Genomic DNA, 55,644 nt, shown 5'->3' on the forward strand with positions numbered 1-55,644 from the left:
GACGGCGGGCAGTGCGGGGGCGGCGCGGGGCGGCGCGGGGAGGGCGGGCCGACCGGGACCCGGAGGCCGGCTCAGCGGCCCCCGGCGCCCCGGCTCACTCGGCGGGCCCAGAGCACGAGCGGCACCTGGAGCGGCAGCCGGGCGAGCGTCACGGCCCGGACGGCGGGGGAGCGGTGGCGGGCGTCGGCGGCCATCTTCACGTTGGCCGGGAACACTCCGACGAAGAACGCCGCCGTGGCCAGCGCGGCCGCCCTGCGGGTGCGCGGATGGGCGACGCCGGCGGCGAGGGCGAGCTCGGCCACTCCGCTGGCGTAGGTCCACCCCCGCGGGCTGCCCGGCAGCGAACGGGGCACGGTCGCATCGAACTGCCCCGGCGCCGCCGCGTGGGCGACCGCTGCTCCGGCCAGCAGGCCGGCGAGCAGCATGGGGGAGGAGATGCGCGCCATGGGGGATCCTCTCGGAGAAGCCTGGGCCCGCGATCCTACTCGCGAGTAGCCGGGGTGGGGCCGGATGGGGGGATCCGGTGGCCGCCCCGGAAAATTCCTCGAAGAATTTTCCCGGAGCTGTCGATCCGGGCGTCTCCCGTTCGACGCAGGGGTGAGAGGCGGGGAACGGCCCCGCCCTCCCGACCGAGGAGTCACCATGCCGCGCTTCCTGACGATGATCCGCATCAACGAGCAGGACCTGCCCTCCGACACCGCCTTCCCGCCCGAGTTCGAGCAGCGCATGGGCGCTCTCCTGGAGGAGATCACCAAGGCCGGCGTCATGCTCGACACCGCCGGGCTGCTCCCCACCTCCGAGGCGACCCGGCTCAGCTGGTCCGGCGGGAAGATCAGCTACACCGACGGCCCCTTCACCGAGACCAAGGAGGTCGTCGGCGGCTACTCCCTCAGCCAGTGCAAGGACAAGGCCGAGGCCATCGAGTGGACCCGGCGCTTCCTGGAGATCCACCCGGTGGAATGGAAGGTCAGCGCGGAGGTCCGGGAGATCCAGGAGATGTGAGCCCCGTACTCCCGCGCCGCGTTTGCCCTGCCTCGTCACGGCTGCTCTGATGGGTGGCCGTGACGGCAGTGAGTGCGGCCCAAGCGGTCGAAGCGGTGTTCAGGATCGAGTCCGCGCGACTCATCGCGGGTGTCGCCCGGATCGTGCGGGACGTCGGCATCGCCGAGGAGATCGCCCAGGACGCCCTCGTCGCGGCGCTGGAGCAGTGGCCGCAGGCGGGCATCCCCGACCGGCCGGGCGCCTGGCTCATGACCACCGCCAAGCACCGCGCGATCGACCTCGTCCGCCGCAAGGAGACGTACGCGCGCAAGCTCGCGGAGGTCGGCCGGAGCCTGGAGGACGTACCGCCGCCCGCCGCACCGGCCGACCCCGAGGACATCGACGACGACCTGCTCCGCCTGATCTTCACCTCCTGCCACCCCGTCCTCGCCACCGAGGCCCGGATCGCGCTCACCCTGCGCCTGATGGGCGGGCTGACCACCCAGGAGATCGCCCGCGCCTTCCTCACCTCCGAGGCGACCGTCGCCCAGCGCATCGTCCGGGCGAAGCGGGCCCTGGCCAAGGCCGGAGTGCCCTTCGAGGTTCCGTACGGCGCCGATCGCGAGGCGCGCCTCTCCTCGGTCCTGGAGGTCATCTACCTCGTCTTCAACGAGGGGTACTCGGCGACCGCCGGGGACGACCTGGTCCGCCCCGCCCTGTGCGAGGACGCCCTGCGTCTGGCCCGCGTACTGGGCGCCCTGATGCCGAAGGAGCCCGAGGTGCACGGCCTGGCCGCACTGCTGGAGTTCCAGGCATCCCGGATCGCCGCACGCACCGGCCCCGACGGGGAACCGGTGCTGCTCGCCGACCAGAACCGGGCCCGGTGGAACCGCATGCTCATCCACCGGGGCGCCCGGGCGCTCGGCCGTGCCGGGAACGGCCCGTACTCGGTCCAGGCCGCCATCGCGGGCTGCCACGCGGCGGCGGTCCGCTACGAGGAAACCGACTGGCCGAGGATCGCCGCGCTGTACGGGCGGCTCGTCCAGCTGATCCCGTCCCCGGTGGTGGAACTCAACCGGGCCGTCGCCGTCTCCATGGCCGAGGGCCCCGCGGCCGCCCTGCCGCTGGTCGACGCCCTGGCCGCCGAACCAGCCCTGAACGCCTACCACTTGCTGCCGAGCGTACGGGGAGACCTGCTGGAGCGGCTGGGCCGGCCGGAGGAGGCCCGGGCGGAGTTCGAGCGGGCGGCCGCGCTGACCCACAACGCCCGGGAACGCACCCTGCTGCTGGGACGCGCGTCCCGGCTCTGAACCCAGCGCCGGATCCTCGACGAGCACGCCGCCCGCCTCCACAGCGCCGTGGGCCGGGGCAACACGGCACCGACGGCCGCCCTGCTCCTCTCCTGAGCCTGCGCCGTCGGCATCGCCCTGCTTCGGCGCACCTCGCGGGCCGGACTGCGGGAAGCGACCCGAGCGGCCTGACCGGCCCGCTGCCGACTCCGGGTCCGCGGCGGCCGCTCAGCCGCGGCGGGCGAAAGCGGCCACGTCCAGCGGGGTCCGGACGGGGCGGCGCGGGGCGGTCAGCGCGATCGGGCGGCGGAAGCCGCCGGACCGGGCGATCTCCTGGACGGTGAGGCGCAGCGCCCCCTGGAAGTCGCCCATGGTCCGGCGGGCCGCCGGGGTGTCGACGTAGAGGGAGTTCATGTGCATCCCGTCCGCGTCCCGCTGGAACCACGAACAGGCCCCGTTGGCACGCGCCGACCACACATGGGTCGTGGGCCGCCACTCGTCGTGGCGCTCGGCCCCGGGGCACTTGCGCATGTCGATGTACGAGAAGAAGTTCACCGGGTGCGGCCAGGAGCGGGCGGCGAACTCCTCGGGCGCCAGCAACTCCCAGGCCCGCACGAACGGCACGTCGAGATGGCTCATCATCTCGCTGAAGCCCGCCCGGACGGAGGCCATGACCTGGGCGAAGTCCCGGCCGGGCGAGGCGTCGAACTCGATGGGCAGGGTGTTGACGAACCACCCCACCGAATGCGCCCAGGTCTCCCGGCCGCGCTCACTGACCGGCATGAGGCCGCGGTAGACGCCCGGGCCGCCGGCCTCGCGCAGGCAGACGGCGACCGAGGCGAGCACCCCCATGAACGGCTTGCCGTCGACCGCCAGGCACGTCTTCTCGAACACCTCGGCCTCGGCGGCGTCCAGGAGGGTGGAGGCCTCGTTGACGATCGAGTACATCCGGCCCGGCTCGACACCGAGGTCGAGGGGGAACCGGGGGAAGAACTCCCCGGCCGGCCCCATGAACGCCTTCCAGTAGTCAAGGCGTTCGTCGCGGGCGTCGATGGACAGGTAGCGGCGGCGCTGCTCCTCGGCGAAGTCGAGGTAGCTGGGGGCCGGCGGCAGCTCGACGACCTCGCCGCGGCACAAAGCCTCGTAGCCGGTCGACACCTCGCGGGCCACGATCGGCATCGACATGCCGTCGCAGACGATGTGGTCGAAGGCGAGGTAGACCGTCGAGGACTCCTCGCGCACCACCGCACCCATGATGAACAGCGGCCAGGAGAGGGTGTCGATGCTCCGCTTGAACCGCTCGACGAGGAACTCGCCCAGCTGCTCGGAGGTCCCGAACTCACCCACCTGCCGGGCATCGAGGGACAGCCCGGCGGGATCGAACGGCTCGCAGGCCACCTCGCCCGCGAGCCGGCGGAACGCGCACCGCAGGACCTCGTGGCGCTGCACGAAGGAGAGCAGGGACTGCGCCAGGGCCTGCTCCTCCAGCGGGCCGGTCACCTCGAAGGTCACCGCCACCCAGGACGCGACGGGGTCGTCGGCAGCCCTGCTCTCCTCGGCGACGGTGAAGTGCTTGTCCTGGTTGAAGGACGCCTTCCTGCCCGCCGGGTCACCCGGGCCGGCGGCCTCCGCCGCCGCGGACGTGAGCCGCCACTCCACCACCCGGCCCGGTGCCATGTGGTGCATCTCCAGAGGAAACTGCCGCATACCGTCATCCCTTCGCCCCCGAGTCAACCCCCAGGCCCTAACGACCCCCGGCCCGGTGAGGTGACGAAATCCCTCCGGGCGGTGTCCTATTCGGTGCGCAGGGCCGCCGCGGTCGTCATCCGGGCCGGCCCCGGCCGTCGGCCGTCCCGAGCAGTCGTGCCATCGCAGCGCGCGGCAGCGAGGGGTTGCCCGCCGCGGCCTCCGCCACGCTGCGGTCCTCGTCGCCGAGCAGCTCGGTGACGGCCTCGGGCGGGAGCGCGGGGTGGGCGGCGGCGAGGCGCCGGGCCGTCCGGTCCGCCAGGCAGGCGAGCAGCGCCGGACCCGTCGCGTTGGGATGCCGGGCGACCTCCTTCAGCGCCCGCCGCACGCCCGGTCGATGCCGTGTCAGATCCTCCAGCAGAGCGCCGGTGGCGTCCGGGTTGGCGGCCACCCGGGCGAGGACCTGCACGCCGTACCGTTCGACCATCGCGCGCAGCGCGGCCTCGGACAGGCCCGGGTGCGGTGCGACGGCCTGCACCACGGCCGCATCCGGATCGCCCGCCAGCGCGTCCCGCACCTGCGAGGGCAGATCGTGCCGCCGCGCCACGAGCATCCGTATGACGGCGAGCGGGGACGCGGCCAGCTCCGCGAGCTCGGCGGGCGTGGCGGCGGCGATCCGCGGCAGCAGGTCCGACCCGGTGCGGTGCTCGACGACCAGCTCGGCCAGCAGGTCGAGCGGTACCTGAGGATGCGCGGCGAGGGCGCGCCGTACTTCCTCCTCCGGGTCGGCGGCCAGGACGCGGATCAGCTCCGGCCCGACCCCGGGGTTGCGCGCGTACGTGGCACGGACCCCGGGCAGCGGGTCGGCGGTCAGCCGGGCGTAGAGCGACTGCGGCAGATCGGTGCGCTCGGAGAGTGCCCAGTTCAGGCTGAGTTCGGGGTCCTCGGCCAGGGCGAGCACCGACTCGCGCGGCGTGGCCGGGTTGGCCGCGACCGCGAGGCGGACCCGGGGATCGGGGTGGAGCGCGAGACGGGCGGTCACGCGACTGCGCGTCCAGAGGGCGAGCTCCGCCACCACCTCGGAGTCGGGGTCGGCGGCGAGCCGGTCCGTGACGTCGGTCGGCAGGCCCGGGCAGGAGGCCAGCTTCCAGCGGACCCCGGAGTCCGGGTGCGCCGCCAGGAGGCGGGCCCACTCGGGGCGGCCGCGGCCCTCGTCGAGCAGGGCGACGGCCACGTAGGGCTCGGCCGCGGGATCCACGTCGGCCGCGTCGAGCTTCCCGCTGTAGGCGAGGAACATCGCGGTGTGATGCGCCTTTCCGGCGAGCGCCAGCACCTGTTCGCGCCGCAGGTCGGTGCGGTCGGCCAGGGAGTAGGCCAGGTCGTCGGCGAACTCGGGCTCGTCCCCGGCCTCCTTCATCGCGCGGGCCATCAGGCGATCGACCAGCTCGGGCGGCAGCGCCGGATTGACGGCGAGCCCGCACAGCAGATGGTTCACGGGCGCTCCCCGGTGGGTGCCGCGGCCGGCGCCCCGGCGGTGGCGGCAGCGGTGATCAGCGCGGCGGCCAGGTCCTCGGCGTACGGCTGAGGGCGCCGCCGCCGGGGAAGGATCACCCCGATGTGCCGTGCGGGGCGCGGTGGTTCGACGCGGACCACGGCCGACTCCCGGGCCCGTGCGAGCGAGACGTGAGGGACCAGAGAGACCCCGACTCCCGCCGCGACCAGGGTCTGCGCGAAGAAGTAGTCGGTGGTGGAGGCCGCCACTCGGAGGTCGAAACCGGCGAGCTCCGCGTACCGGCGCAGATAGGCCTCCGTCTTGAGGCAGCCGAGCACCCAGCGATCGGCGTGCAGTTCGGCCAGGGCCACCGACGGCCGCTGCGCGAGGCGGTGGCCGCGCGGCAGCACCAGCCACAGCGGATCCTCCATCAGCGGTACCCAGTCCAGCCCCGGGCGCTCGTCCGGACGCACCGGCGCAGGCCCGTCGAAGTGGTACGCCAGCGCCAGATCGGCCGCGCCGCCGCGCACCATCGGCACGGCGTCCTCCGGCTCGCTCTCCAGCACCGTCAGCTCCACCTCCGGATGCGTGTCCACGAACCGGGACAGTGCCGAGGGCAGCAGGTGCCGGCCACCGCTGGTGAAGGTGGCGACGGTGAGCCGCGGCCGCTTCGCCGTGAGCCGGTCGATCGCGTGCCGGACCCGGTCCAGCTCGTCGGATATCGACTCGGCCGCTTCCACCAGCAGCCGGCCGGGCTCGGTGAGGGTGACCCCGCGCGTGCTGCGCACCGCGACCGGGTGGCCGACCGAGCGCTCCAGCGCGGAGATCTGCTGGGAGACGGCCGACGGGGTCAACAGCAGGGCTCCGGCAGCCCGGTTGAAGCTTCCGTGCTCCGCCACCGCCCGCAGGACACGCAGCCGCTGCACATCGATCATCAGCTTTCCTTACGACCCGTTCAGCGACCCGTCGGTTCCGCTGGGGACGATACAGCGGCAGAGTCGAACGCATGAAGCGGATTCTCGTCATCGGCGGCAGCCGGTACTTCGGAAAGACCCTGGTCACCCGGGCGCGCGACGCGGGCGCCCGGGTCACCGTCCTCAACCGCGGCTCCGCCGCGCCGCCCCCCGGCGTCGGTCGCCTCGTCGCCGACCGCGAGGACGAGGAGGGGCTGCGGGCGGCGCTGGGCTCCCGCGGCTTCGACGTGGTCGTGGACCAGGTCTGCTACACGCCGCTCCAGGCCGCCGTCGCCCGCCGGGTGTTCGCCGGGCGGACCGGGCGCTACGTCATGACCTCGACGATGGAGGTGTACGACCCGGCCACGCTTCCCGCCGGGCCGCGCTTCCCCGCCACTGCCGCCACCACCGCCGCCGCCGCTACCGCCCCCGTCACCGAGTCGTCGCTCGACCCCGCGCGCCTGCCGCTCGTACCGGCGGCGCCGGGCCGCGCGCCCGGGCCCGCGTACGCCTATGCCGAGGGGAAGCGGCGGGCGGAGGCCGTCTTCCTGCGCGAGCCGGCCTTCCCGTACGTCGGCGTGCGCGCGGCGCACGTCCTCGGCGGCGGCCCCGCGGAGTTCACCGGGCGGCTCGCGCACTACGCGGACCGGATCGGCGCCGGCACCCCGGTCGCCGTACACGAGGCCCCGTACGCCACCTCGTTCATCCACCACCGCGAAATGGCCGAATTCCTGTACTGGGCGGCGGAGCAGACCTTCACCGGGACCGTCAACGCTGCCTCGCACGGCGCGCTCGACGCCATCGCGCTCTGCGAGGCGGTCGCGGAGCAGGTCGGGCGCAGACCGCGGTACCGGGTGGTCGGGCCGGGCGCCGCCGCCTCGCCGTTCTCCTTCGACCGCGCCTACGCCATGGACAACGGCCGGGCCTCGGCCCTGGGGTTCCGCTTCGGCCGGGTCGCGGACTGGCTGCCGGGGGCGATCGCCGAGACCGCCGGGGCCACCGTGACCCGGCGCGCCGCGCACTGACCGGTCACTGGTCTCCGACGCGCCGCTCCAAGGGAGTTGCTACCGACGAGTTGCTCACACTGAAGGTGACGCTTCCGGCCCGGTAGCGGTCGTCGGACCATTCGATCGGGCGGCCGGTGGCCGTCGCGGAGACGTGCCGCTGGCGCAGCAGCGGGCTGCCGCGGCGGATTTCCAGCAGCCGGGCGTCCTCGCTGCCGGCCGGAAGGGCGTCGATGAGGTGCTCGCCGTAGTGGGCGACGACCCCCGAGCCCTCGGACAGGCTGTCCATGACGGAGCGGCAGTCCACGGGCATCGCCTCCACGGCCGCCGCGACCCAGTCGGCGTAGGCGGTCCGCTCCACCATGGTGGGCTCCCCGTCGAGCAGGCGCAGCCGCAGCACGGCCAGGATCTCCGTACCGGGGGCCAGCGCGAGCCGGTCCGCCTCCTCGGCCGTCGCGGGCCTGCGGGTGCGGGACAGGAAGCGGCTGGCGGCCCGGTGCCCGAGCCCCTCGGCCCACTGGGCGAAGCTGTTGAGCTCGCCGAAGCTGTGCCGGCGTTCCCGGCGCAGGACGATGCGGCGCGCGCCCTGGCGGGAGCCGATCAGTCCCTCCGCGGCGAGGGTGGCCACCGCCTGGCGGACCGTCCCGCGCGATGCGGACCAGCGCGCCGCCAGATCGCTTTCCGAGGGCAGGTGCGCCCCCACCGGGAGCTCGCCCGAGAGGATCTCCCGGCGCAGTGCCTCGGCGATCTCCAGGTACCTGACCGTGCCCGCGTTCGTGCTCATGCCGCTCGCCCCCTGATCGCCGTGTGCCGGCGGTGCCGTGCCGGAATCGCTGTGCACCGGTCTCCCATGATCATTCCAACAGGTTCTGTCACGGCTTCTTCCGGTCATTCTCATCTCTTCGTCGAGTCGTGCTCCACGAGACGGGCGCCGTTCACCGTCCGTACAGCGGGCCCGGGCGAACTGGAGCCAACTTGTTCAGACAAGTGAACCCACCCTCGTCTCCGGGAGAGACCGTGCTCAGTTCCTCCGCCCGTCGCGGTGCGGCCGTACTGCTCAGCGCCGCCGTACTCACCACGCTCACCGCGTGTGGTGCCGCACCCGACCAGGAGTCCGCCGGCGCCGACGGCGCCAAGAACGGCGTGCAGCCGGGCGCCGCGACCTCGGTCGCCGACTTCGGTTCCTTGGAGGCCCTCGCCGCCGCCGCGCAGAAGGAGGGCGAGCTCAATGTGATTGCGCTGCCGCCGGACTGGGCGAACTACGGCGAGATCATCAAGGCCTTCGAGGCCAAGTACAAGATCAAGGTGAACAGCGAGAACCCGGACGCCTCCAGCGCCGACGAGATCGCCGCCGTCAAGTCCCGCAAGGGCCAGAAGCGCGCCCCCGACGTCCTCGACCTCGGTATCGCCTTCGCCCGCAGCGGCGCCGCGGAGAACCTCTTCGCCCCGTACAAGGTCACCGCCTGGGACAAGATCCCCGCCGCCCAGAAGGACGCCGACGGCCGCTGGACCAACGACTACGGCGGCTACGTCTCCATCGGCTGCGACGCCGCCCGCATCCCCACCTGCCCGCAGACCTTCGCCGATCTCCTCAAGCCCGAGTACAAGGGCAAGGTCGCCCTCAACGGCAACCCCACCAAGTCCGGCTCGGCCTTCGGCGGCGTCTACGCGGCAGCCCTCGCCAACAAGGGCTCCTTCGCGGACATCCAGCCCGGCATCGACTTCTTCGGTCAGCTGAAGAAGAGCGGGAACTTCATCCCGGTCGAGTCCACCCCGGCCACCGTGGAGAAGGGCGAGACGCCCATCTCCATCGACTGGGACTACCTGAACGCCGGCTACGCCGACCAGTTCAAGGGCAAGGGCGTCGACTGGAAGGTCGCCGTCCCCACCGACGGCGTCTACGCCCAGTACTACTCGCAGGCCATCAACAAGGAAGCCCCGAACCCGGCGGCCGCCCGGCTGTGGCTGGAGTTCCTCTACAGCGCCGAGGGCCAGAACCTCTGGCTCAAGGGATACGCCCGCCCGGTCCTGCTCCCCGGCATGAGCCAGGACGGCACCGCCGACAAGGCCGCCGTCGCCAAGCTCCCGCAGGTCCAGGGCACCCCGGCCTTCCCCGCCTCCGAGGAGCTCGACAGGGCCAAGGCCACCCTCGCCGAGAAGTGGGACAAGGCACTCTCCTGATGTCCTCCACCACCGACTCCCGCGCCGCCGGCGGCACCCGCCGCCGGTGGCGCGGCCCGCGCACCTGGCTCGCGACCCTCCCGCTGCTCGCCTTCACCGGCCTCTGCTTCGGCATCCCGCTCGGAGCCATGGCCTACGGCGCGGTCACCCGCACCGACCTCGCGAGCGGCGTCACCCAGGTGACCGGTGAGCACCTCGCCCGCTCCCTCCAGGGCCCCTACCTGGGCTCCCTCATCGGCAGCCTCCAACTCTCCGCCCTCACCGCACTCGTCGGCGGCGTCCTGGGCGTGGTGATCGCGCAGGCCGTGGTCACCTCCCGTTCGGCGGGCCTGCGCAGCGCGGCGCTGACCGCCTCCGGCGTACTCGCCAACTTCGGCGGCGTACCCCTCGCGTTCGCCTTCATCGCCACCGTGGGGATCTCCGGAGTCGTCACCCAGCTCGCCGACCTGACCGCCCTCGGCTGGAACCTGTACTCCTTCACCGGCCTCACCGTGGTCTACCTGTACTTCCTGATCCCGCTCATGGTGCTGGTGATCGCCCCGGCGCTGGACGGACTGCGCCCGCAGTGGCGCGAGGCCGCCCAGAGCAGCGGAGCCACCGGATGGCAGTTCTGGCGCCATGTCGGCCTGCCGGTGCTCGCCCCCTCCCTGCTCGGCGGGTTCGTCCTGCTCTTCGGCACCGCCTTCGCCGCCCACGCCACGGCCGCGGCCCTCGTCGGAGGCTCCGTCCCCCTCGTCACGCTCAAGATCGCGGACGCGCTGTCCGGGAACGTACTCACCGGCCAGGAGAACGTGGCGCTCGCCCTCGGCCTCGACATGATCCTGATCGCCGGCCTGGTCATGGCGGTCTACCTGCCCCTCCAGCGACGGAGCGCCCGATGGCTGCGATGACCCCGACCTCCCGGTACACCGACGGCGTCCAGAGCCCCCAGGGCTCCGAGGATGCCCAGGGCGCCAAGGGCGCGGGCGCCGGGGCCCCGGCGCGGACGGCGGCCCGGCGGCCCCGCCCCAGGATCTGGCGCGGAGCCGTCCTCACCCTGGCCGGCGCCTACTTCATCGTCCCGCTCGTCGCCTCGTTCGTCTTCACCGTGCACGTGCCCGGCCAGGGCGTCACCTTCGAGGCCTACACCCAGCTGCTCTCCGCCGACGGCTTCACCGAGAGCCTGCTCCTCTCCCTCGGCCTCGCCGCCGCGACCATCGCGCTGTCACTGCTGCTGGCCGTGCCCGCCCTGGTGGCCGTACGCATCGGCTCCCCACGGCTGCGCCCGGTCGTCGAGGTGATGTGCATGCTGCCGCTGGTCGTGCCGCCGATCGCCCTGGTCACCGGCATCACCACCGTGCTGCGCTGGGGACCGGAACACCTGTCGCGGACCCCGCTCTACCAGACCTTCATCGCCGTCCAGAACGAGAAGTTCCCCGTCGTCCTGGTCCTCGCGTACACGGTCCTGGCGCTGCCCTTCGTCTACCGCTCGCTCGACGCGGGCCTGCGCGCCGTCGACGTACCGACCCTGGTCGAGGCCGCCCGCAGCTGCGGCGCGAGCTGGCCGTACGTCGTCCTGCGCGTGCTGCTGCCGAACCTGCGGGCCTCGCTCGCCGGCGCCGCCTTCCTCACCCTGGCCCTCGTGCTCGGCGAGTTCACCATCGCCTCCCTCCTCGGGTTCCAGCCCTTCGCCGTGTGGATCGTCTCGATCTCCGGGGCGCAGGCCCGGATGTCGGTGGCCGTCTCCATCCTCAGCCTCCTGATCACCTGGTTGCTGCTGATCGCCCTCTCCCGGGCCGGGACCACCCCCTCCACCGCCGCGGCCGCACCCGCCACCACCTCCCGCAAGGAGTCCTGAGTCCATGTCCACCACGCCCACCACCCTGCCCGCGGCCAGGAAGCCGGCCGATACCGACCGGCCCGCGGGCGCGCGCGTCGAATTCCGCGGCCTGCGCCGGGCGTTCGGATCCACCGTCGCCCTCGACGGGCTCGACCTCACCGTCGAACCCGGTGAACTCCTCGCCCTGCTCGGGCCGTCCGGCTGCGGCAAGACCACCGCCCTGCGCGTCGTCGCCGGATTCGAACAGCCCGATTCCGGCGAGGTCCTCGTCGACGGACAGGACATCACCCGGGTCCCGGCCAACCGCCGCGACGCCGGCATGGTCTTCCAGTCGTACAGCCTCTTTCCGAACCTCAGTGCCCGCGACAACGTGGCCTTCGGCCTGCGCGTGCGCAAGGTCGGCGCGGCCGAGCGCCGCGAGCGCGCCGCCGAGCTCCTCGACCTGGTGGGCCTCCCGGACCACGGCGACCGCTACCCGCACCAGATGTCCGGCGGCCAGCAGCAGCGCGTCGCACTCGCCCGCGCCCTCGCCCTGCGCCCGCGCGTGCTCCTGCTCGACGAGCCGCTCTCCGCTCTGGACGCCAAGGTACGGGCGAACCTGCGCGAGGAGATCCGCCGCCTCCAGCTCTCCCTCGGCATCACCACCGTCTTCGTCACCCACGACCAGGAGGAGGCGCTGTCGATGGCCGACCGGGTCGCCGTCCTGAACGCCGGCAAGCTGGAGCAGTGCGCCGCCCCGGCCGAGCTGTACGACCGCCCGGCCACCCCCTTCGTCGCCGAATTCGTCGGCACGATGAACCGGCTGCCCGGCCGGCTCGCCGGCTCCGGCCTGGTCGAGGTGGCGGGAGCCCGGCTGCCCGTCGACGGCCCGGCCCCCACGACTCCGCAGGTGCAGGTCCTCGTACGCCCGGAGAACGTCACCGTCACCGCCGACGCCGAGGGCGCGGCCACCGTGGTCTCGGCCTCCTTCTTCGGCTCCGTGACCCGGCTCCACCTGGACCTGCCCGACGGGGTGACCGTCAAGGCCGACCTGCCCTCGCGGGAAGCGGGAGCCCTGGTACCGGGCGCCCGCGCCACCGTCGGACTGGCCGAACGGCCCGTGCTCGTCGTGGCCGGGTCCGCGTGAGCGCCCTCGCCGCGGTCCTGTTCGACATGGACGGCACCCTCGTCGACACCGAGGTGCTGTGGTGGCGGACCACCGAGGAGATAGCCGACGGCCTCGGCCACCGGCTCACCGACGCGGACGCGCCGGAGGTCGTCGGCCGGGCGGTGGAGGACACCGCCGCCCACCTCGTACGGGTCTCGGGAGGGGGAGACCCGTACGAGGTGGTTGCGGCGCTCACCGAGAGCTTCTTCCGCGGGGTGGAGGCCGGGGCGCCCATGCGTCCCGGCGCCCAGCGGCTGCTGACCGAACTGGAGGCGCAAGGAGTGCCCTTCGCCCTGGTCAGCGCATCACCGCGGGTCGTCGTCGACTCGGTGGTCGGGAGCTCCCTGGCCCATGTCCCCTTCGCCTTCACCCTGTCCGCCGACGACACCACCCGCACCAAGCCGCACCCGGACCCCTACCGGGCGGCCGCCGAACGCCTCGGCCTCGCACCGCGGGCCTGTGTCGCGGTGGAGGACTCGCCGGACGGCGCCGCCTCCGCCGAGGCCGCCGGCTGCGCGGTCCTGGTGGTCCCGTCCCTGCTGGTGGTCCCGGCGTCACCGCCGCGGACCTTCGCCGAGTCCCTGGAGGACGTCACCGTGGCACGGCTGAGGCGCTGCCTGACGGCGGTGGCCTGACCCCCGGACCGGCCCCGGGCTCAGGCGGGCAGGCCGAGGATGTCCAGGATGCCTTCCGCGTAGGCGGCCGTCCCGGAGCCCGGGGCGGTGGCGATCTCCCGGCGGAAGCCGTCGACGCCCGTCCTGATGAAGGCGGCGCACTGCCCGTGCAGCCCGGCCTCGTGGGTCCCGCCGTCGTCCACCGTGCACAACAGGGCGAGCAGGGTCCACAGCAGGGCCTCGCGCGTCGCCCGCCGGGGCGGCCGGGCGGACCATACGGCCATCAGCACGGCGCACACCGCCGGCGCGGGCGGTTTCAGGTGCTCCGCGAAGAACACATGCCCCTCCAGCGCGTGGAACGCGGCGGGATGCCCCTCGGCGGCATCCCGCACGGCGTCCACGAGATGGCCCGCGGACCGGCCGCAGCCGCACCCGATGGCCTCCCAGTCGTGCCGCGCGATCTCCGCCACCACAGAATCCGGAACCAGCGGGCTGTGCAGCCCCGCGGCCCGGCGCAGCAGAGCCTGCTGCCGCTTCTCGCTCCCCGTCATGGGGCACAGTATGAGGCCAGGTCGGAGCCCTCGGCGAGGGGGGTCGGAACCGGATTCCGGGGGCCGTCGTCTGAGACCCCGTGTGGATGAAACGAAGAATTCCGGCACTGCTGTTCGCCCTGCTCGCGACCCAGCTGGGCGCACTGGTCAACCCCGCCTACGCGTGCGGGTGCGGGGCCATGATTCCCGACGGGCAGTCCCGGATCGGCGTCGACCGGGAGACCTCCGTCGTGCGCTGGGACGGCCGTACGGAGCAGATCGTCATGCGCTTCTCCGTCGGCGGGGACGCCCACCGGGCCGCCTGGATCATGCCGGTACCGGGCCGGGCCACGGTGGAACTGGGCGACAGCCGGATGTTCGACGAGCTGGTCCGACTGACCCGGCCCGAACACAGGAACCGCGGCTACTTCTGGCCGCGTGAGCGCGACTGGCCCTTCGACCCGACCACGGGGGACACGGCCGGAGCCCCGGCGCCCGGCAGCGCGGCCCCGCCCGTCGGCGTCGTCGGCCGGGAACAGCTCGGAGACTTCGACGTCGCCCGGCTGACCGCCACCGACCCGGACGCCCTGCGGAACTGGCTGGAGAGCAACGGCTTCAAGCTCCCCGACCGCCTCGCCACCGAGGTCAAGCCGTACGTCGACCAGAAGTGGGAGTACGTGGCGGTCCGGCTCGCCCCCCGCGACGGGAGCGAGCCGCTGCGCGGCGACCTGGACCCGCTGCGGATCCGCTTCGAGAGCGACCGGCTGGTCTACCCGATGCGGCTCTCCCGGATGGCGAGGACACCGCAGTCCCTCGGCCTGTACGTGCTGGCCGACCACCGCATGGAGCCCGCCTCCGCGATCGGCGGTTCCGCACCCGAGGTGACCTTCGCGGGGACCGTCCACCCCGAGACCGGCCCGCTCGCCGAACTGGCGGGCGCCGAGCCGGTGTTCCTCACCGCGATGGACCAGCGGTTCCCGGTTCCGGAGCGCATCGACGCCGACCACGAACTGCGCGCCACCGCCGCGGACACCCCGTACCGCCGGGTGGTGTACCACGACGAGCTGCTCACGGTGGGCGGCGTCCCGGCCTGGCTGCTGACGGTGGGGGCCGCCGCGGCGGCGCTCACGGCGTCGGCCGTCGCCGCGCTCCGGATCCGGGGCCGCCGGCCGCGGCCTGCCGGGGCGGAGGCCTGACCGGGCGGGGTCACCCGGCAGGCCCGGCTCCCGGTGCGTCGATCATCGCCGGGGTGGGGCAGACGCTGGTGGCACCCGAGGAGGCGCTCGTCTCCGTGGTGATCGTGGCCGGCCTGCTCCTCGCCGGCGGACTCGCCTTCCTCTGCCTCCTGAAATTCAACCGTGAGGCGATGGAGACCGAGCCGGGAGACGCGGGCTTCTTCGAGCGCTGAGCAACGCGGCTGCCCACCGCCCGGCCGGGTTGCGATCCGGCCGGGCGGCGGAGCAGGACCGTCCGGAGGACGGACTCGCCGAACAGCGGGGACTCGGTGGGCTCGTCCCGCATCCGGCGCAGTTCGACCCCAGGGAGGCGAGGCACAGCGCGTTGCGCCCCGGCCCGGCTCGCAGCCCAGGTCCAGGGCCCGTCCCGGGACGATCAGGCCACGGTCGAGCTACGGGACCAGGGTCTCGTCCGGCTTCGACACCGGTCCATCCGGCCCCTCTCCCGATGATCGAATACTACGTCGCGGGGTTCACAGCGGGCGGGGAGGCTGGGTCCGCCAGAAGGCGCACTGATGGTCCGTCCCGAACGAGGTGCTCGTCCGCGTCGCCGACGGGTCGAGGGTGAGCACCCCGCCGACTCCGGGGCCGGTCGGCGGCCACCCGGTCTGCCCCGGCACCACGGGCGCGCCGAAGCGGGCGAAGGCCGCCCAGTAGCGCTTCATCCGGTTCCCCAGCGCCACCTGGACCGGAGTCAGCGGACGCTCGCCCATCGTGAAGTCGTGCAGATAGGCCAGCTCCGCGCTGTGCGCGTTCGACTCGTCCAGACCCGGCACCTGCGCACCGGCGAGCGTCGGCGACCGCGGGTCGTCGAACTCGTAGACGTACGTCGGCACCTGGGAGGCGAAGAGCTGCGCCGTCCACTGCGTGTGGCACGCGAAGGTCGAGTCCGTCATCACGGCCGACAGCGCCAGGTACGGCGATCCGTACGCCGCGACCGGATAGCGCGCGAGCACCTCGGGTCCCGCGGCCCCGTAACCCGCCAGGACCTGCGCCGCGTACTGCTCGGCGGTCAGCTGCGGCTGGGTGAGTGCGACGAAGAAGCGGGCCTCGGAACGGGTGCTCCCGATCAGCACCGGCACCTTGTTCCAGGCACCGCTCCCGATGGCCTGCGCGGGGGCGACCGGCAGCAGACCGTCACCGGAGGCCGGTCCGCGGGTGGGCAGCGTACGGGCCGCCTCCACCAGGGCGGCTCCGGAGGCGGCGCGCAGACAGGCCGCCTGCTCGGCGGACGCCGAGCACCCGGCCCGCGAGGCGAAGGCCCGCGCCTGCCCCTCGGCCTCGGCGCTGTCCGGCGTACCCAGCAGGGTGCACGGACCGCTCTGCAGCACGGCCCGGTGGAACAGGCCGGCGGCCGACGGGGCGGCCAGCAGCGCGCAGACGGAACCGCTGCCCGCGGACTGCCCGGAGATCGTGACGCTCCCCGGGTTCCCGCCGAACGCGCCGATGTTCTCCCGGGTCCAGCGCAGCGCCGCGAGCTGGTCCATCAGCCCGAAGGACCCGGAGCGCAGGGCGTCCTGGCGGCCGAGCTCGGGCAGCGCGAGATAACCGAGCTGTCCCAGGCGGTAGTTGATGCTGACCACCACGCTCTGGGTGAGCTCCGCCATCGTCCGTCCACCGAACTGGGTTCCCGTGCCCTGGCTGTACGCACCCCCGTGCATCCAGACGATCACCGGGAGCCGGGCTCCGGGGCGGGCGGTCCGGGGCCGGTACACGTCCAGGTACAGGCAGTCCTCGCTGACGGCCGCCGGATCGCTCAGGCCCAAGGGAGAGAACTGCAGGCACGCGGGAGCCTGCCGGGCGGCCTCCCGCACCCCGGGCCACCGGGCCGGGGGCGCGGGCGCCCGCAGCCGGGCGTCCCCGACCGGGGGAGCGGCGTAGGGGACACCGAGGAACTCCTGTGCGCCGTCACGGGACTGGCCGCGCAGGGCGCCCTGAGCGACGGTGACCACCGGGCGCGGTGACCCGCCGGACGGGGAGGGCGACAGGGATGCCGCCGCGGGTGGGGCCGAGGCGAGCAGGGCCACCAGGGCGAGTGCGGTACCGAGCAGGGACCTTGCCGGGGGCAGCCGTTTTCCGGGCCTCTTCATCCGTCTCCTCCTGGAGCGTGCCGGTGCGTGACGACGTCGTGCCGGGTGCGTGCGGGTGCGTGCGGGTGCGTGCCGGGGGTGGGCCCGGGGCCGGGGCGGGGTCGGGGTCGCGGCGGGCGCCGGGCTCTGTCCGGCCGGGGCGGAGCGGGGCGCGGGCTCCGCCCCGGCCGGGGCTCGTCAGGGGCGGAGCCCGGCGATCAGCGCGGAGGTGACGGCCTGGTCGACGGGGCCGGTGTTCCAGTCGGGATTCATGGGACTCACGGCGATCCGGTTGGCTGTGACGGCCTCCAGGTCACCGCCCCGGGCGGCGGGCCGCAGGTCCACCTTCACGGCCACCTTCCAGGTGCCGTCGCCCGCGTCGGTGAAGTCCGGTTCGAGCAGGGTCTGCGGATCCTGGAAGGTCGCGGCCACACCCGCGGCCGTTCCCCTGCCGTCCGCGCCGACCACGGGGTGGTTGACGTTCAGGCCGACGCCCTGGGGCAGCAGCGGCCCGGAACGGGCCCGCGCCCGCAGCCGGTCGATCAGCTTGACCGCGAAGTCGAGCGTCGGGCCCATCGCGTTGACGGTGGTGACCGGGTCGGGGACGGTGACGCCGCCGGTGCTCAGCGCGATGGCCGGTACGCCGTGCTCCAGCGCGGCGACGGCGCCGCCGACCGTACCGGAGTGGGTGGCGAGACCGGCCACGTTCGGGCCGAAGTTGGTGCCCGAGACGACCAGGTCGGGGGCGTCCCCGGCGAAGACCTCGGCCAGCCCGAACGAGACGGAGTCGCCCGGGGTGCCGTCGACGGCCCAGACCTTCGGCTCGGGGTGCTTGACCGTGATCGTCGGGGCGTTCGACATCCTCGTGCCGGCACCGCTCTGGTTGGTGAGCGGTGCGACGATCGTGACGTCGTGTCCGGCGGCGGTCAGGCGCTCGAAGGCCTTGCGGATGCCCGGTGCGTTGTAGCCGTCGTCGTTGGTGAGCAGGATCCGCAGCGGCCCGGCGGGCCCGGTCTGCGGTGCGGTCTGCGGCGCGGCGGCCGCCGGTGCCGTGCCGGCCAGGGCCGGAGTGCACAGCAGCAGGGCGGCCAGCGGCAGAACTCGCTTGCGTCTCACAGGGTGCTCCTTGGGAGGAAGGGAGATGAGGGTGAGCAGGGGTGGGTACCGGCGGGCGCACGACCCTCGGCATGCGCCCGCCGGAGCTGTGGACGGCCCGGTCAGGGGTCAGCGCACGCTGCGGATCGGGAGGATGGCGAGCGCGCCGACCAGGGAGAGGGCCCCGCCGACGAGGAAGAGCGGTGTGTAGCCGCCGAGACCGGTGACGACGGCCGAGGCGACGAAGGGGGCGATGATCTGCGGCCCCGCGTTCGCGATGTTCAGCACGCCCATGTCGCGGGCGGCGTCCTCGGCCCGCGGCAGGACCAGGGTCACGAGCGCGGTGTCGACGGCCATGAAGCAGCCGAAGGCGAGTCCGTTGAGCGCGCTGAAGACGAGCATGCCGGTCCAGGTCGGGCTGATCACGGGGACCACCATGACGAGCCCGGCGAGGGCGGCCGACACGCCGACGAACACCTTGCGGCGATTCCAGCGGTCCGACAGCAGGCCGCCCACCACGGTGGAGACGGCCATCGCGACCATCGACACGGGGGTCAGTACGGCCATTGCGGCGGGCGGGGTGAGACCGCCGGGCAGCGTGATGTGGTCGTCGAGGATGTACAGCTGGTAGCCGACGACGGAGAAGTATCCGAGGACCATCAGGGCCCGGCCGATGAAGGCCCACCGGAAGTCGTGGTTGGCCAGGGCCGAGAGGAAGGCGGCCAGTTGGGCGCCCCGGGCCTTGGCGGGCGCGGGGGCGGCGGGCTCGGTGCGCGCGACGTCCCTGCAGAAGGTGCTCAGCAGCAGGGCGGACCCGGCGACGATCGCGCCGAGGACGAGGTAGCCGGTGCGCAACTGGTCGGCGGTCTGGGAGGCGACGAGCACGCCGACCGTACCGCCGATGGGCAGGCCGAGCCCGACCAGCGCGGACGCGGTGCCCCGGCGGGCAGCGGGAATCCGGTCGGGCACGATCGCGGTGACCGCCGCCTGGAAGACGTTCATGGTCGCCTGGATGAGACACCAGCCGATGCCGACGAGCAGCGCCGTGGTGGCGCTGCCGAGGGCGGCGAGGAGGGCGAGGGAGGCCAGGCCGCCGCCCACGATCCACGGGTTGCGGCGCCCGCTGCGGTCGGAGAGGGCGCCGGCTATGGGGTTGAAGGCGGTGGCGAAGACCGCGCTGATGCCGCCGATGAGGCCGAGTACGGCGACCTTGTCGTCGGGGGCGATCGCGGCGATCTGGGTGGGCAGCAGGACGGAGCCGACGCCCATGTAGAGCGCCATCATCGCGGAGTTGGCGACCAACAGGAGGGGCAGGAGGGCGCGCCGGGGGGTGGGCTCCCCGGTCGGGGGGACGGACGGTTCGACGACTTCGGGCGTGGCCATGACGACTCCTCGGGGGACGGAGCGGGGAGGTGGCGTGCGGGGAAGAGGGGGCGGCCCGCGGGCGGGCGCCGGACGGCGTCGTCGCCGGGAGGATGCGGTGGCGGACGTCGTTTCGTAACGTGATGTTGTTACACGTGTCACCAGGTGCGGTGGACACTGTGTAGCACCCATTTCCGGGCTCCGCCAGATCCTGCGGTGCGACGTTGTGCAGATCGTGACCGACAGGGGAGTCGACGAGGAGCCGCTGTGCGATGACGTGTAACCACCCTCTGGCGGCCATCGTGCACGGAGGATGTGTCGAGAAACCCTCTTGCCCTTGTGCCGGTCGTGACGCATGGGCAATACTCCGTGCCGCACCGCGACGATCCTGTCGCCGGCGGGGCCCTCGCCCGTTCGCCCGTTCGCCCGTTCGTCCCGGCGTCATCGGATGCCGGGTGACGTGGGTCGTGTACCTCCGCCGGTTCCCGCGGTTTCCGGCTGCCCGGCTCCGCCGCATGCCGCGCCCCGCTCCCGCTCCTGTGCGCTTTCCAGCGCACGACACTCCCGTGCCTGCTCTCCGCGTGCCCCCACCGCTTGGGGAGACGACCGTGAAAGGCCCGCCATGTTCCCCTCGACCTCCTCCGTGCCGCCGTCCCGGCCGCCGCGGCCGCACCGGCCGGTCCTGCCGCCCCGCCATCACCTTCCGGCGGCCCCGCCGCGTCATGCGCTCGGCCTCGGGATCGCCCTCCTGGCCCTCGCGCTGCTGGCCGGGCTGCTGCTCCGGCTGGCCGGACGGCCGTTCTTCCAGGGCCTCGACGACCGCTGGGCGGCCGCGGTGAACGACCCCGCCACCGCGGGAGCCGCCGGCGGTGACGGCCTCGGCGGCTTCGCCACCGTCCTGGACCGGCTCGGTGGCCCGCTCGGCATGGTCGTGCCGCTGCTGGTGATCGGTTGTCTGTGCGTCTACGGGCGCTGGCGCTCGGGGCTCTTCGTCTTCACCGTCACCGTCATCGCCAACCTCGTCGTGCTGCTGCCCCTCAAGCAGTTGGCCGACCGGCCGCGTCCGCCGCACCCGTGGGTCCTGGTCAGCGACGGCTCGTACCCGTCCGGGCAGGTGTTCAGCGCGGTGACGCTGGTGGTTTCCGTTGCGGTGGTGGTGTTCCCGCCGCGTGCGCGACGCTGGTGGTGGGCGTTCGGAGCCTCGTACGTCCTCGCCATGATGGGCAGCCGGACCTGGCTCCACGCCCAGTGGCTCAGCGACACCTTCGCCGGTGTCCTGGTCGGCGCCGGCACCTGCCTCGTCCTGTGGCGGGCCTTCGCTCCGCTGCTGGAGACGGAATCGGAGCGGATGGCCTCGAACAGCCTGTGGTTGTGAGGCCCCGCGCCCCCGGAGCTCAGATTATTGAGCAGCATTGACGTTCGACAAATTCACGCCATATTCTCGATCGGCGGCGTGCACCCCGCGCGCGGCAGCGAGGAAGGAACGGCTCATGCCTCACCCCCCAGGCCGGGACCGCACGGTGGTGGACCTGCCCGCAGGTAGCCTGCGCGGCGCGAACGAGGGCGGGGTCACGGTTTTCCGTGCCGTCCCGTATGCCGCCCCGCCGGTCGGTGACCTGCGCTGGAGGCCCGCGCAGCCGCATGCCGGCTGGATCGGCACGCGGGACGCCACCGCCGACGGTCCGAGCGCGCCGCAGATGTACGTGGAGGGTGGTGACCCGGTGCTCGGCGGGCACGGGTCGCCCCCCTTCGACGAGGACTGCCTGACGCTGAACGTCTGGACGCCCGCCGTCGACGACGCCCGGCGTCCCGTACTGGTCTGGATCCACGGCGGCGGCTTCGTGTCCGGCTCCGGTTCGCTGCCCGGCTACTCGGGCGAGACCTTCGCGCGCGACGGCGACCTGGTCGTCGTGAGCATCAACTACCGCATCGGGCCGCTGGGTTACCTCTATCCGGGCGAAGGTGAAGGTGAAGGTGAAGGTGAAGGCGAAGGCCAAGGCAGTGAGGGCGGCGGTGGGGCGGGCGGCAACTTCTGGCTCACCGACCAACTCGCCGCCCTGTGCTGGGTGAAGGAGAACATCGCCTTCTTCGGCGGCGACCCGGACTGCATCACGGTCGCGGGGCAGTCCGGCGGCGCGGTATCCACCGCCGCACTCGCCGGCCACCCGCGGACCGAGGGCCTGATCCGGCGGGTGATCCTGCAGAGCCCGCCCTTCGGGCTGGACCTCCCCGGCCCGGCCGCGTACCTGGAGCGCACCGCCGCCTACCTGGAGCTGGCCGGCGCCAAGGACGTGGCGGAGCTGCGCGCACTGCCCTGGCCCGAGCTGATCGCAGCGGGCGGCGGACTGTTCGCGCAGACCGTGCGGTGGGGGTACTGGCCGACGCCCTTCCTGCCCGTGATCGACGGAGTCACCCTCACCCGCCACCCCGCGCAGGCCCTGCTGGGCGCGACGGCGGCCGGGATCGACGTGATGATCGGCTGGACCCGGGAGGAGGCCAACTTCGGCTTCGCCCTGGACGAGGGGTACGCCGCCGCCACGCGCGAGCAGGTGACCGATCGGATCGCCGACACCTTCGGGAGCGAAGCCGCCGAGGACGTGTACGCGGCGTACGAGCGGGCCCGGCCCGGCGCCCGTCCTGCCGACGTCCTCATGGACCTCATCACGGACGAACTCTTCCGGGTGCCGGCGGTGCGGCTGGCCGAGGCGCGCGCCGCGTCGGGCCGCCCCGTGTGGGCCTACCAGTTCGACCTCCCCGCTCCCGCGTACGAGGGCCGGCTCGGTGCCGCGCACTGCCTCGAACTCCCCTTCGTTTTCGACAACTTCGACCAGTGGTCGCACGCGCCCTTCCTGGCGGGCCTCGCGCCGGCCGTCCGCGACGGCCTCGCGTACGCCATGCACCGGGCCTGGATCGCCTTCGTCCGCACCGGCGACCCGAACCACCCGGACCTGCCGCACTGGCAGCCGTACGACACGGGGTCGCGCACCACGATGCGCTTCGACTCGGTCGTGACCGCCCTCGACGATCTCGCGGGAGCCTCCAGGGTCCTGCACCGGCCCGTCACCCCCTGAGGCCCCTGGCATCTCCTGTCCCGATACCCTCCCGACACCCCGCTCCCTTCATTTGACTCGTGTAACCTAGTAAGGAAGGAGCAACCCGAGCGGAACCGTGCAGAAGGAGCGTCGAGGGACGTCATGGCCAAAGACACCCACGTCCCGGCATCGATCACCAGTGCCGACGTGGCCCGCCTCGCCGGGGTCTCGCGTGCCACCGTCTCCTTCGTCCTCAACGACACCCAGGGTCACCGGGTCAGCGCGAGCACCCGTGCCCGGGTGCTCGACGCGGCCAAGCAGCTCGGCTACGTACCGCACGCCGCCGCCAGGTCCCTGCGCGCCGGCCGCAGCAACCTCGTCCTGATGCCCGCGTCGATCTCCGCGGTCGGGCGGCTCGTCAGCGACTGGGTCGACGACCTGCACAGCGAGCTCGACCGCTACGGCTACACGGCCGTGCTGCACGCGGGCCGCTTCGCCGACCCCCTCGACGCCGCCCGGGCCTGGGCCGAACTGCGCCCCGCGGCCGTCGTGGCACTGGACGGGGACCGCTTCACCCCCCGGGCGGCCGAGGTACTGACCCGTGCGGGGGTCCGCGGCCTGCTGGCCTTCGCCTCCCACCCCGTGGAAGGGGTGCACACCGTCGGCTTCGACCACACCCGGATCGGCGCCACCGCGGCCGAACACCTCATCGCGCGCGGCCGGAGCCGGATCGGCGTGGTCATGCCCCAGGAGCGCGGCCTCGGCACCCTTGCCGCACCGCGCCTGGCGGGCGCCGAGTCGGTCGCGGCCCGGCACATGGCCACGGTCACTCCGGTGGAACTGTCCTACACCCGGGAATCCGCGAGCGCCCTCGCCCGGCGCTGGCGCGGCCTCGGCCTGGACGCCGCCTTCACCTACAACGACGAGTACGCCGCCCTGCTGCTGCACGCGCTCCAGGCCGAGGGCATCGTCGTCCCGGACGAGGTCGCCCTCGTCGGCTGTGACGACCTCGTCCTCGCCACGCTCCAGCAGCCCGCGCTCAGCACGGTCCGGCTGGACATGCCGACGCCCGCGCAGATCGCGGACGCCGTGCACGAGCTCGTCGAGACCGGAACGGCGAAGCCGGTGCCGGCCGTGAACCCGGTCCTGATCCAGCGCCGGACGTCCTGACCTGCCGGCCCTGCCGACTTCCCGGACCGACGCCGTTCACACGAGGGGGCGGTTGGCTGCCGTGTACTCGTCGGCGAAGGTGAACAGGGCGGCGCAGCGGGGGCATTCCGCTCGACCGAAGAGGTGGACGATCGCCTCGGCCAGTGGGTACCGGCCGTCGCGGACGGCCGTCTCGTACATCCATCGCCCCGTGCCGGAGAGCTGCTCGGGGGACGCCGGCCGCAGGGTGCGCCGCCCACGTCGTTCAGCTGCTCGGTGCGGATCGTCGAGTACTGCGCGCGGCTGCCGATGACCATCGTCACGTCGACGGGACAGTGCGGGCAGCCGACGCGGTAGGCGGCATCCGGAGAGTCCTGCAGGACGGCGGCCCAGTGGTACTGCTGCCGGGTGGCGAGCAGGTAGCGGAAGAGATCGAGGTAGTGGTCCGGTCGCGCCCGCAGCTCCTCGTCCAGCAAGCTGCCGAGTTCGACGATGGAGGCCGTGCAGTTTTCCAGCAGATCGTCGCAGCCGTCGGTGGCCGCCGCGTACCGCACGATCCTCCCCGCGAGCCCCAGTGCCCGGCTGCTCGAGCCCGCGAGGCGCACCAGACGGGGCAACGCCGCAAAGCTCGCGGGGAACGTGAGTGGAGCCCCGACGGTCAGCCGGCGCTCCAGCTCGTGCCATGCCGCCGAGTCGTGGTCGCGCTCGACCCGGTCGAGGAGCTCGGGGACGCGGGCGGTGTCCCCGTGGCTGTCGTACATGAGTTCCCGGTCCGTCACCCGAGCATTCAATCGTGCCCGCCCGGTCAGGTCGTGCCCGCGCCCGCGGCCGCCCCCCGGCGGTCGTGGGCACGGGCACGGGCACGTTCGCGGGCGAGTGCCGGGTGGAAGAGCCACCACGCCAGCAGCCCGACCGCGGCGCCCGCCGCGGCTCCGGCCACCGTGTCGCTGAGCCAGTGCGCGTGCAGCCAGGTGCGGCTCCACATCATGGCCAGCGTGAAGACCGTGCCCCCGATCCACCACGCCCGCCGCCGGGCGGCCGGGACCAGGATCACTCCGAGGAGGACGACCAGGAGCGCCGCCGTCGCCGCGTGGCCGGACGGGAAGGAGCCGTGGTCGACGCGGACCAGCGGGTGGGCCGGGCGCGGCCGGTCCACGAGGTGCTTGAGGCCCTGGATGACGAGCATGTTGCCGCCCAGGTTCGCGGCGAGCAGGAAGCCGGCCGAGACCCAGCGCCTGCGCACGAGCAGCAGGATCAGCAGCGACAGCGGGAGCAGGGCGCCGACCGGCCCGCCGAACAGGTCCAAGCCCGTGGCCGCGGCCCGGTAGATCCCCTCGTGGGGACCGCCCATCCAGATCAGCCAGCGGTCGTCCAGCCCCTGGAACGGAGGATCCGCGACGTCCGAGCGGACGACGAGAGCCGGCAGTACGGCCGCTCCCAGCAGCAGGAGGCCGGCTATGAGGAGGCCGCGGCTGCGCGGCGCGTCGGACTCGGCGCGACGGTCGGTCCCGCCGGCCCGGTGGGGTCTGTGCCGTCTGTCGTCGCGGGCGGTGGTCGGGTTGGCGGACATGGCTGCCTTTCGTGGCCGCGGCGGGGGCCCGCGGCCGGGGGTGCTGTGAAGGGAGGGCGGGGGCGCGGCCGCCGGGGCCGCGCCCCCGTGGTGGAACAGGGGCGCGGGGACCGGCGCCGTCAGACCCGCGCGCCGAGGTGACGGGCCAGGAAGGCCACGCCCCCCTCGACGATGGCGGGGATGTCGCAGGAGCCGAGGAAGATGTGGTCGGCGCCCTCCACGGGCTGCAGGGTGACCTCGCCCCCGGCGCGCGTCAGGGCCGCGGCGAGGGCCTCGCTCTGGCTGTACGGGACCAGGCCGTCGTGCGTCCCGTGGACCAGCAGGAACGGCGGCGGTGTCGGGCCCTCCGCGTACGTCACCGGGCTCGCGGCCCGCGCCAGGTCCGGCCGCTCGGCGACGGTGGCGCCGAGCAGGGCCTCGTAGGGGTCGGGGAAATCCCCACCGGTGGGCATGGCCGGCATGGGGTGCTCGGCCAGGGTCACGAGGTCGGAGACGCCGTACCAGTCGACGACCGCGCGGACCCCGGTCACGCCGGAGCCGACGCCCTGCGCGCCCTCCAGCTCCGCGCCCTGCGGACTGTCGGGGCCGACGAGCCCGGCGAGCGCGGCCAGGTGACCGCCCGCGGACTCGCCCCAGACGCCGATCCGGTCCGGGTCGATGCCGAGGGTGTCGGCGAAGGTGCGGACGTAGCGGATCGCGGCCTTCACGTCGTGCAGCTGGGCCGGGAAGGGTGCCTCCAGACTGTGCCGGTAGTCGATGGAGACGAGCGCGAGCCCGGCCGCCAGTACGGCTCCGTGCAGCAGGGCTGCGGGCACGGTCGGCGGCGGGTAGCGGCGGTCGCCGTCCAGCCAGCCGCCGCCGTGGATCCAGACGACCGCGGGGAACGGGCCCTCGCCGGCGGGAACCTGCACGTCGAGCAGCCGCGGGCGGTAGCCGGGCGTGGTCGCGTAGGTGATCCCGTCGAAACGGCGTACGCCGTCCGTGCCCGTCACGGGCGGTACGGGGGACCGGTACGGCGGCGGTGGCCAGGTCATGTCGGCGATGTCGATCTCGGCGGGAGGAGATTGCGTCATTGCTGCCCTTCCAGAAATGTTCGGCGATGGCCCGGCGGTTCGGCGGTTCGGTGGTTCAGCAGGCGGCTCGGCGGTTCAGGGGGTGGGGCGTCCCTGCGGCCGGTGGAGGGTGGGGCCGGCGCAGGCTTCGCGCCGTTTGTCCGAAATGCTTGCGCGAGCCATCGGGGGAGGCGTAGCGTGTTACACGTGTAATCACGGACTCTAGCGACGCGTTTCCGCTGACCACAAGCCCATGAACGGTCCGGATTCCGGAGCGGTTGCACGAGCTTCCCCAGCGGCGCCGCCTTCCCCCCTCCGGGAGCACGTCATGCTCACCACCGCCGAGACCGCCGAGACCGCCGATACCGCTGCGGTTCCCGCGCTCCGAAGCTGGGTCCACTGGGTCCCCGACCCCGACGCCGCGAGCGTTCCGCAGGTCAGGTCCCGGGTGCGCGCCACCCTCGACGGCTGGCGGGTCCCGGTCGAGGTGGTGGATGCCCTGCTGCTGGCCGTCAGCGAGCTCGTCGGCAACGCCGTCCGGCATGCGGGCGGCGGTGCCGGGCGGCTGCGGGTCGCCGTCGTGGCCGGCGGCGGCTGGCTACGGCTGGAGGTCGCCGATCAGGGGGCCGGGTTGCCGCGACTGCCCGCTCCCCGTGCGGAGGTCGACCCGGAGTCCGAATGCGGGCGCGGGCTGCTGATGGTGCAGCTGCTGACGGCCGAGCTCGGCGGTGAACTCTCCGTCGTCGCACGCGAGTCGGGTAAGTGCGTCCGGGTGCGCGTCCCCGCGCCCTGAGGGGTGCCCGCAGGTGTCCCGATCCGTCCGGGACGGGGTCGGCGGGGGCATCGGATGGAGCGCGATATCGCGAGATGTTGACGGACGCCAAATATTCGACATACCTTGCACTCGTCTCCCCGCTGCTCCCTGATTGAGGTGCCGCCCCATGGAGCTCTCCCCTTCCGCGTATGCCGACCCGTTCTGTCGTGATCGGCTTCCGCCCTCCACCCTCTGGCCCGAACTCCACTTCGATCTACCGGAGTTGGAGTACCCGGACCGACTCAACTGCGCCCGGCGCCTCCTCGACGACGCCGTCGAGCGGCACGGCCCCGACCGCCCCTGCCTGCTCACCCCGACCGAGCGCTGGACCTACGGCGAACTGCAGCAGCGCGCCAACCAGGTAGCCCAGGTGCTCACCGAGGACTTCGGCCTCCTGCCCGGCAACCGCGTCCTGCTGCGCGGCCCCAACAACCCCTGGCTCGTCGCCGCGTGGTTCGGCGTCCTGAAGGCGGGCGGGGTCGCGGTCACCACCATGCCGCTGCTGCGCGCCGGAGAGCTCGCCGAGCTCACCGACATCAGCCGGCCGTCCCTGGCCCTGTGCGACCACCGCTACGCCGAGGAGCTCGACGCGAGCCACCGTCCCGGGCTGCCGGATCTGCCGGTCCTCACCTACGGAGGCCCCGGACCCGCTGACCTGGCCGCGCGCTGCGCGACCAAGGACGGCCGGTTCGCCACCGTGGTCACGGCCGCGGACGACGTGGCGCTGATCGCCTTCACCTCCGGAACCACCGGGCGCCCGAAGGCCACCCTGCACTTCCACCGCGACGTGCTCGCCAACGCGGACACCTTCTCCCGGCACGTCCTCAAGCCCGGCCCGGACGACGTGTTCACCGGCACACCACCGCTCGCCTTCACCTTCGGGCTCGGCGGGCTGGTGGTCTTCCCGCTCCACGTCGGGGCCGCGACCCTGCTGATCGAGCAGGCGGCCCCGCTGCAACTGGCCGACCTGGTGGCGGAGCACGGCGTGACCGTGCTGTTCACCGCCCCCACCGCCTACCGCGCGATCATGGAGGCCGGGGCGGTCGACCGGCTGGCCGGACTGCGCCGCTGCGTGTCCGCCGGCGAACCGCTGCCGGCCGCCGTGTGGCACGAGTTCCACGCTGCCACGGGCCTGCGCATCATCGACGGCATCGGCGCGACCGAGATGCTGCACGTCTTCATCTCCGCGGCCGACGAGGACATCCGGCCCGGTGCCACGGGCCGTCCCGTTCCCGGCTACCGCGCCGCCGTGGTCGACGAGCACGGCGACCCCGTCCCCGACGGGCAGCCCGGCCTGCTCGCGGTCACCGGTCCCACCGGGTGCCGCTATCTGGACGACCCGCGCCAGGCCTCGTACGTCAGGAACGGCTGGAACGTCACCGGCGACACCTACATCCGCGACGCGGAGGGGTACTTCTGGTACGTCGCCCGCAGCGACGACATGATCGTCTCCTCCGGCTACAACATCGCGGGCCCCGAGGTCGAGAAGGCCCTCGCCACCCACCCGTACGTCGCGGAGTGCGCGGTCGTCGGGGCCCCGGACGCCCGGCGCGGCATGCTCGTCAAGGCGTACGTCGTCCTGGGCGGCGGTGTCCCGGCGGACGGCTCGACGGTCCGCGAACTCCAGTCCCACGTCAAGCAGACCATCGCCCCGTACAAGTACCCGCGCGCCGTCGAGTTCGTCAGCGCCCTCCCGCGCACCGGCACCGGCAAGCTCCGGCGCGGCGAACTGCGCGACCGTGCCCGGGCCGACGCCGCACCCGAACCCGTACCCGTACCCGTACCCGGCTCCGTACCCGCGCCCGCGCCCGCCGAGCCGACCGGTGTCGTCGTCGAACGCCGCGTCGAGTGGACCGACACCGACGCCGCCGGTCACTACCACCACTCCACCGTGGTGCGCTGGGTCGAGGCGGCCGAGGCCGTCCTGCTCCACCGCCTGGGCCTGTCGCACCTGTTCGGCAGCACGCCCCGGGTGCACTTCGAGGCCGACTACCGGGCCCGGCTCTGGTTCGGGGAGACCGTGCGCACCGAACTGAAGGTCACCAAGGTCGGCACCGCCTCGCTGCACTACGCCTTCACCGTACGCGGCGCCCAGGGCGGCGAGGCGGCCACCGGCCGCATGGTCATCGCCCACTCGGCCGCCCACGCGACCGGGTCGACCCCCTGGCCCGCAGAGGTAAGGGAACTGCTGGGCACGGCGGGGCCCCAGCAACCGGAACTGCTCACCACCGCACCATCACCAGGAGGCACGCCGTGCGCGTCGCAGTCATAGGAGGAGGGCCCGGCGGACTGTACTTCGCGGCCCTCACCAAGCAGCTCTCCCCGCACTGGGAGGTCACCGTCTGGGAGCGCAACGCCCCCGACGACACCTTCGGCTTCGGGGTCGTCTTCTCCGACGAGACGCTCGACGGCATCGCCCAGGCCGACCGCGAGATCCACCAGGCCATGTCGGCCGAGTTCGCCCGCTGGGCCGACATCGACGTCCGCCACCGGGGCAGCACCCTGACCTCGGGCGGCCACGGCTTCGCCGCCCTCGGCCGGCAGCACCTCCTGCGGATCCTCCAGCAGCGCTGCGCCGCCCTGGAGGTGGACGTCCGCTACCGCACCCAGGCCCCGCCCGCGGCCGAACTCGCCGCCACGTACGACCTGGTGGTCGCGTGCGACGGCGTACGGTCGGCCACCCGCGCCGCCTTCGCCGACACCTTCGGCACCGACCTGGACGAGCGCTCCGGCCGCTACATGTGGCTCGGCACCGACAAGGTCTTCGAAGCCTTCACCTTCATCGTCGAGGAGCAGGACTTCGGCACCCTCCAGGTGCACGCCTACCCCTACGACGCCACCCGCTCCACCTTCATCGTGGAGATGGCGGAGGACGCGTGGCGGCGCGCCGGCTTCGAGGAGTTCGCCGACCGCGACCATCCTCCCGGTACCAGCGACGAGGACAGCATCCGGCACTGCGAGGAACTCCTCGCGGACCACCTCGACGGGCACCGGCTCATCCCCAACAACTCCAAGTGGCTGCGCTTCACCACGGTCCGCAACCGCACCTGGCGCCACGAGAACGTCGTCCTCCTCGGCGACGCCGCCCACACCGCGCACTTCTCCATCGGCTCCGGCACCAAACTCGCCATGGAGGACGCCCTCGTCCTCGCGGCCAGCCTGCACGAGCACCCCGACGTGCCGTCCGCTCTCGCCGCCTACGAGGAGGAGCGCAGGCCGGTGGTGGAGTCCACCCAGCGCGCCGCGCAGGCCAGCCTGGAGTGGTTCGAGCACATCGACCGCTACACGGACCAGGACCCGCACCAGTTCGCCTTCAACCTCCTCACGCGCAGCCGCCGCGTCACCTACGACAACCTGCGCGTGCGCGACGAAGGGTTCACCACCGCGGTCAACCGCTCCTCGACCGTGCCGCCGATGTTCCGCCCGTACCCGCTCGGCGGACTGCTGCTGCGCAACCGGGTCGTCGTACCGCCCACCGCCCTGCACACCGCGCGGGAAGGGATACCCGGCGACTTCGACCTCGTCCACCTCAGCACGCAGGCCATCGGCGGCGCGGGGCTGGTCCTCGCCGGCATGACGGCCGTCACCGCAGACGGCCGGGCCACCCCCGGCTGCCCCGGCCTGTGGAACGACGAACAGGAGGCGGCCTGGCGGCGCATCACCGACTTCGTCCACGGCCAGTCCGACACCTGCCTCGGCATCCAGCTCACGCACGCCGGTCGCCGCGCGGCCGCCCGCGACGGCCGGCCGATCGCCGCCTCGGCACTGCCCTGGGACGAGTGGAGCCCGGTACCGCGAGAGGCCGACCGGGCCGACATGGACGCGCTGGTACGGGACTTCGTGAGCGCGGCCCGGCGGGCCGACCGGGCCGGCTTCGACGCGCTGGAACTCCAGTACGGGCACGGGCACCTCCTCTCGGGCTTCCTGTCCCCGCTGACCAACCTGCGCACCGACGAGTACGGCGGCGATCTGGACGACCGGCTCCGGCTGCCGCTCGAAGTGCTGCGCGCCGTACGGGAGGTGTGGCCGGCCGGCAAGGCGCTGCTCGTGCGGATCTCCGCCGCGGACTGGGCCGACGGCGGGACCACCGAGGTCGACGCGGTCCGGATCGCGGGCGCGCTCGCCGAGGCGGGCGCCGACGCCATCGACGTTTCCACCGGCGAGGTCGTCGCCCACGAGCGGCCCCGCTACGGCCGCAGCTACCAGACCCCCTACGCCGACCTCATCCGCAACGCCACCGGGGTCCCCACCATCGCCGTCGGTGCGATCTCCACGTACGACGACGTGAACTCGATCGTCCTGGCCGGCCGGGCCGACCTGTGCGGCGTCGGCCGCGCCCAGCTGCACGACCCCCTGTGGACCCTGCACGCCGCGGCCGCCCAGGGCTACCAGGGCCCGGCCGCGCCCTGGGCGCGCGCCTGGCGGGCGGGCAGCGGGCGGCCCCCGTCCGCCCGCACCGACCGGATCCCGCCGCGCCTCGAACTCCTGCGGCAGCCCGCCGAATCCGTCCACCGCCGCTGGCTGCCCCGCGCAGCGGTACCCGCCCACCGATAAGCCGGAGGTGCCCACGCACATGGACAGGGATCACCTGCCCCGCTTCACGGCGGCGGCCGTCCAGGCCTCGCCCGTCTACCTCGACCCCGCCGCAACCGTCGACAAGGCCGTGGCCCTGATCGCGGAGGCCGCGGCGGGCGGCGCCGAACTGGTCGTCTTCCCCGAGGTGTTCGTCCCCGGTTACCCCTACTGGAACTGGACGATGAACCCGGTCCAGGGCTCCCCCTGGTTCGAGCGGCTCCAGCGCGCCTCCGTCGACATCCCCGGCCCGCACGTCGACCGGCTGCGCGCGGCGGCCCGCCGGCACGGAGTCGTCCTCGTCATCGGGGTCAACGAGCGCGCCCCGCACAGCCTCGGCGTCCTCTACAACACCCTGCTCACCATCGGCCCCGACGGCGAACTCCTCGGTGTGCACCGCAAGCTGGTGCCGACCTGGGCCGAGAAGCTCACGTGGACCGGCGGCGACGGCAGCTCCCTCGTCGTCCACGACACCCCCGTCGGCCCGCTGGGCGCGCTGGCCTGCGGCGAGAACACCAACACCCTGGCCCGCTTCGCCCTCCTCGCGCAGGGTGAACTCGTCCACGCCTCCTGCTACATCGCCCTGCCCGTGGCCCCCGCCGACTACGACATGGCCGACGCGATCGCCGTCCGTACCGCCGCCCACAGCTTCGAGGGCAAGGTGTTCTCCGTCGTGGCCTGCTCCACGATCTCCCCGGAGATCGTGGACGCCCTCGCCGGGGACGACGAGGAACTACGGAAACGGTTCACCCGCCCCCGCAGCGCCCTGTCCGGGATCTTCGGCCCCGACGGCCGCCCGGTCACCGAACCCCTCGTCGACGAGGAGGGCATCGTCTACGGCGAGATCGACCTCGCCCGGTGCATCCAGCCCAAGCAGATGCACGACATCGTCGGCCACTACAACCGCTTCGACGTCTTCCGCCTCGAAGTGGACAACCGCCCCCGTACGCCGGTCACCTTCACCGCGCCCACCGCGCCCACCGCGTCCGGCGCGGCGCCGATCGCTCCCGCCACCCCCGACCCTTCCGAGGAGGACGTATGACCATCGAGCAGGACGACACCATGCTCGGCCGCGCCCGCGTGTCCGACACCCCGGAACTCACCCGCTACTACGAGGAACTCGCCACGCTCGACGCGGGCGCGCTGTGGACCGTCGCCAACGACATCGAACCCTGGTACCCGCAGCCGCGGTCCGTACCCGTGCTGTGGCGCTACGCCGACCTGCGCCCCCTGGTCCACAAGGCCCTCGGTCTCGTCGCCGGCGACGATGCCGGCCGCCGGGTCGTCATGCTCGTCAACCCGGGCCGAAGGGAGGTCAGCGCCGCCGCCGGACTCCTCTACACCGGACTCCAGATCATGGGCCCCGGCGAGGCCATGACCGCCCACCGCCACCAGGCCGCTGCCCTGCGCTTCGTCCACGAGGGCACCGGAGCCTGGACGATCGTCGACGGCCAGAAGCTGAAGGTCGGCCCGCGCGACTTCGCGATTACCCCCAACGGGACCTGGCACGAGCACGGCAACGACGCCGACGACGCCCCCGTCATCTGGCAGGACGGACTCGACATCCCCCTGGTCAATGCCCTGGACGCCGGGTTCTACGAGGTCCATCCCGAGCTGTACCAGACCCCCGGAAAGGTCATCAACTCCTCGGTACTGACCTACGCGGCGAACCTCCTGCCGTACGGCGCGGACAAGTGGACCCGGCCGTACTCGCCGCTGCTCGCCTACCCCTGGGAGCCCACGTACGAGGCCCTGCGCGGCCTCGCGAAGGCGACCGAGGGCTCCCCGTACGACGGGATCATCGCGGAGTACACCAACCCGGTGACGGGCGGCTCCGTCATGCCCACCATGGGCGCCCACATGCAGCTGCTGCGCCCCGGCCAGGCCACCCTCGCGCACCGCCACACCGGCTCGGTGATCTACACGGCGGCAAAGGGCCGCGGGGTCTCGGTGATCGCCGGCCGGCGCTTCGAGTGGCAGCAGGGCGACATCTTCTGCGTCCCCTCCTGGGCCTGGCACGAGCACCACAACCTCGACCCGGCCGAGGACGCCTGCCTCTTCTCCTTCAACGACTTCCCCGTCATGCGCTCGCTCGGATTCCACCGGGAAGAGGCGTACCCCGACAACGGCGGCCACCAGCCCGTCACCGCCGCCTGACCCACGAGGAGCCCCCGCATGCGCCTGCTGACCTTCACCCACAGCCCCGACGACACCACCGAACGCCTCGGCGTCGAGACCGACGGCCTCGTCCTCGACCTCGCGGTCCTCGCCGACCGCGCCGGCGTACGACTCCCGCACGACCTGCTGTCGTTCGTCCAGGCCGGTCCCGCCGCCCTGGAGGCGGCCCGGAGCCTGCTCGCCGCGGACCCCGCCGGCCGCCCGGCCGAGGCCGTCCACCGCCTCGATGCCGTGACCCTGTGCGCACCCCTGCGCCCGGGCAAGATCATCGGAGTCGGCCTCAACTACATCGAGCACGTCGAGGAGTCCAGCCGCAGCCTCGACACCGACAAGGACCTGCCGCCGCGCCCGGTCCTCTTCGGCAAGCCCGCCACCGCCGTCACCGGCCCCGGAGCGCCGATCCTGCACAACGCCGACCTGACCACCCAGCTGGACTGGGAGTGCGAGCTCGCCGTCGTCATCGGCCGCACCGCCTTCCGGGTGAGCGAGGAGGAGGCGTACGAGCACGTCTTCGGCTTCAGCATCGTCAACGACATCAGCGCCCGCGACCAGCGCCGCTCCGGCCAGTGGTTCTTCTCCAAGGGCCAGGACTCCTACGCCCCCTTCGGCCCGGTGGTCGTGACCCGCGACGCGATCCGCGACCCGATGGCCCTCGACCTCTCGCTGCGCGTCAACGGCATCACCAAGCAGAAGTCGAACACCCGGCACATGCTCTTCCCCATCGCCCGCCTCATCGCCGACATCAGCTCCGGCATGACCCTGGAACCCGGGGACGTGATCGCGACGGGATCACCGTCGGGCGTCGGCGCCGGCATGGTCCCGCCCGAGTTCCTGCGCCCCGGTGACACCGTCGAAGCCACGGTCGAAGGCATCGGCACCCTGAGCAACCCCGTCGTCGACGCCCGCTGACCCCGCACCGGCAAAGAGGAGTACCCGTGTCACCCCGCACCTACCGCATCGGCCAGATCGTGCCGAGCTCCAACGTCACCATGGAGACCGAGGTCCCGGCGGTCCTCCGGGCCCGCCGGGCCGTCGTGCCCGACGAGCGCTTCACCTTCCACTCCAGCCGGATGCGCATGACCCACGTGACCCCGGAACAGCTCAAGGCCATGGACGCCGACTCCGACCGCTGCGCGGTGGAGCTCTCCGACGCCCGGGTCGACGTCCTGGGCTACGCCTGCCTGGTCGCCATCATGAGCATGGGCCTCGGCTACCACCGCACCTCGGAGCAACGGCTGCACACCCGGACCGCCGAGAACGGCGCGCCCGCCCCCGTCGTCACCAGCGCCGGCGCCCTCGTCCACGGGCTGCACACCATCGGCGCCAGGAAGATCGTGCTGCTGGCCCCCTACATGCGCCCGCTCACCCGGACCGTCGTGGACTACCTCACCCACGAGGGCATCGAGGTCCTCGACCACCAGGCCCTCGAGATCCCCGACAACCTCGACGTCGCCGCCCACGACCCGGCCCGGCTGCCGGGCCTCGCGCGGGCCCTGGACTACGCCGACGCGGACGCGGTCGTGCTCTCGGCCTGCGTGCAGATGCCCTCCCTGGGCGCCATCGAGGAGGCAGAGCAACTCCTCGGCAAGCCGGTGGTGTCGGCGGCGGTCTGCACCGCCCACCAGATGCTCCGTGCCCTGGACCTGGACGCGGTGGCCCCGGGCGCGGGCCACCTGCTGTCGGGCGCGTACGCACGGACACCCCTGCCCGGGCAGCTGCGGGACGGCGGCGGCTACCGCATGGGCGGCGGCACCGTGTAGTTCGGGATCGACGGGTCCTTCGGGTCGAAGGGCGTCGGCTTCCAGCTCGCCGGCGGCGGGTTGGGGCCCCGGTTCGGGTTCTGCGGAATCTCCGACGGGCCCGCAGGGCTCCGCCCCGGCGCCGGTCCGCCGGTGGCCGAAGGCCTCGGCTCCGTGGTCGGCGCCCCTTCCGGGGCGGACGGCAGCGCGGTCGCCGGCTCCGAGGGGGAGGGAGCCGGCGGGGCGGTCGCCGGGGTGGAGGCCGGGGCCGGAGCGCCCGGCTTCCCGGCGTCCGGTCCGTCCGCGCCGCCGGAGCAGCCGACCAGCATCAGGGCGCCCGCCAGCGCCGCGGTCACGGCGCCCGCCACTCGGTTTCCGGAACGCATGCCCACCGCCCGACCGCCCTTCCCGCACAGCCCGTCCATTCGGGTCGGGCGATCGTAGCTCAACCGCGCGTGGCCGCTCCCGGCAGGATGACCGTGACCCCGCGCCCCGGCGAGGTGCCCATCGCGGCCAGCGCCGCCGGGGCGGCGTCGAGCGGGATGGTCGAGGTGACCAGCAGGTCCGGCCGCAGCACGCCGCCCCGCACCAGTTCCATCATGGGTGGGTACGCGTGCGCCGCCATCCCGTGGCTCCCGAGGATCTCCAGCTCCCAGCCGATCACCCGGTCCATCGGCCAGGCCGCCGCGCCGGCCGCCGCCGGCAGCAGCCCCACCTGCACGTGCCGCCCCCGCCGGCGCAGCCCGGCCACCGAGGCCGCCGCCGTCGCCGGTGACCCCAGTGCGTCGAGCGAGAGGTGCGCGCCCCCGCCGGTCAACTCCCGCACGGCCCGGGCGGTGTCGGCGCCGTCCCGGGCGTCCACGCCGTGCACCGCGCCGAACTTCCGCGCCAGTTCGAGTGCTTCGGGCGCCGTGTCCACGGCGACCACCCGGGCCCCGGCCGCCGCCGCGATCATCACGGCGGACAGCCCCACCCCACCGCAGCCGTACACGGACACCCATTCGCCCGCCACCGCCCTGCCCCGCGCCACCACCGCCCGGAACGCCGTCGCGAAGCGGCAGCCGAGACCGGCCGCCGTCGCGTACGAGAGCTCCTCGGGCACGGCCACCAGGTTCACGTCGGCGTGGTCCAGGGCCACGTACTCGGCGAAGGACCCCCAGTGCGTGAATCCGGGCTGGGTCTGCCGGGCGCACACCTGGTGGTCGCCGGCCGCGCAGTCGGCGCAGCTGCCGCAGGCGCACACGAACGGCGCCGTGACCCGGTCACCGACCCGCCAGTTCGCGACACCGGCCCCGACGGCCTCGACCACGCCCGCGAGTTCGTGCCCGGGGACGTGCGGCAGCACGATGTCGGGGTCGTGCCCCATCCAGCCGTGCCAGTCGCTGCGGCACAGCCCGGTGGCCTCCACCCGCACCACCACTCCGCCCACCGGCGGAGCCGGCTCCGCCACCTCCCTGACCTCGGCCCGCTCGCCGTACCGTTCGAAGACCACCGCCCGCACGGTTCCCACCCTCCGCTCGACTGACCGGCACGCTACCCGGGGTCAGGGCGCGCCGTCCCCGGCCCGCGCGAGGGCCAGTACTCCGGCGCAGATCAGGGCCATGCCCAGCAGCTGGGGGAACAGCCACCAGCCCGACCGCAGGTGTTCCTCGTAGAGGATCACACCCAGCGCGATGCTGATGCTCGCGTCGCCGAGCGTCAGCGCGGGCTGCGAGGCGACCAGCGGCCCGCCCTGCATGGCGTGTTCCAGCAGCAGCAGGGCGCAGATGCCGCTCGCCCCGAAGGCGTACGTCTCCCAGGTGGTCAGGAAGGCGACGAAGCCGCTGTCGTCGAGGACGTGCACCGCCGACTTCATCAGGGCGGCCGTCAGCGCGTAGCAGACGGCCGTGGCGGCCCCGAGGCAGACGGCCCGTGAGCGGCCGGGCGCACGGCGCAGACCTGCGAAGGCGAGCAGGGCGACGACCACCGCGCAGGCGGCCAGCGCCACCACCCACCGCTCGGCCGGCACGTCTGTACGGTTGCCCGCGGGCGAGGCGGCCACCAGGGCGATCCCGAGCCCCGCCACCACCCCCGCCACGGCCAGCCACAGCGCCCCCGGCAGCCGCTGCCGCGTCACCAGCGAGGCGATCAGCAGCGCGAGCGGCAGCTCCAGCACGAACAGCGGCTGTACGAGGGCCAGCGCGCCCGTTGCCAGGGCCACGGCCTGCCCGACCCCGGCCGCGATGACGGCCAGGATGCCGCCGATCCACAGCGGGCGCCGCAGCAGATCGAGCACCAGCCCGAAGCGGAAGCCGTCGCTCTGCGGCACGGTGAGCGCGGCCCGTCTCTGGAGCACCGTGGCGAGCGCGTTGCTGAACGCCGCGAACAACGCGAAGAGGACCGGCAGGACGACGCCCATGCCCCGATCCTCACGGGGCCCGCCCCGCGTCCGCGCCGCGACACCGGGCCGCCGCTCTCACGCCCCGCGCATTCCCCCGTCCGGACCTGCACGGCGCAGCGCGAGCGCCGCGAGGGCCTCGGGGGCGCCGGCCTGGCCCCGGATTCCGGGGAAGGCGTTGACGTCCACGATCAGCGGTGTTCCACCCCCGGTGTCGATGATGTCCACACCGTAGATGTCCAGTGCGAACACCGCGCCCACCTCGCGCACCAGACCGGCCCATCCGGAGGGCAGCTCGGCCACGGCCAGGGACCGGGTCGGGCCGCGGCCCCCGGGGGAGAGCTCGGAGCGGCGCAGGGCCGAGAAGACCTTGTCCCCTATCGCCCACAGTTTGTGGTCCCAGCCGCTGTTGGGCGCGTACTCCTGCACCACCACCGGCTCGTGCGGCCAATCCCGCGCCAGTTCCCGCAGGCGCGTCATGTCGTCGACGCGGGCCACCAGGTCGCCCCGGCGGCTGCGCCGGCTCTTGACGACCACGGGCCCGTCGAGCCGGGCTCCGGCCGCCCACGCCGAGAGGGACCCGGGGGTGCGGGTGGCGGCGAAGGGCAGGCCGGCCCGCAGCGCGAGCTCCGCCATCTCCGTACGGTCCTGGCACAGCTCGGTGGCCGCGGCGGAGTTCACCACGGCCGCCCCGCGCCGCTCCAGGTCCCGCGCGAGCTCCAGCGCCTGCGGTGTCCGCGACTTCAGCAGGTACACCGCGGCGAGCGGCAGCGGCACCGCCCCGGGCGCGGCCGGGTCGACGGCTTCGACCGTGTGCTCCGGGGCGAGCAGCGCCGTGGTGTCCGCCAGCAGCGGATGCCCGGGCTCCGGGGTGATCAGGCCGATCCTCACGCGCCGTCGCCCCCCACGGCCGAGACCTGCGCCGGGATCGACAGGGGCAGTGCCGCGTACGGCGGCGGAGCGGGCGAGGGCACCGTCGCGGTCGTGGCCGCCGGCGGCTGCGCCGAACCGCCGGCCCGCGCCAACCCCAGGACCGCACGGGCCACCCGCGCCGCCGCGTCCGGCACCTGACGGAAGCTGGGGAAGTCGTTCACGTCGACGACCACCGGTCCGTCCGGGCCCAGCAGCACGTCCACGCCGTACAGGTCCAGCCCGTACACCGTCCCCACCTGGGCGGCGATCGCCGCCACCTCGGCCGACAGCGGCACGCGGCGCTCCCGCACCGAGGGGTCCGGGTGCAGCGGGGAGCACCGCTCGGTCGCGAACAGCTCCCCGCCGACCCCGTACACCTTGATGTCCGTACCCGAATTGGGGACGTAGGGCTGGGCGATGAGCAGGCCCTCGCCCGCGAGCACGGGCAACAGGGACTCCAGCCGCTCGGGCGACTGCACCAGGTGCACGGCCCGCCCGGAGCTGCCGTCGGCGGGCTTGACGACGAGCGGGTACTCCGCCGCCGGGATCTCCCGGAGCAGCTCGGGGAGGGCCACCGCGTACGTCGGCGGCAGCGGGAGCCCCCGGCCGCGCCCGATGGCGGCGGCCAGCGCCTTGTCCCGTACGCCCCGGATCGACCGGGCGTCATTGACGGTGGTCATCCCGGCCGCGGCCGCCGCCTCCAGCAGCGTCAGACCCGGACCGCCGGACACCGTCTTGAGCACCCAGGCGTCGTGCGCACCCGCGTCCACCACCTCGGTCATGCGCAGCAACGAGCCACCGGGCCGCACCACGTCCACCTGGTGGCCCCACGCGGTCAGCTGCCCGATCACCTCGTTCGGCATGCCGTCGTGGCGGTAGTGCTCCTCCACCAGGAAGCAGAGCCTCATGGACCTTCCCCATATTCCCCGGACGTCCGCCGATACCGTCCGGCGAGTTGTGACGTCACAGGATGTCATGGACCGCAATGTGATGATCGGTCCGTGTGTGGGTGGGGAGCGGGTGCCCGGGCCTGCGGACGCGAACGGGCTTCGGCCCGGACGGAAGAGGCCCCTCCTCACCGGCCCCGGTCGAGGGGGTGTCGCCGACCCGACCACTGAGCCGGGCGCCCGCGGAGCGGTCCGGACCGACTCCCATCCGGGTTCGGAGCCCCGGATCCACCGCATCGGCGGTGAGTTGCGGATCGTCCAACGGTCAGGTGAAACCGGGGCCGGCCCACGTCAACAGCTCGACCGGCCCGGATGTCCACGGCCTGATCACAGCGGCGTCCGCGAGGGTGAACGCGCGCAGCTCAACCACAGCTCCACCAGCCTTCAAGAGCGACACTCATGCCCCGTGACACTACCGAGGCCGAGCGCAGGTGCCGGAAAATCCGATGAATCATCAGACAATCGGCTGCTACGTTGACCGCGTGCCGAAGCTGAATCAGATCATCGCAGTGGAAAAGGGCGTCAAGTCCAAGTCCCTCCAGGAGCTCACGCAGGCTCACCACGACGTCCAGAAGCCCGCCCTGCTGGCCGGCATCTCCCGGACCTACCAGCCCAAGGACGAGGAGGGCGAGCAACTGCCGCCCGAGTCCACCCGGGTACAGATCAAGGCCGAGGACGTGCTGCGGGCGACGGCCGGAACCCTCACGCGGCTGTTCGACGTCACGGCGACCAAGGACTGGGCCAACCGAACCGCGGCCGCCGATGTCGTCGTGGAGGGGACGGTCCTGCTGGCGCAGGTGCCCGTGCCGTACCTGCTCTTCCTCGAGAAGCAGCTCACGGACATGCACACCTTCGTACGGAAGCTGCCGGTGCTGGACGCCTCCGAGTCCTGGAACCTGGACCCGTCCACGGACTCCTGGAAGACGGACCCGGTGCGCACCATCCGCACCAAGAAGGTGCCGCGCAACCACGTGAAGGCCGAGGCCACCGAGAAGCACCCGGCGCAGGTCGAGGTGTACTACGAGGACGTTCCGGTCGGCTACTGGACGACCGTGAAGTTCTCCGGTGCGCTCCCCGCCCGGCGGGTCAACGAGCTGCTCGACCGCGTGGAGAAGCTGCAGCAGGCCGTGAAGTTCGCCCGCGAGGAGGCCAACAGCGCCGAGGTCACCGACCAGCGGGTCGGCGACGCGGTGTTCGGCTACCTGTTCAGGTAGCCCCGAAGACTCCCTCTGCATGTCTGCAGGGGGTGCGCGAGAGCGCAAGCTGAAACTGATGTTGAAGCTGAACAGGGGTGTCAGTTGGGGGTTCGAATCCCTCCCCCGGCATTACGTGCCGGGGTGGCCCAAGCCGGTAGAGGCGGCCCCTCAATCTCAGATTCTCGCTCCAGTCTCAGTATTCGCCGCCGAACGCCGGATCGACCGAGCGTGGACGATCATCGATGGATGGGGGTTCAAGTCCCCTCTGCGCCTCTTCTCGTGGCGCGGTAGTTCAAAGGCAGAACACGTCGATCTAAGAATGATCCGCGACTCTTAAACGTGCCGGTGTGCGCAATTGGGTGGCAAGCAGGAGCCCGGGAGCTGGATATGCTCCCGGGCTCCGTCACGTTCCGGTCGGACCGGTTCCGGTCAGGCGGGCACCGGTACGGACACGAACGTCCTGCCCGCCTCGTTCTCGACCAGGATCGCCCTGACGTCCGCAGGGTCCACGGCCGCCGATCCGTCCAGTGCCGCGCCCTTGGCCTCGCCGTTCTGGCTGCCCGTGACCCAGCCGGCGGCGGTGGTGCGCGTACCGTTCTTGGAGAGAACGACCAGCCGGCACCGCTCGCCCGGCGGCACGCCGGTGACCGCCGCGTGCACCCGCACCCACTTGGTGGCGGGCGTCATCTGCACGGTCATCCGCGCACCCGTGACCTTGTCGGTCGCGGAGAGCACCTTGGTCCCGGCGGGCGGCGGCGAAGGGTCCGCCGTGGCCGTCGGGGAGGGCGGCACCGGCAGTGCGACGGCCCCCGAATCACCCGTACCCAGCTGGGTGCCGGCCCAGAACACGGCGGCCAGCGAGGCCGCCACGGCCAGCCCCGTCAGTCCCGCGCGCCGGCGTCGGTCGCCCGCCCGCTCACCGCGCATCTGCCGCAGGGTGCGCTGGAGCAGCAGGTCCCCGCCCTGCGGAGGACCGTCGAGGAACGCCTCGTCGGGCACCTCCCCCAGTGCCGCCTCCATCTCGCGCAACGCGGCCACCTCCTCCCGGCACTGCACGCACCCGCTCGTGTGTTCCTCGATCCGGCGGATCTCCTCGGCGTCCAGGACGCCGAGTACGTAGGGGCCGAGCAGTTCCTCCTCGTGCCGCTGCCGGTTCATGCCACCACCTCACGCAGTCCGGCGGGCTGCTGGGGCGGCCTGCCCGATCGTTTTCCTTCTCTGGAACCGATGTCCCTGAAGCCGTCGCTCTTGAAGACGTCGCGCAGCGCCTTGAGGGCGTAGTGCGAACGCGATTTGACCGTGCCCGCCGGGATGCCGAGGCTGTCGGCCGCCTCGGCGACGCTGAGCTGCCGGTAGTACAACTCCTTCAGTACGTCGCGGTGTTCCGGCGACAGCTGGTCGAGGGCCCCCAGGACCGTCATGCTGTCCACCACCGAATCGGCGTGGTCCGCCTCCACCGGGGGAGCGGACGAGGCTCCGGATACCTCCGCGGGCCGGGCGGCCTTGGCCCGGTAGCGGTCGGTGATGATGTTGCGGGCCACCGTGAGCAGCCAGCCGCGCACCGAGCCCTTTCCGTTGACCAGCACCTCGGAGTGCCGCCAGGCCCGGATGAGCGTCTCCTGGACGACGTCTTCGGCGGCGGCCCGGTCTCCGGTGAGCCGGGTGGCGTACGCGAGCAGGGCGTGGCCGTGCTCCTCGTACACCGACTTGATCAGTGCCTCATCGGTCGAGCCCCGCCGAGTGCGGGGCCACAGTGGTCCGGCCATCTCACCCTCTCCGTCTTCCTCGCATATGTGGTGCGGTCGGAACACGCCACAGGGCCCCATCCGGTTCACGTGACCTGCGTCACTCAGGTCCGGCAGGCGCGGCCCTGGTTGAGGCAGCCGACGACCGCGGCCATCTGCCGGTCGGTCATCGCGTTCACGAACATCGCGTGATCGGTCTTCGGGCTGTGCCGCTGCTCCGGGAAGGAGTCGAGTGCCACGTTCACCCCCGGGGGGACGTTGTAGGCGAGGGAGAGGCGCAGTTCGGGCACCGGGAAGGTGTCCTTCGGGCAGACCCCGTTCGCGGCGGGGAAGCGCAGGTGCGAACGGTGCGTGGCGCCGACGGTGTCGAGCCCGTTCCAGCAGCTCGGGAAGACCAGGGTGCGGGTCACCCGGTCGCCCGCGGGACAGCGCGGGTAGCGCGTGGTGGCCCGGTCCGGGGAGCCCGAACACCCCCAGCGGGCCCGGACGTCGGCCTCGTCGGCCGCCGTGTACGCGACGGCGTCGCCCGTGATGCCGCGCAGGAAGCGCGGCATCGGCACGACCTTGCTCACCGGATTGCCGCGGTACTCCACCACGACCGAGGCCTCCGGCAGGATCTCGCCGACGTTGCCGTGCCCCGCCGAACCCTCGTGCGGGCGCCCGCCCGGGCGGTCGGGGCGCCGCAGGACGGGCCAGTAGTACGTGGACCGGTCGCCGCCCGTGCAGCTCGTGGCGGCGGCGTCCAGGGACGCCACGGTCGACAGCGCGTTCGTGGAGAGGTTCCCGACGTAGGCGTGCGTGTGGTGGGCGCCGCCCAGCAGGCCGGGCGAGACCACCAGGTTGTCCTCGTTGTAGTGGCCCTGTTCGTTGCGGCCGCACTCCACCACCATGGTGCCGGCCGACCCCTCGGGCCCCGGGGCGGGTGCGGCGGCCGGGACGCGCGGAACGTCACGTATGTCGACATAGTCGGACGACGCGGGCCGCCCGGCCGCCGCCCCGGCGTGCGGCCCGGCCGCCCGCGACACTCCCAGGACCGCTGCGATCAGCCCGCCGCCCAGGACCAGGCAGATGACGAGCGTGAGCAGCCGGTGTTCGTTCCCCATGGCGGTCACGGTCGCCGGTGGCGCCCCCGTCGTCAACCTGGCATCCGAATGGCGGTCGCCGGAGGGCGGCTAGTGTGCCTGGAGAGGTTCGGGTGAAGGGGGTCGCGGGCATGGGCGCAGGGTTTGACCAGGAGGGCTGGGGGGACACCCGATCCTGGGTGGAGAAGGGGCTGCCCGGGGCGGAGCGCATCGACAGGGCGGTGCGGCTGCGCGGTGGATGGACCTCGCAGATGCGGCGTCTGGACCTCGACGGTGGTCCCGGCGGTCGGCGCTCACTCGTCCTGCGGTCCTTCGTCAAGCCCTTCTACCTCCGGCACGCGGAGGGCCTGCTGACCCGGGAGGCGACGATCCTGCGCCTGCTCGGCGACACGGACGTGCCCGCGGCCACGCTCGTGGCGGTGGATGCGACGGCGCAGTACTGCGACCACCCCTCCCTGCTGATGTCCCTGCTTCCGGGCGCCGTGCGCCTGGACGACCGGGGCGCCGAGGACCGCGCCGAATTGCTGGCCCGGCAACTCCTGGGTATCCACCGGCTGCCGGTACCCGCGCATCGACGCCCCCGCACCTACCAGGCCTGGGCCTCTCCCGAGCGGGTGACCCCGCCCGCGGCCACCGAGCGGCCCGAGCTCTGGAGGCGGGCGGTCGACGCCATCCGCCGCGATGCCCCGGCCCATCAGGGGTGTTTCCTGCACCGGGACTTCCACCCCGGGAACGTCCTCTTCGCGGGCACCGGCGCGGACCTGCGGATCAGCGGCGTCGTCGACTGGGTGGAGACCTCCTGGGGGCCGGCCGACCTGGACGTGGCCCACTGCTCGACGGCCCTGGCCCTCCTGCACGGCGTATCCGCCGGCATGGCCTTCGCCGACCGCTACGTCGCCGCAGGAGGAACCCTGGCCGAGGACCCCGCCGCCCATCTCCACTGGCGGCTGCTGGACGCGCTGGGCTTCGCCCCGGACGCGGAGAAGGTCGCCGTCCCCTGGCGCGAACTGGGTCGCGTGGACCTGACGGCAGGCGTGCTGACGGAGAGGCTGGAGGGATACCTGCAGGCCCTCTTCGAACGGTACGGCTCCCGGTAACGCCGAGCGGACGGGTCAGGACCCGGGCATGTTCTCGTGCACTGTGACGGCCGGTTGCGGGTCGGTGGCCAGCCGGGCGTGCAGGTGCTCGTCGTGGTACGCCCCGTCGCCGAAGCGATGAGAGTCGCGCAGGGTGCCTTCGGGAAGGTAGCCGCAGCGGTGGGCCACCCGGCAGGAGGCCGCGTTGCCGACCGCGTGGGCGATCTCGATCCGCCGGGCGTCGGCCGTCCGGAAGGCCCAGTCGGTGACTGCCGTCGTGGCCCGGGTCGCCACGCCCCGCCCGCGCGCCGCCGGATGGATCCAGTAGCCGATCATCGCGAGGCCGTCCGCGCGGTCGACCCAGCGCAGGGTGACGCTGCCCAGCAGGACGCCGTCGGTAGCGGTCAGCACGGCGAAGGAGGCCCCGGAGCCCCGGTCCCAGCCCTGCTCGCGGGAGTCCAGCCAGGCCAGGGCCTCGCTGCGGTCGGTTGCCGGGAAAGGGTTCCAGAGGGCGACCAGCGGGTCCACCGCGGCGGCGACCAGGTCGTTCAGCACCGTGCCCGACTCGGCGGCCTCCCGACCCCACGGGCGCAACAGCACATCGCCCAGGTCGAGCGTGCTGCGGACGAAGGCCCGCCCCTCGGCAGGGATCCGGGAGCCGGTCCGGGGCGCTGAGATGCTCATGGCCCCCTTCCTACCCCGCGCACCGGACCTACCGCCAGCCGTTTTCCCCGGCCACGGGCCGGGCCGATCGCGGCGGACCGTCGGTGGCTGCTTCGGGCTGTCGGCGGATCGGCACCCTCCGGGCCACCGCCGCAGCGAGGGGCCCAGGTTGACCGTGGGGCCGCTTGTCCGGTCGGGCGGCGGCCGGACACAGTGGGCCGTATGACATCAGCGCTGACACCCGCCGAGCTCCTGCACGCATTCGCCCGCACCCGCGCCTCGCTCGACGGCGCCGAGGTCACCTACTGGTGGACCGGGGACGTGCACTCCTGGGCGCCCGGCGAGCCCTACCGGCGCCTCTTCGGCTTCGAAGGGCTCAACGTGGCGCGCCTCGTGGCGGACGAGGAGACCGGTGGCTACCAGCTCCTCTCCAGGGAGGCGGCGTTCTACCTGGACCCCGGGACCCGGGAGATCCTGGAGACCTGGCAGGACAAGCCGGTGGTCCACGTCTGGAACGATCCGGCCAACCAGAAGTGGCGGCCGTTCCCGGTCCCCGTCACGGAACTCGGCGACCAGGTCTGCTTCAGCCTGGAGATCCCGCTGGCCTACCCCTCGCCCCTGCCCGTCGCGGAGTACCCCGCCCACTCGGCCGACGACACCTACCGCGCCCTGGAGCTCTTCCAGTTCTTCGCGCCCGCGACCGCCCTGACCGCCGACGCCGCGAGCGTCCCCGCCACGATGTCCTGGACGCGGATGTCCCCGTGGCTGCCGTGGATGGAACAGGGGCAGCGCCCCGGCGGCCTCACCTTCCACTGCCGCGGCCGAAAGCTGGACTCGTACGCGCAGGTACCGGAGCGCACCCGGGCGTACATCGCCGAGCGGCACCCCGAATTCGCCCACGCACCCGAGAAGTGGAGCGAGCCGAACGAGACCAGCTGGACGTACTTCCGCAGGCTCTTCCCACCGCAGTAGTTCCCTGGTCAGCGCCCTGCCGAGGGGCCTCCGGGGGGTGCGGCAGGGGGTGGACAAGGGTTTTCCCCGTATCGAGTTCATCCCCGTGTTGCCTACTGTCTGCCCACCGGCGATCTTCCCCCGACCTACGGCACACACGCCAACCCCACATGGCGTGAAGGCCGCACCGTCGGGGGGAGAGCCGGGACTGCCGTTGCCCTGCCCCGCCGTTGCGGCTCGGCAACGTGGCGCGCGGCGGCCGGGGCGAGTTCGACCACCTCGCTCCCGGCCCCGCGGCCGCCGGAACCTCCCACACTGCACCGACCGGCCGCTCCGGCCTGCCCGGAAACGGCCCGCGAAAGGGAACTCGTGCACGCATCCAGACGTAGGCTCATATCCGTGGTGGCCATGTCCGTCACCCTGCTCGCCGGCTCCGCGACCGCCTCCGTGGCCCTGGCCACCGAGAACCCCGCCGCGGCCCCCGCAGCCACGGTTGCCCCGACCGCGCCGGTCGAGAACCTCATCGTCGGATACAAGTCCTCGGCCACCGAGGCAAGCTCCAACACCGCCGCGGCCGACGACGCCGCCGCGAAGGGCAAGAAGGCCGGCAAGAAGGCGAAGTTCGACCGTCGCCTCGGCACCGGAGCCGCGCTCGTCAACCTCGGGGGGACCGTGGCCCCGGCCGCCGCGGCCGACGTGATGGCCCAGTTCCGTGCCGACCCGGACGTCGCCTACGTGGAGCCGGACACCCGCGCCTACGCCCAGGCCGTCACCCCGAACGACACCGAGTACGCCAAGCAGTGGGACCTCTTCGAGCCCACCGCCGGCATGAACGTCCCCGGTGCCTGGGACAAGACCACGGGCTCCGGCGTCACCGTGGCCGTGATCGACACCGGCTACGTCGCCCACTCGGACGTCGCCCCGAACATCGTCTCCGGCTACGACTTCATCTCCACCGCCTCCGAGGCCCGCGACGGCAGCGGCCGCGACAGCAACCCGGCCGACGAGGGCGACTGGAACGCCACCGACGGCGAGTGCGGGGTCGGCTCCAAGGCCAGCACCTCCTCCTGGCACGGCACCCACGTGGCGGGCACCATCGCCGCGGCCACCAACAACTCCAAGGGCGTCGCCGGAATCGCCTACGGCGCGAAGATCCAGCCCGTCCGCGTGCTCGGCAAGTGCGGCGGCTCGACCTCGGACATCGTCGACGCCATCACCTGGGCCTCCGGCGGCTCCGTCGCGGGCGTCCCGGCCAACGCCACCCCCGCCAAGGTCATCAACATGAGCCTCGGCGGCCCGGGTGCCTGCGGCACCAGCTACCAGAACGCCATCAACTCCGCCGTCGCCCGCGGCACGACCGTCGTGGTCGCCGCCGGCAACAGCAACGCCAACGCGTCCGGCTACTCGCCCGCCAGCTGCAACAACGTGATCAACGTGGCGTCGACCAACCGTGCCGGCGAGCGCTCGTACTACTCCAACTACGGCACGATCATCGACATCGCCGCCCCGGGCGGTGAGACCCGCCGCGCCACCGACACGCCCGGCACCGTCACCACCCCCGAGAACGCGATCCTCTCCACGCTGAACGCGGGCACCACCACCCCCGGCGCCGAGATCTACAAGCCCTACCAGGGCACCAGCATGGCCGCCCCGCACGTCGCGGGCCTCGCCGCCCTGCTGAAGTCGGCGAACACCTCGCTGACCCCGGCCCAGATCGAGACGGCCATCAAGGCCAACTCCCGTCCGCTGCCCGGCACCTGCACCGGGGGCTGCGGCGCCGGTCTCGCCGACGCCGCCGCGACCGTCGCCGCGGTGACCTCGACCCCGCCCACCTCGGGCCGCGAGAACACCACGGACTACACCATCGCGGACAACAGCACCGTGGAGAGCCCGATCACCGTCACCGGTGTCACCGGCAACGCCCCGGCCACCCTCAAGGTGGGCGTGAACATCGTTCACACCTACATCGGTGACCTCAAGGTCGACCTGATCGCCCCGGACGGCAGCGTCTACAACCTGCACAACCGCTCCGGCAGCGGCACCGACAACATCAACCAGGTCTACACCGTGAACGCCTCCTCCGAGGTCGCGAACGGCACCTGGAAGCTGCGGGTCAACGACAACGCCGGCGGCGACACCGGCAAGATCGACTCCTGGAACCTGACCTTCTGATCAGGCGCCAACTCGGCCTGACGCCGAGATAGTACGGACCAAGGCACACCCGCGGACCTGCCGATACACCTCGTATCGGCAGGTCCGACAGGTTTTCCCGGCACGTGACTGATTTCTGCGTCACAATCCGTGTCCACCCACCACTCGACCTCGTATTGTCGCCTCTCACAGGAAAGGCACAGGAACTGGGGATCGAGAGGCTGGTGGCTGTGCGTGGTGGCGGCGACGGGGCACGCTGACACAAGTGTCGGACACGGAGAACTGATCAAGGCGGTCGACCGCGCGCTGACCACGCACGGCCGGGCGCTCCTGACCGGACCGGCCGGCGCGGGCAAGACCGAGGTGGTGCGGGCCGTCGCGGCCGCGGCCGAAAAACGCCGTGAGACCGTGCTCTGCCTCGCCCCCGAGGCGGCCGACCAATGGATACCCGAGGCGTCCGCCGCCGCCCTCCTCGCCTCCGTGCCCTGCGGCGCCCTGGAACAGCTCTCCGGACCCCAGCGCACCGCCATCGCCCTCCTGCGCCGCGAGGCCGACGCCCCCAGAGCCGGCCGCGACCACATCGCCCTGCGTCTCGCCGTCGTCGAGGTACTGCGGACGCTCGCCGCCCGCCAACCCGTCCTGCTCGTCCTCGACAACGCCCAGTGGCTCGACGCCGAGAGCACCGACCTGCTCCGTTTCGCACTGCGCCTCACCCCGCCCCGCGTCCGGGTCCTGGTCGCCGAATGCGTCCAGGGCGGGGTCCCGGTGGGCGAACCCCTCTGCGGCCCCGGCGTCCTCGCCATCCGCGTCCCCCCGCTGGGCGCCGACGAGGTCGCCGAACTCCTCCTTCAGCACGGCCTCCCGGCCCGCCTCGCCGGTCGCATCCACCAGGCCAGCGGCGGAAACCCGCGCCTGGCCCTGGCCCTCGGCCACTCCCTCGCCGAAGCCGCCGAGGCCCGGGACAGCAGCGCCCACCACGCCGACACCCTGCCCGTGTCCGGGCAGGCCCGCGAGGTGGCCCGCCGGCTTCTCGCCGCGGCCCCCGCACCGGCCCGCCGCACCCTGCTGCTCGCCGCCCTCGCCACCCGCCCCACCATCTCCCTGCTGCGCCGGGCCGGCCGCCCCGACGCCGAGACGGAGCTGGCCGAGGCGGAACGGGCCGCGCTGGTCAGGGTGGGGGAGGACGGCACGGTGGAGTTCACCGCCGGAGCCCTGCCCACCGCCCTCGCCGCCGACGCCGGCTGGCCCGAACGCGCAGCCGGGCACGCGGCCCTGGCCGCCGCCGTCGACGACCCCGTCCAGGCCGTACGCCACCGCGCGCTCGCCGTGGACACCCCCGACCAGTGGCTCGCCACGGAGATCACCGAAGCCGCCGCGGCCTGCCGCCGCCGCGGCCAGCGCGCCCTCGCCGCCGAACTGGGCCTGCTCGCCGCCGAACGCACCCCGTCCTGGCTGGCCGGCGAGGAGCTGGCCCGCCTGGTCACGGCCGCCGAGGACGCCGGCTGGGCCGGCCGCGCCGACCTCGCCCGCCGCGCCACCCGGGCCGTCCTGGCCCGCGACGCCTCGCCCGCCGACCGGGTACGCGCCCGGCTCGCCGTGATCGACGCTGCCGGGCAGCAGGCCCTCGGCGCCCTCGACGAGACCTTCGCCCACGCCATGGACGAGGCGGCCGGGGACCCCTCGCTCCAGGCCGCCGTCCAACTGCGGATCGCCTGGAAGCACAATCTCAGCGACGGCGACCCCGTCCGCTCCCGCGACGCCGCCGCCCGCGCCGGGGCGCTGGCCGCGCTCGGCGGCGACCAGGTCGCCGAGGCCATGGCCCTGACCGTACGGGCCCGTATGGGCCGCATCCTCGGCGACCCGGGCGCCGAGGCGATCCTGGCCGAGGCCCTCGCCCTGCCCGCCCCCGAGGTGCCGCTCGGCATGCGCAACGCCCCCCAGTACCTCGCCGTCCGGCACGCCCTCTTCGACGACGGCCTCGACGACGCCCGCCGCCAGCTGATGGTCCTGTTGCCGGCCGTCCAGCGCACCGGCTCCGCCGAGGACGTCTTCGAGGTGCTGCGCAGCCTCACCGAGGTGGAACTGCGCAGCGGCCGCTGCGAGGCCGCCTCCGCCCACGCCCGCCGGGCCCTGGACCTCACGATCGACGCGGGCCTCTCACCCGGCCCCGCCTGGTACGTCGCCGCGATGGCCGAGGCGATGGGCGGCAGCTTCGCCCGGGCCGAGGGCTACGCCCGGCGCGGCATCCAGGCCTCGCAGGAGGAGCACGACCAGGTCTTCCTCTCCCGCAGCCTGCACGCGCTCGGCCTCGTCGAACTCGCCACGGGAGAGGCGGCGAAGGCCGTCGCCACCCTGCGCCGGGTCGCCGAACTGGAGGCCGCCCAACAGGTGGTGGACCCCTCGATCCTGCGCTGGCACGGAGAGCTCGCCGAGGCCCTGATCGCCGCCGACGCACCCGACGAAGCGGCCCGGCTGCTCGCCTCCGTCCGTACCGTCGCGGTCGGCCTCGGCCGGACCGGGGTCGTCGCGGCCCTCGACCGGGCCCGGGGCCTGTGCCTGTCCGCGCAGGGCGATGCCGACGCGGCCGTGCACCTGCTGGAGACCACGGCCCAGCGGTTCGACGCCCTCCAGCTACCGCTGGAGCGTGGCCGGACGCTGCTCGCCCTCGCCCGGGTCGAGCGCCGCCGACGCCGCCGGGCCCCGGCCCGCGCCGCGCTGCGGGCGGCGGCCGAGGTGTTCGACCGGGCCGGGGCCACTCCCTGGACGGAGCTCGCCGGGGAGCCGGCCCCCGGTGAGATCGCCGGCGCGCAGCTACCGGCGGCCGCGACCCTGACCGATGCCGAGACCCGGCTCGCGCTGCTGGTCAGCCAGGGCGCCAGCAATCAGGAGGCCGCGGCGAAGCTGTTCCTCAGCGTCAAGACGGTGGAGGCGCGGTTGACCCGTATCTACCAGAAGCTCGACGTACGGTCCCGGGCCCAGCTGGTCACCGCGCTGCGCACGCGGTGACCGCACCACCGGTGGTAGCGCCGCTCAGCAGCCGAGGTTGTTCCCGGGCGTCACGCCGAGCAGCTGCGTGAAGCTCTGGTACTTCGAGATCCGGCTCTGGACCTGGGCGGGATTGCCGCCGTTGCACTCCAGGGAGCCGTTGATCGAGCGGATGGTCTCCCCGAAGCCCGCGCCGTTCACCATGGCGGCGTGGGCGGTCATCGTGCCCGGGCCGTTCTGGGTGTTCCAGTACCAGAGCGCCGTCTTCATGGCGACGGCCGGGTCCTGCTCCACGAGGTACGGGTTGGCGAGGAGGTTGATGCCGAGGGCGTCACCGGCCGCCTTGTAGTTGAAGTTCCAGCTGAGCTGGATGGGCCCGCGGCCGTAGTAGGCGGCCTGCCCGGCGGGACAGCCGTAGGGCTGGGTCGCGTCGCAGTAGTGGGGGTAGTTGGCGGTGTTCTGCTCCACGATGTGCACGAGTCCGCCCGTCTCGTGGGAGACGTTGGCCAGGAAGGCCGCGGCCTCGCGCCGCTTCACGGTGTCGTCGCCGGTGTTGGCGAAGCCGGGGTAGGCGGAGAGCGCCGCGACCAGGCCGTTGTAGGTGTAGAAGGGGTTCCGGTTCGGGAACATCTGGTTGAACTGGGCCTCGGAGACCACGAATCCGGTGGGGTTGCCCGGGTCCGGGTCCTGGCCACCACCACCGCCGCAGACGCCCTGGTCCGACCAGACGCCCCACTGGCCGGTGGTGCCGGGCGTTTCGCCCTGGGTCCACCACTTCGCCTGCCAGTTGTGGCCGCCGTGGGAGGCGCTCATGCCGCCCGTGTAGACGGCCGAAGAGGCCCAGGCACCGGCACAGGCGGGTGCCGCGGCGGCGGGGGAGGAGGGGAGGGCGATGGCGAGGCCGACGGTGACGGCTGCGGCGGCGGCCAGGGAGAGGGCGCGGCGGCGAAGCGCACGGATCACGTAACTGCTCCTTCAGTGGGGGGAATTGCCGTGGGGGACAACAGTGCCCACTGAAGCGAGAATGGTCTGAACCTGTCAAGGTCTAGACCAAATGAAACGCGCCGGGATCACGCGTGACGCGTGACACCGGCGCGAAATCGAACCGATCAGCTGCCCGAGGAGAGGTTCCCGGAGAGGACCGGGATGTTGCTGGCGATGTGCGAGAGGGCCTCGTCACCCTTGGCCTGGGTGGAGTTCTCGGCGCACTGCTGGTTCTGCGGGTTCGACAGGACGTTGACGTCCTGGACGCCGATGTTGGCGAGGATCGCGACCAGGGACTGGGCGTTGACCTTGGCCGGCAGGCCGACGCAGAGCTTGTTGAGCGAGCCCTGGATGGCGCCGAGCTGCGGGCTCATCTTGCCGTGGGTCTCCTGGTTGCCGTACAGCTGGGCCGCGCCGTTGCCGTTCACGGTGTTGATGCCGTTGTCGTTGCCGATCGCCATCGCCGGGGAGGCGACTGCGGCACCCGCGCCGAGCACGGCGGCGGTGGCGGCTGCGGTGGCCATGAACTTCTTGAGCATGTGGGGATCCTTCTGTCGCACTGTCGCATGAGATAGCTGCCCTCGGCGGGACGTGCTGATCAACTGTCGACAGTGCTCGGGGTTATCCCCACTCACCCGGGTGGCCCAATGCCGGGTTGAGCCACCCCCGGCCGCGACGGCGGGGGCGAGCTCCTCGTGTCCGAGGGTCAGCCGGTCTTGCGGCGGACCTTCTTGTTCTTCCCGCCGGGGCCGCTGCTGGCGCCCTGGACCTTGGCCCGGCTCTGGTGCGCCTGCTGGGACTGGGCGTTCGCGGCGTTGCGGTCCAGGGCCTCCCGGAACTTGCGCTTGGCCGCGTCGGCGGGGGACTCGTCCTGCGGGGTGTCGGTTTCGTCAGCCATTTTGTCCTCCTGGGGTGATCAAGCCGTTTCAGTCTGTCAGGTGACGCCCCCGCTGACCAGCGAGTTCCCCTATGCTCCAAGCATCGCTTGGGGAGGTCATAAGTTTTGATTATGGGGTCATAAAGAGATACCGGGTGCTGAGTTAGGCTTACCTTCGTTTAGGGTTCCCCTTGATCCACCTTGCCGTCAGTCGAAGGGAACCTCTGCCATGCCTCGCCCTCTGCGGGTAGCAATCGTCGGTGCCGGCCCCGCCGGTATCTACGCCGCCGACGCGCTGCTGAAGTCCGAGGCGGCCGTCGAGCCCGGCGTGTCCATCGACCTCTTCGAGCGGATGCCCGCCCCCTTCGGCCTGATCCGGTACGGCGTCGCCCCCGACCACCCCCGGATCAAGGGCATCATCACCGCCCTGCACCAGGTGCTCGACAAGCCGCAGGTCCGTCTCTTCGGCAATGTCGACTACCCGAACGACATCGGCCTCGACGAGCTGCAGTCCTTCTACGACGCCGTGATCTTCTCCACCGGTGCCACGGCCGACCGTGCCCTGACCATCCCGGGCGTCGAGCTCGACGGCTCCTACGGCGCCGCCGACTTCGTCTCCTGGTACGACGGCCACCCGGACGTCCCGCGCACCTGGCCGCTGGAGGCCGAGAAGGTCGCCGTGCTCGGCGTCGGCAACGTGGCCCTGGACGTCGCGCGCATCCTGGCCAAGACGGCGGACGAGCTGCTGCCGACCGAGATCCCCGCGAACGTCTACGACGGGCTCAAGGCCAACAAGGCCCTCGAGGTGCACGTCTTCGGCCGCCGCGGACCGGCCCAGGCCAAGTTCAGCCCCATGGAGCTGCGCGAGCTGGACCACTCGCCCACCATCGAGGTCATCGTCAACCCCGAGGACATCGACTACGACGAGGGCTCCATAGCCACGCGCCGCGCCAACAAGCAGGCCGACATGGTCGCCAAGACCCTGGAGAACTGGGCGATCCGCGACATCGGCGAGCGCCCGCACAAGCTGTTCCTGCACTTCTTCGAATCGCCCGCCGAGATCCTGGGCGAGGACGGCAAGGTCGTCGGGCTGCGCACCGAGCGCACCGAGCTCGACGGCACCGGCAACGTCAAGGGCACCGGCAACTTCACCGACTGGGACATCCAGTCCGTCTACCGGGCCGTGGGCTACCTCTCCGACGAGCTGCCCAAGCTTCCCTGGGACGTCGAGTCCGGCACCGTCCCGGACGAGGGCGGCCGCGTGATCGAGGCCGGCGGCCACCTGCAGTCGACGTACGTCACCGGATGGATCCGGCGCGGTCCGGTCGGCCTGATCGGCCACACCAAGGGCGACGCGAACGAGACCGTCGCGAACCTGCTGGCCGACCACGCCGAGGGCCGCCTCAGCGAGCCGGCCGCGCCCGCGCCGGAGGCCGTCGAGGCCTTCCTCGCCGAGCGCAGCGTCCGCTACACGACGTGGGAGGGCTGGTACAAGCTGGACGCGGCCGAGAAGGCCCTCGGTGAGCCCCAGGGCCGCGAGCGCGTGAAGATCGTCGAGCGCGAGGGCATGCTCGACGCCAGCGGAGCATAGTGTCGCGAGGGCCGGGACCCCGACGGGGTCCCGGCCCTCTGCACGATTTGGTGCGCTCGGCGTCGGCGCCGTCCGGGCAAGGGGACGGGGAGCCGCCTCAGACGCCCCGGTCCCGCTCCAGCACGCCCCGTACGAAGGCCGCCTGCCCGGCATGCTGGAGGTCGTCCGTCAGTACGCTGACCAGGCGCACCCCGAGGGTGACCGGCGGGTCCCAGCGCTCGTCGACCACCCGTTCCAGGTCGGTGGCGGCGAGCCCCCGGACGAACCGCGCGGTCCGCTCGTGCACCGCGTCGAAGTACCCCAGCAGGAGCTCGCCCGAGTCGACCCGGACGGTGTAGACGTCCCGCGGTGAGTGCCCGTACCCGGTCGCCCCGGCGGGCAGCGGCAGCGCGAACCGGTCCGACCACCTCTCGGAGTCCCACACCTGCTCGGTGTCGGCAGCGTCCGCGAGGTGGTCGTCCTGGACGCGGGTCAGATGCCAGATCAGCCAGGTGATCGAGTTCGCCGCCGGGTCCACGCGGGCGTTGAGCAGCTCCGCCGGGAC

Annotated in this window: 51 protein-coding genes and 2 pseudogenes (2 of these 53 cut by a window edge); 28 read left to right on the forward strand and 25 right to left on the reverse strand. The window is 73.0% G+C overall.

Going from position 1 to position 55,644, the window contains the following annotated elements; translation table 11 throughout:
- Nucleotides 1–2 carry a 2-nt sliver of a hypothetical protein gene (locus tag IE257_RS10160; protein WP_189966944.1) on the forward strand. 268 nt of this gene lie to the left of the window's left edge, so just 2 of its 270 coding nucleotides fall inside the window; its start codon lies beyond the left edge, outside the window; only part of the stop codon is in view: it crosses the left edge, with 2 bases visible at nucleotides 1–2.
- 69 nt (nucleotides 3–71) lie between these two features.
- Here the strand turns inward: IE257_RS10160 and IE257_RS10165 are convergent, their stop codons facing one another.
- Complete coding sequence (locus IE257_RS10165; RefSeq protein ID WP_189966946.1) at nucleotides 72–446, reverse strand: DoxX family protein; 375 nt, start codon at nucleotides 444–446, stop codon at nucleotides 72–74.
- 196 nt (nucleotides 447–642) lie between these two features.
- Here IE257_RS10165 and IE257_RS10170 point away from each other — a divergent pair, with 196 nt between their 5' ends.
- Together IE257_RS10170 and IE257_RS10175 are read left to right on the forward strand one after the other, a co-directional pair.
- Entirely contained in the window at nucleotides 643–1,002 is a 360-nt protein-coding gene (locus tag IE257_RS10170; protein WP_189966948.1) for a YciI family protein, read from the forward strand.
- Nucleotides 1,003–1,070: 68 nt separating this feature from the next.
- The gene (locus IE257_RS10175) at nucleotides 1,071–2,291 is read left to right on the forward strand and encodes an RNA polymerase sigma factor (RefSeq protein WP_189967349.1); all 1,221 of its coding nucleotides are present in this window, start codon (nucleotides 1,071–1,073) and stop codon (nucleotides 2,289–2,291) included.
- Between the two features lie 207 nt (nucleotides 2,292–2,498).
- On the opposite strand, the gene IE257_RS10180 is transcribed toward IE257_RS10175, so the two are convergent.
- The 3 genes from IE257_RS10180 to IE257_RS10190 form a co-directional block, all read right to left on the reverse strand.
- Entirely contained in the window at nucleotides 2,499–3,977 is a 1,479-nt protein-coding gene (locus IE257_RS10180) for a condensation domain-containing protein (RefSeq protein WP_189966950.1), read from the reverse strand.
- Nucleotides 3,978–4,092: 115 nt separating this feature from the next.
- The gene (locus tag IE257_RS10185) at nucleotides 4,093–5,451 is read right to left on the reverse strand and encodes a hypothetical protein (RefSeq protein ID WP_189966951.1); all 1,359 of its coding nucleotides are present in this window, start codon (nucleotides 5,449–5,451) and stop codon (nucleotides 4,093–4,095) included.
- Complete coding sequence (locus IE257_RS10190) at nucleotides 5,448–6,383, reverse strand: LysR family transcriptional regulator (RefSeq protein ID WP_189966953.1); 936 nt, start codon at nucleotides 6,381–6,383, stop codon at nucleotides 5,448–5,450. The genes IE257_RS10185 and IE257_RS10190 overlap by 4 nt, the downstream gene beginning before the upstream one ends.
- A gap of 71 nt (nucleotides 6,384–6,454) precedes the next feature.
- Here IE257_RS10190 and IE257_RS10195 point away from each other — a divergent pair, with 71 nt between their 5' ends.
- Nucleotides 6,455–7,426, forward strand: coding sequence for an NAD-dependent epimerase/dehydratase family protein (locus IE257_RS10195; RefSeq protein ID WP_189966955.1), 972 nt, complete (start codon nucleotides 6,455–6,457; stop codon nucleotides 7,424–7,426).
- Nucleotides 7,427–7,430: 4 nt separating this feature from the next.
- Here IE257_RS10195 and IE257_RS10200 read toward each other — a convergent pair whose 3' ends face one another.
- Nucleotides 7,431–8,189: a GntR family transcriptional regulator gene (locus IE257_RS10200; protein ID WP_189966957.1), complete on the reverse strand. Its 759-nt coding sequence runs from the start codon at nucleotides 8,187–8,189 to the stop codon at nucleotides 7,431–7,433.
- A gap of 233 nt (nucleotides 8,190–8,422) precedes the next feature.
- Between IE257_RS10200 and IE257_RS10205 the strand changes: the two genes are divergently transcribed.
- The 5 genes from IE257_RS10205 to IE257_RS10225 are packed head-to-tail and all read left to right on the forward strand — an operon-like array spanning nucleotide 8,423 to nucleotide 13,187.
- Complete coding sequence (locus IE257_RS10205; protein WP_372453056.1) at nucleotides 8,423–9,586, forward strand: ABC transporter substrate-binding protein; 1,164 nt, start codon at nucleotides 8,423–8,425, stop codon at nucleotides 9,584–9,586.
- Nucleotides 9,586–10,476, forward strand: coding sequence for an ABC transporter permease (locus IE257_RS10210; RefSeq protein WP_189966959.1), 891 nt, complete (start codon nucleotides 9,586–9,588; stop codon nucleotides 10,474–10,476). Before IE257_RS10205 ends, IE257_RS10210 begins: the two co-directional genes overlap by 1 nt.
- Entirely contained in the window at nucleotides 10,473–11,423 is a 951-nt protein-coding gene (locus IE257_RS10215) for an ABC transporter permease (RefSeq protein ID WP_372453059.1), read from the forward strand. Before IE257_RS10210 ends, IE257_RS10215 begins: the two co-directional genes overlap by 4 nt.
- A 4-nt stretch (nucleotides 11,424–11,427) precedes the next feature.
- Complete coding sequence (locus tag IE257_RS10220) at nucleotides 11,428–12,531, forward strand: ABC transporter ATP-binding protein (protein ID WP_229920243.1); 1,104 nt, start codon at nucleotides 11,428–11,430, stop codon at nucleotides 12,529–12,531.
- A complete protein-coding gene (locus tag IE257_RS10225) occupies nucleotides 12,528–13,187 on the forward strand; it encodes an HAD family hydrolase (protein ID WP_268251391.1) in 660 nt (219 codons plus the stop codon). Before IE257_RS10220 ends, IE257_RS10225 begins: the two co-directional genes overlap by 4 nt.
- Before the next feature lie 20 nt (nucleotides 13,188–13,207).
- On the opposite strand, the gene IE257_RS10230 is transcribed toward IE257_RS10225, so the two are convergent.
- Nucleotides 13,208–13,717, reverse strand: a complete 510-nt coding sequence (locus IE257_RS10230; protein ID WP_189966961.1) for a hypothetical protein — start codon at nucleotides 13,715–13,717, stop codon at nucleotides 13,208–13,210.
- 86 nt (nucleotides 13,718–13,803) lie between these two features.
- Between IE257_RS10230 and IE257_RS10235 the strand changes: the two genes are divergently transcribed.
- Entirely contained in the window at nucleotides 13,804–14,892 is a 1,089-nt protein-coding gene (locus IE257_RS10235) for a DUF2330 domain-containing protein (RefSeq protein WP_189966963.1), read from the forward strand.
- Nucleotides 14,893–14,945: 53 nt separating this feature from the next.
- Complete coding sequence (locus IE257_RS10240) at nucleotides 14,946–15,104, forward strand: hypothetical protein (RefSeq protein WP_189966964.1); 159 nt, start codon at nucleotides 14,946–14,948, stop codon at nucleotides 15,102–15,104.
- Between the two features lie 300 nt (nucleotides 15,105–15,404).
- Here the strand turns inward: IE257_RS10240 and IE257_RS10245 are convergent, their stop codons facing one another.
- The 3 genes from IE257_RS10245 to IE257_RS10255 all read right to left on the reverse strand — a co-directional run bounded on the left by IE257_RS10245 (nucleotide 15,405) and on the right by IE257_RS10255 (nucleotide 19,478).
- A complete protein-coding gene (locus IE257_RS10245) occupies nucleotides 15,405–17,021 on the reverse strand; it encodes a carboxylesterase/lipase family protein (protein WP_189966966.1) in 1,617 nt (538 codons plus the stop codon).
- A 177-nt stretch (nucleotides 17,022–17,198) separates the two neighbouring features.
- On the reverse strand, nucleotides 17,199–18,116 hold the full coding sequence (gene surE / locus IE257_RS10250; protein ID WP_189966968.1) for a 5'/3'-nucleotidase SurE: 918 nt from the start codon (nucleotides 18,114–18,116) through the stop codon (nucleotides 17,199–17,201).
- A gap of 108 nt (nucleotides 18,117–18,224) precedes the next feature.
- Nucleotides 18,225–19,478, reverse strand: a complete 1,254-nt coding sequence (locus IE257_RS10255; RefSeq protein WP_189966970.1) for an MFS transporter — start codon at nucleotides 19,476–19,478, stop codon at nucleotides 18,225–18,227.
- A gap of 601 nt (nucleotides 19,479–20,079) precedes the next feature.
- Here IE257_RS10255 and IE257_RS10260 point away from each other — a divergent pair.
- The 3 genes from IE257_RS10260 to IE257_RS10270 all read left to right on the forward strand — a co-directional run bounded on the left by IE257_RS10260 (nucleotide 20,080) and on the right by IE257_RS10270 (nucleotide 23,659).
- Complete coding sequence (locus tag IE257_RS10260) at nucleotides 20,080–20,832, forward strand: phosphatase PAP2 family protein (RefSeq protein ID WP_189966973.1); 753 nt, start codon at nucleotides 20,080–20,082, stop codon at nucleotides 20,830–20,832.
- A 115-nt stretch (nucleotides 20,833–20,947) separates the two neighbouring features.
- Nucleotides 20,948–22,528, forward strand: a complete 1,581-nt coding sequence (locus IE257_RS10265; protein ID WP_189966975.1) for a carboxylesterase/lipase family protein — start codon at nucleotides 20,948–20,950, stop codon at nucleotides 22,526–22,528.
- Between the two features lie 123 nt (nucleotides 22,529–22,651).
- A complete protein-coding gene (locus tag IE257_RS10270) occupies nucleotides 22,652–23,659 on the forward strand; it encodes a LacI family DNA-binding transcriptional regulator (RefSeq protein WP_189966977.1) in 1,008 nt (335 codons plus the stop codon).
- A gap of 36 nt (nucleotides 23,660–23,695) precedes the next feature.
- Here IE257_RS10270 and IE257_RS10275 read toward each other — a convergent pair whose 3' ends face one another.
- The 3 genes from IE257_RS10275 to IE257_RS10285 form a co-directional block, all read right to left on the reverse strand.
- Nucleotides 23,696–23,839, reverse strand: coding sequence for a hypothetical protein (locus IE257_RS10275; protein ID WP_189966979.1), 144 nt, complete (start codon nucleotides 23,837–23,839; stop codon nucleotides 23,696–23,698).
- Between the two features lie 604 nt (nucleotides 23,840–24,443).
- Nucleotides 24,444–25,208 (reverse strand): phosphatase PAP2 family protein, encoded by a 765-nt coding sequence (locus IE257_RS10280; protein WP_189966981.1) that lies wholly within the window; start codon nucleotides 25,206–25,208, stop codon nucleotides 24,444–24,446.
- A gap of 119 nt (nucleotides 25,209–25,327) precedes the next feature.
- Nucleotides 25,328–26,281, reverse strand: coding sequence for an alpha/beta hydrolase (locus IE257_RS10285; protein WP_189966983.1), 954 nt, complete (start codon nucleotides 26,279–26,281; stop codon nucleotides 25,328–25,330).
- Nucleotides 26,282–26,588: 307 nt separating this feature from the next.
- Here IE257_RS10285 and IE257_RS10290 point away from each other — a divergent pair, with 307 nt between their 5' ends.
- The 8 genes and pseudogenes from IE257_RS10290 (at nucleotide 26,589) to IE257_RS10320 (ending at nucleotide 35,584) form a co-directional block, all read left to right on the forward strand.
- Nucleotides 26,589–27,053 carry an ATP-binding protein gene (locus IE257_RS10290; protein WP_189966985.1) on the forward strand — a complete coding sequence of 155 codons (465 nt, stop codon included), beginning with the start codon at nucleotides 26,589–26,591 and terminating at the stop codon, nucleotides 27,051–27,053.
- A 148-nt stretch (nucleotides 27,054–27,201) separates the two neighbouring features.
- Nucleotides 27,202–28,836, forward strand: a pseudogene (locus tag IE257_RS10295) (AMP-binding protein); the annotation flags it as partial.
- 120 nt (nucleotides 28,837–28,956) lie between these two features.
- Nucleotides 28,957–29,346 (forward strand): annotated as a pseudogene (locus IE257_RS38075) (acyl-CoA thioesterase); the annotation flags it as partial.
- Nucleotides 29,328–31,628 carry an oxidoreductase gene (locus IE257_RS10300; RefSeq protein WP_189966989.1) on the forward strand — a complete coding sequence of 767 codons (2,301 nt, stop codon included), beginning with the start codon at nucleotides 29,328–29,330 and terminating at the stop codon, nucleotides 31,626–31,628. The pseudogene IE257_RS38075 and the gene IE257_RS10300, both read left to right, overlap by 19 nt.
- Before the next feature lie 19 nt (nucleotides 31,629–31,647).
- Nucleotides 31,648–32,688 carry a carbon-nitrogen hydrolase family protein gene (locus tag IE257_RS10305; RefSeq protein ID WP_189966990.1) on the forward strand — a complete coding sequence of 347 codons (1,041 nt, stop codon included), beginning with the start codon at nucleotides 31,648–31,650 and terminating at the stop codon, nucleotides 32,686–32,688.
- The gene (locus IE257_RS10310; RefSeq protein ID WP_189966992.1) at nucleotides 32,685–33,803 is read left to right on the forward strand and encodes a cupin domain-containing protein; all 1,119 of its coding nucleotides are present in this window, start codon (nucleotides 32,685–32,687) and stop codon (nucleotides 33,801–33,803) included. The genes IE257_RS10305 and IE257_RS10310 overlap by 4 nt, the downstream gene beginning before the upstream one ends.
- Nucleotides 33,804–33,821: 18 nt before the next feature.
- Nucleotides 33,822–34,733 (forward strand): fumarylacetoacetate hydrolase family protein, encoded by a 912-nt coding sequence (locus tag IE257_RS10315; RefSeq protein ID WP_189966995.1) that lies wholly within the window; start codon nucleotides 33,822–33,824, stop codon nucleotides 34,731–34,733.
- Between the two features lie 80 nt (nucleotides 34,734–34,813).
- On the forward strand, nucleotides 34,814–35,584 hold the full coding sequence (locus IE257_RS10320) for a maleate cis-trans isomerase family protein (protein WP_189967359.1): 771 nt from the start codon (nucleotides 34,814–34,816) through the stop codon (nucleotides 35,582–35,584).
- Here the strand turns inward: IE257_RS10320 and IE257_RS10325 are convergent.
- Genes IE257_RS10325 through IE257_RS10345 form a run of 5 tightly spaced genes read right to left on the reverse strand, consistent with a single transcriptional unit; the run spans nucleotide 35,557 to nucleotide 39,760 of the window.
- Entirely contained in the window at nucleotides 35,557–35,949 is a 393-nt protein-coding gene (locus IE257_RS10325; RefSeq protein WP_189966997.1) for a hypothetical protein, read from the reverse strand. The two genes, IE257_RS10320 and IE257_RS10325, sit on opposite strands and share 28 nt — an antisense overlap.
- A 59-nt stretch (nucleotides 35,950–36,008) precedes the next feature.
- The gene (locus IE257_RS10330) at nucleotides 36,009–37,064 is read right to left on the reverse strand and encodes a zinc-dependent alcohol dehydrogenase family protein (protein ID WP_189966999.1); all 1,056 of its coding nucleotides are present in this window, start codon (nucleotides 37,062–37,064) and stop codon (nucleotides 36,009–36,011) included.
- 42 nt (nucleotides 37,065–37,106) lie between these two features.
- Complete coding sequence (locus IE257_RS10335; protein WP_189967001.1) at nucleotides 37,107–37,961, reverse strand: DMT family transporter; 855 nt, start codon at nucleotides 37,959–37,961, stop codon at nucleotides 37,107–37,109.
- A 57-nt stretch (nucleotides 37,962–38,018) separates the two neighbouring features.
- On the reverse strand, nucleotides 38,019–38,831 hold the full coding sequence (locus tag IE257_RS10340; RefSeq protein WP_189967002.1) for an ATP-grasp domain-containing protein: 813 nt from the start codon (nucleotides 38,829–38,831) through the stop codon (nucleotides 38,019–38,021).
- Nucleotides 38,828–39,760 (reverse strand): ATP-grasp domain-containing protein, encoded by a 933-nt coding sequence (locus IE257_RS10345; protein ID WP_189967004.1) that lies wholly within the window; start codon nucleotides 39,758–39,760, stop codon nucleotides 38,828–38,830. Before IE257_RS10345 ends, IE257_RS10340 begins: the two co-directional genes overlap by 4 nt.
- 521 nt (nucleotides 39,761–40,281) lie before the next feature.
- Between IE257_RS10345 and IE257_RS10350 the strand changes: the two genes are divergently transcribed.
- Nucleotides 40,282–41,013: a DUF7873 family protein gene (locus IE257_RS10350; RefSeq protein ID WP_189967006.1), complete on the forward strand. Its 732-nt coding sequence runs from the start codon at nucleotides 40,282–40,284 to the stop codon at nucleotides 41,011–41,013.
- Between the two features lie 411 nt (nucleotides 41,014–41,424).
- Here IE257_RS10350 and IE257_RS10355 read toward each other — a convergent pair whose 3' ends face one another.
- From IE257_RS10355 to IE257_RS10365, 3 genes are all read right to left on the reverse strand, one after another.
- A complete protein-coding gene (locus IE257_RS10355) occupies nucleotides 41,425–42,153 on the reverse strand; it encodes an anti-sigma factor (protein ID WP_189967008.1) in 729 nt (242 codons plus the stop codon).
- Nucleotides 42,150–42,761 (reverse strand): sigma-70 family RNA polymerase sigma factor, encoded by a 612-nt coding sequence (locus tag IE257_RS10360; protein WP_030384524.1) that lies wholly within the window; start codon nucleotides 42,759–42,761, stop codon nucleotides 42,150–42,152. The genes IE257_RS10355 and IE257_RS10360 overlap by 4 nt, the downstream gene beginning before the upstream one ends.
- A gap of 83 nt (nucleotides 42,762–42,844) precedes the next feature.
- A complete protein-coding gene (locus tag IE257_RS10365) occupies nucleotides 42,845–43,843 on the reverse strand; it encodes a DUF1996 domain-containing protein (RefSeq protein WP_189967010.1) in 999 nt (332 codons plus the stop codon).
- Between the two features lie 110 nt (nucleotides 43,844–43,953).
- Between IE257_RS10365 and IE257_RS10370 the strand changes: the two genes are divergently transcribed.
- Nucleotides 43,954–44,919 (forward strand): phosphotransferase family protein, encoded by a 966-nt coding sequence (locus IE257_RS10370; protein ID WP_189967012.1) that lies wholly within the window; start codon nucleotides 43,954–43,956, stop codon nucleotides 44,917–44,919.
- A gap of 15 nt (nucleotides 44,920–44,934) precedes the next feature.
- Here the strand turns inward: IE257_RS10370 and IE257_RS10375 are convergent, their stop codons facing one another.
- A complete protein-coding gene (locus IE257_RS10375) occupies nucleotides 44,935–45,582 on the reverse strand; it encodes a GNAT family N-acetyltransferase (RefSeq protein WP_189967014.1) in 648 nt (215 codons plus the stop codon).
- Between the two features lie 201 nt (nucleotides 45,583–45,783).
- On the opposite strand from IE257_RS10375, the gene IE257_RS10380 reads away from it, so the two are divergent.
- The 3 genes from IE257_RS10380 (at nucleotide 45,784) to IE257_RS10390 (ending at nucleotide 51,669) form a co-directional block, all read left to right on the forward strand.
- Nucleotides 45,784–46,533 carry a DUF1838 family protein gene (locus IE257_RS10380; protein WP_189967016.1) on the forward strand — a complete coding sequence of 250 codons (750 nt, stop codon included), beginning with the start codon at nucleotides 45,784–45,786 and terminating at the stop codon, nucleotides 46,531–46,533.
- 387 nt (nucleotides 46,534–46,920) lie between these two features.
- Nucleotides 46,921–48,684, forward strand: a complete 1,764-nt coding sequence (locus IE257_RS10385; protein WP_189967361.1) for a S8 family peptidase — start codon at nucleotides 46,921–46,923, stop codon at nucleotides 48,682–48,684.
- A gap of 213 nt (nucleotides 48,685–48,897) precedes the next feature.
- Nucleotides 48,898–51,669, forward strand: a complete 2,772-nt coding sequence (locus IE257_RS10390) for a helix-turn-helix transcriptional regulator (RefSeq protein WP_229920244.1) — start codon at nucleotides 48,898–48,900, stop codon at nucleotides 51,667–51,669.
- Nucleotides 51,670–51,693: 24 nt separating this feature from the next.
- Here the strand turns inward: IE257_RS10390 and IE257_RS10395 are convergent, their stop codons facing one another.
- The 3 genes from IE257_RS10395 to IE257_RS10405 form a co-directional block, all read right to left on the reverse strand.
- The gene (locus tag IE257_RS10395; RefSeq protein WP_372453057.1) at nucleotides 51,694–52,611 is read right to left on the reverse strand and encodes a glycoside hydrolase family 19 protein; all 918 of its coding nucleotides are present in this window, start codon (nucleotides 52,609–52,611) and stop codon (nucleotides 51,694–51,696) included.
- A 146-nt stretch (nucleotides 52,612–52,757) separates the two neighbouring features.
- Nucleotides 52,758–53,171, reverse strand: a complete 414-nt coding sequence (locus IE257_RS10400; protein WP_189967017.1) for a rodlin — start codon at nucleotides 53,169–53,171, stop codon at nucleotides 52,758–52,760.
- A 167-nt stretch (nucleotides 53,172–53,338) separates the two neighbouring features.
- A complete protein-coding gene (locus tag IE257_RS10405; RefSeq protein ID WP_030384532.1) occupies nucleotides 53,339–53,530 on the reverse strand; it encodes a DUF5302 domain-containing protein in 192 nt (63 codons plus the stop codon).
- Nucleotides 53,531–53,738: 208 nt separating this feature from the next.
- Between IE257_RS10405 and IE257_RS10410 the strand changes: the two genes are divergently transcribed.
- A complete protein-coding gene (locus tag IE257_RS10410; RefSeq protein WP_189967019.1) occupies nucleotides 53,739–55,100 on the forward strand; it encodes an FAD-dependent oxidoreductase in 1,362 nt (453 codons plus the stop codon).
- Nucleotides 55,101–55,197: 97 nt separating this feature from the next.
- Here IE257_RS10410 and IE257_RS10415 read toward each other — a convergent pair whose 3' ends face one another.
- A protein-coding gene (locus IE257_RS10415; RefSeq protein WP_189967021.1) for a mycothiol transferase crosses the window boundary here: on the reverse strand, nucleotides 55,198–55,644 show its 3' portion. The gene runs 72 nt beyond the window's last position; the window shows 447 of its 519 coding nt (coding positions 73–519); its start codon lies off the right edge, out of view; its stop codon occupies nucleotides 55,198–55,200.

Origin of the sequence: Streptomyces avidinii, from assembly GCF_014650695.1 — a bacterium.
Taxonomy (GTDB): Bacteria; Actinomycetota; Actinomycetes; order Streptomycetales; family Streptomycetaceae; genus Streptomyces; species Streptomyces avidinii.

What these genes read in the sequence shown, in the direction of transcription:
- IE257_RS10165 (WP_189966946.1), bottom strand. Translation starts at nt 446, where the DNA reads ATGGCGCGCATCTCCTCCCCCATGCTGCTCGCCGGCCTGCTGGCCGGA.
- IE257_RS10170 (WP_189966948.1), top strand. Translation starts at nt 643, where the DNA reads ATGCCGCGCTTCCTGACGATGATCCGCATCAACGAGCAGGACCTGCCC.
- IE257_RS10180 (WP_189966950.1), bottom strand. Translation starts at nt 3,977, where the DNA reads ATGCGGCAGTTTCCTCTGGAGATGCACCACATGGCACCGGGCCGGGTG.
- IE257_RS10190 (WP_189966953.1), bottom strand. Translation starts at nt 6,383, where the DNA reads ATGATCGATGTGCAGCGGCTGCGTGTCCTGCGGGCGGTGGCGGAGCAC.
- IE257_RS10195 (WP_189966955.1), top strand. Translation starts at nt 6,455, where the DNA reads ATGAAGCGGATTCTCGTCATCGGCGGCAGCCGGTACTTCGGAAAGACC.
- IE257_RS10200 (WP_189966957.1), bottom strand. Translation starts at nt 8,189, where the DNA reads ATGAGCACGAACGCGGGCACGGTCAGGTACCTGGAGATCGCCGAGGCA.
- IE257_RS10210 (WP_189966959.1), top strand. Translation starts at nt 9,586, where the DNA reads ATGTCCTCCACCACCGACTCCCGCGCCGCCGGCGGCACCCGCCGCCGG.
- IE257_RS10215 (WP_372453059.1), top strand. Translation starts at nt 10,473, where the DNA reads ATGACCCCGACCTCCCGGTACACCGACGGCGTCCAGAGCCCCCAGGGC.
- IE257_RS10220 (WP_229920243.1), top strand. Translation starts at nt 11,428, where the DNA reads ATGTCCACCACGCCCACCACCCTGCCCGCGGCCAGGAAGCCGGCCGAT.
- IE257_RS10230 (WP_189966961.1), bottom strand. Translation starts at nt 13,717, where the DNA reads ATGACGGGGAGCGAGAAGCGGCAGCAGGCTCTGCTGCGCCGGGCCGCG.
- IE257_RS10235 (WP_189966963.1), top strand. Translation starts at nt 13,804, where the DNA reads ATGAAACGAAGAATTCCGGCACTGCTGTTCGCCCTGCTCGCGACCCAG.
- IE257_RS10245 (WP_189966966.1), bottom strand. Translation starts at nt 17,021, where the DNA reads ATGAAGAGGCCCGGAAAACGGCTGCCCCCGGCAAGGTCCCTGCTCGGT.
- IE257_RS10255 (WP_189966970.1), bottom strand. Translation starts at nt 19,478, where the DNA reads ATGGCCACGCCCGAAGTCGTCGAACCGTCCGTCCCCCCGACCGGGGAG.
- IE257_RS10260 (WP_189966973.1), top strand. Translation starts at nt 20,080, where the DNA reads ATGTTCCCCTCGACCTCCTCCGTGCCGCCGTCCCGGCCGCCGCGGCCG.
- IE257_RS10265 (WP_189966975.1), top strand. Translation starts at nt 20,948, where the DNA reads ATGCCTCACCCCCCAGGCCGGGACCGCACGGTGGTGGACCTGCCCGCA.
- IE257_RS10270 (WP_189966977.1), top strand. Translation starts at nt 22,652, where the DNA reads ATGGCCAAAGACACCCACGTCCCGGCATCGATCACCAGTGCCGACGTG.
- IE257_RS10275 (WP_189966979.1), bottom strand. Translation starts at nt 23,839, where the DNA reads ATGTACGAGACGGCCGTCCGCGACGGCCGGTACCCACTGGCCGAGGCG.
- IE257_RS10280 (WP_189966981.1), bottom strand. Translation starts at nt 25,208, where the DNA reads ATGTCCGCCAACCCGACCACCGCCCGCGACGACAGACGGCACAGACCC.
- IE257_RS10285 (WP_189966983.1), bottom strand. Translation starts at nt 26,281, where the DNA reads ATGACGCAATCTCCTCCCGCCGAGATCGACATCGCCGACATGACCTGG.
- IE257_RS10290 (WP_189966985.1), top strand. Translation starts at nt 26,589, where the DNA reads ATGCTCACCACCGCCGAGACCGCCGAGACCGCCGATACCGCTGCGGTT.
- IE257_RS10305 (WP_189966990.1), top strand. Translation starts at nt 31,648, where the DNA reads ATGGACAGGGATCACCTGCCCCGCTTCACGGCGGCGGCCGTCCAGGCC.
- IE257_RS10310 (WP_189966992.1), top strand. Translation starts at nt 32,685, where the DNA reads ATGACCATCGAGCAGGACGACACCATGCTCGGCCGCGCCCGCGTGTCC.
- IE257_RS10315 (WP_189966995.1), top strand. Translation starts at nt 33,822, where the DNA reads ATGCGCCTGCTGACCTTCACCCACAGCCCCGACGACACCACCGAACGC.
- IE257_RS10320 (WP_189967359.1), top strand. Translation starts at nt 34,814, where the DNA reads ATGGAGACCGAGGTCCCGGCGGTCCTCCGGGCCCGCCGGGCCGTCGTG.
- IE257_RS10325 (WP_189966997.1), bottom strand. Translation starts at nt 35,949, where the DNA reads ATGCGTTCCGGAAACCGAGTGGCGGGCGCCGTGACCGCGGCGCTGGCG.
- IE257_RS10335 (WP_189967001.1), bottom strand. Translation starts at nt 37,961, where the DNA reads ATGGGCGTCGTCCTGCCGGTCCTCTTCGCGTTGTTCGCGGCGTTCAGC.
- IE257_RS10345 (WP_189967004.1), bottom strand. Translation starts at nt 39,760, where the DNA reads ATGAGGCTCTGCTTCCTGGTGGAGGAGCACTACCGCCACGACGGCATG.
- IE257_RS10355 (WP_189967008.1), bottom strand. Translation starts at nt 42,153, where the DNA reads ATGAACCGGCAGCGGCACGAGGAGGAACTGCTCGGCCCCTACGTACTC.
- IE257_RS10360 (WP_030384524.1), bottom strand. Translation starts at nt 42,761, where the DNA reads ATGGCCGGACCACTGTGGCCCCGCACTCGGCGGGGCTCGACCGATGAG.
- IE257_RS10365 (WP_189967010.1), bottom strand. Translation starts at nt 43,843, where the DNA reads ATGGGGAACGAACACCGGCTGCTCACGCTCGTCATCTGCCTGGTCCTG.
- IE257_RS10370 (WP_189967012.1), top strand. Translation starts at nt 43,954, where the DNA reads ATGGGCGCAGGGTTTGACCAGGAGGGCTGGGGGGACACCCGATCCTGG.
- IE257_RS10375 (WP_189967014.1), bottom strand. Translation starts at nt 45,582, where the DNA reads ATGAGCATCTCAGCGCCCCGGACCGGCTCCCGGATCCCTGCCGAGGGG.
- IE257_RS10380 (WP_189967016.1), top strand. Translation starts at nt 45,784, where the DNA reads ATGACATCAGCGCTGACACCCGCCGAGCTCCTGCACGCATTCGCCCGC.
- IE257_RS10385 (WP_189967361.1), top strand. Translation starts at nt 46,921, where the DNA reads ATGTCCGTCACCCTGCTCGCCGGCTCCGCGACCGCCTCCGTGGCCCTG.
- IE257_RS10400 (WP_189967017.1), bottom strand. Translation starts at nt 53,171, where the DNA reads ATGCTCAAGAAGTTCATGGCCACCGCAGCCGCCACCGCCGCCGTGCTC.
- IE257_RS10405 (WP_030384532.1), bottom strand. Translation starts at nt 53,530, where the DNA reads ATGGCTGACGAAACCGACACCCCGCAGGACGAGTCCCCCGCCGACGCG.
- IE257_RS10410 (WP_189967019.1), top strand. Translation starts at nt 53,739, where the DNA reads ATGCCTCGCCCTCTGCGGGTAGCAATCGTCGGTGCCGGCCCCGCCGGT.